Origin of the sequence: uncultured Porphyromonas sp. (assembly GCF_902489635.1) — a bacterium.
Lineage (GTDB): Bacteria > Bacteroidota > Bacteroidia > Bacteroidales > Porphyromonadaceae > Porphyromonas.
The window spans coordinates 1-56443 of record NZ_CABUAN010000011.1 but is presented as its reverse complement, the minus strand read 5'-3'; the positions used below and the strand labels follow the sequence as shown (position 1 = coordinate 56443).

Annotated in this window: 39 protein-coding genes and 1 tRNA gene; 15 read left to right on the top strand and 25 right to left on the bottom strand. The window is 53.1% G+C overall.

The genetic code is table 11. The features are described 5' to 3' along the window. Nucleotides 1-216: 216 nt before the first annotated feature. The 17 genes from crcB to RDM37_RS03660 all read right to left on the bottom strand — a co-directional run bounded on the left by crcB (nucleotide 217) and on the right by RDM37_RS03660 (nucleotide 20683). Nucleotides 217-588, bottom strand: coding sequence for a fluoride efflux transporter CrcB (gene crcB, locus RDM37_RS03740; protein ID WP_308555119.1), 372 nt, complete (start codon nucleotides 586-588; stop codon nucleotides 217-219). Nucleotides 589-758: 170 nt separating this feature from the next. Further along, nucleotides 759-1514 carry a succinate dehydrogenase/fumarate reductase iron-sulfur subunit gene (locus tag RDM37_RS03735; RefSeq protein WP_308555117.1) on the bottom strand — a complete coding sequence of 252 codons (756 nt, stop codon included), beginning with the start codon at nucleotides 1512-1514 and terminating at the stop codon, nucleotides 759-761. Nucleotides 1515-1538: 24 nt separating this feature from the next. Then, nucleotides 1539-3482, bottom strand: a complete 1944-nt coding sequence (locus RDM37_RS03730; RefSeq protein ID WP_308555115.1) for a fumarate reductase/succinate dehydrogenase flavoprotein subunit — start codon at nucleotides 3480-3482, stop codon at nucleotides 1539-1541. A 28-nt stretch (nucleotides 3483-3510) separates the two neighbouring features. Further along, on the bottom strand, nucleotides 3511-4254 hold the full coding sequence (locus RDM37_RS03725; protein ID WP_308555113.1) for a succinate dehydrogenase cytochrome b subunit: 744 nt from the start codon (nucleotides 4252-4254) through the stop codon (nucleotides 3511-3513). A gap of 351 nt (nucleotides 4255-4605) precedes the next feature. Further along, nucleotides 4606-6105 (bottom strand): histidine ammonia-lyase, encoded by a 1500-nt coding sequence (gene hutH, locus RDM37_RS03720; protein ID WP_299366847.1) that lies wholly within the window; start codon nucleotides 6103-6105, stop codon nucleotides 4606-4608. Nucleotides 6106-6111: 6 nt separating this feature from the next. Further along, nucleotides 6112-6747 carry a cyclodeaminase/cyclohydrolase family protein gene (locus RDM37_RS03715; protein ID WP_308555110.1) on the bottom strand — a complete coding sequence of 212 codons (636 nt, stop codon included), beginning with the start codon at nucleotides 6745-6747 and terminating at the stop codon, nucleotides 6112-6114. Between the two features lie 60 nt (nucleotides 6748-6807). Further along, on the bottom strand, nucleotides 6808-8082 hold the full coding sequence (gene hutI / locus RDM37_RS03710; RefSeq protein WP_299366842.1) for an imidazolonepropionase: 1275 nt from the start codon (nucleotides 8080-8082) through the stop codon (nucleotides 6808-6810). A 141-nt stretch (nucleotides 8083-8223) separates the two neighbouring features. Beyond that, nucleotides 8224-9129 (bottom strand): glutamate formimidoyltransferase, encoded by a 906-nt coding sequence (gene ftcD, locus RDM37_RS03705; protein ID WP_299366839.1) that lies wholly within the window; start codon nucleotides 9127-9129, stop codon nucleotides 8224-8226. 138 nt (nucleotides 9130-9267) lie between these two features. After that, a complete protein-coding gene (locus tag RDM37_RS03700) occupies nucleotides 9268-11775 on the bottom strand; it encodes a bifunctional UDP-N-acetylmuramoyl-tripeptide:D-alanyl-D-alanine ligase/alanine racemase (RefSeq protein WP_308555107.1) in 2508 nt (835 codons plus the stop codon). 19 nt (nucleotides 11776-11794) lie between these two features. Then, nucleotides 11795-12796, bottom strand: a complete 1002-nt coding sequence (locus tag RDM37_RS03695) for a GSCFA domain-containing protein (RefSeq protein WP_308555105.1) — start codon at nucleotides 12794-12796, stop codon at nucleotides 11795-11797. Nucleotides 12797-12918: 122 nt separating this feature from the next. Next, entirely contained in the window at nucleotides 12919-13821 is a 903-nt protein-coding gene (locus RDM37_RS03690; protein WP_308555103.1) for an outer membrane beta-barrel protein, read from the bottom strand. 13 nt (nucleotides 13822-13834) lie between these two features. After that, complete coding sequence (locus RDM37_RS03685; RefSeq protein ID WP_299366195.1) at nucleotides 13835-14746, bottom strand: hypothetical protein; 912 nt, start codon at nucleotides 14744-14746, stop codon at nucleotides 13835-13837. 396 nt (nucleotides 14747-15142) lie between these two features. Continuing rightward, nucleotides 15143-18592 carry a tetratricopeptide repeat protein gene (locus RDM37_RS03680; RefSeq protein ID WP_308555100.1) on the bottom strand — a complete coding sequence of 1150 codons (3450 nt, stop codon included), beginning with the start codon at nucleotides 18590-18592 and terminating at the stop codon, nucleotides 15143-15145. A gap of 96 nt (nucleotides 18593-18688) precedes the next feature. Next, nucleotides 18689-19177: a hypothetical protein gene (locus tag RDM37_RS03675; RefSeq protein ID WP_308555098.1), complete on the bottom strand. Its 489-nt coding sequence runs from the start codon at nucleotides 19175-19177 to the stop codon at nucleotides 18689-18691. 19 nt (nucleotides 19178-19196) lie between these two features. Then, nucleotides 19197-19634, bottom strand: a complete 438-nt coding sequence (gene rpiB / locus RDM37_RS03670; RefSeq protein WP_298887255.1) for a ribose 5-phosphate isomerase B — start codon at nucleotides 19632-19634, stop codon at nucleotides 19197-19199. A gap of 26 nt (nucleotides 19635-19660) precedes the next feature. Next, nucleotides 19661-20215, bottom strand: coding sequence for a pyruvoyl-dependent arginine decarboxylase (locus RDM37_RS03665; RefSeq protein WP_004331580.1), 555 nt, complete (start codon nucleotides 20213-20215; stop codon nucleotides 19661-19663). A 99-nt stretch (nucleotides 20216-20314) separates the two neighbouring features. Further along, the gene (locus RDM37_RS03660) at nucleotides 20315-20683 is read right to left on the bottom strand and encodes a DUF488 domain-containing protein (RefSeq protein WP_308555096.1); all 369 of its coding nucleotides are present in this window, start codon (nucleotides 20681-20683) and stop codon (nucleotides 20315-20317) included. 495 nt (nucleotides 20684-21178) lie between these two features. Between RDM37_RS03660 and RDM37_RS03655 the strand changes: the two genes are divergently transcribed. Then, nucleotides 21179-22417, top strand: a complete 1239-nt coding sequence (locus RDM37_RS03655; protein ID WP_308555094.1) for a DUF438 domain-containing protein — start codon at nucleotides 21179-21181, stop codon at nucleotides 22415-22417. Continuing rightward, nucleotides 22410-22667, top strand: coding sequence for a DUF1858 domain-containing protein (locus tag RDM37_RS03650; RefSeq protein WP_308555092.1), 258 nt, complete (start codon nucleotides 22410-22412; stop codon nucleotides 22665-22667). The genes RDM37_RS03655 and RDM37_RS03650 overlap by 8 nt, the downstream gene beginning before the upstream one ends. A gap of 120 nt (nucleotides 22668-22787) precedes the next feature. Here the strand turns inward: RDM37_RS03650 and RDM37_RS03645 are convergent, their stop codons facing one another. From RDM37_RS03645 to ruvB, 3 genes are read right to left on the bottom strand one after another with little or no spacing between them, the layout of a single operon-like run. Beyond that, nucleotides 22788-24269 carry a bifunctional UDP-sugar hydrolase/5'-nucleotidase gene (locus tag RDM37_RS03645; protein WP_308555090.1) on the bottom strand — a complete coding sequence of 494 codons (1482 nt, stop codon included), beginning with the start codon at nucleotides 24267-24269 and terminating at the stop codon, nucleotides 22788-22790. An 18-nt stretch (nucleotides 24270-24287) separates the two neighbouring features. Further along, nucleotides 24288-25787: an exodeoxyribonuclease VII large subunit gene (xseA, locus tag RDM37_RS03640; RefSeq protein ID WP_308555088.1), complete on the bottom strand. Its 1500-nt coding sequence runs from the start codon at nucleotides 25785-25787 to the stop codon at nucleotides 24288-24290. 24 nt (nucleotides 25788-25811) lie between these two features. Further along, on the bottom strand, nucleotides 25812-26858 hold the full coding sequence (gene ruvB, locus RDM37_RS03635) for a Holliday junction branch migration DNA helicase RuvB (protein WP_308555086.1): 1047 nt from the start codon (nucleotides 26856-26858) through the stop codon (nucleotides 25812-25814). Nucleotides 26859-27609: 751 nt separating this feature from the next. Between ruvB and RDM37_RS03630 the strand changes: the two genes are divergently transcribed. From RDM37_RS03630 to RDM37_RS03575, 12 genes are all read left to right on the top strand, one after another. Continuing rightward, nucleotides 27610-28962 (top strand): MATE family efflux transporter, encoded by a 1353-nt coding sequence (locus RDM37_RS03630; RefSeq protein ID WP_308555084.1) that lies wholly within the window; start codon nucleotides 27610-27612, stop codon nucleotides 28960-28962. Nucleotides 28963-28969: 7 nt separating this feature from the next. Further along, nucleotides 28970-29854, top strand: coding sequence for a 50S ribosomal protein L11 methyltransferase (prmA, locus tag RDM37_RS03625; RefSeq protein ID WP_308555082.1), 885 nt, complete (start codon nucleotides 28970-28972; stop codon nucleotides 29852-29854). A 212-nt stretch (nucleotides 29855-30066) separates the two neighbouring features. Beyond that, on the top strand, nucleotides 30067-32040 hold the full coding sequence (gene gyrB / locus RDM37_RS03620; protein ID WP_308555080.1) for a DNA topoisomerase (ATP-hydrolyzing) subunit B: 1974 nt from the start codon (nucleotides 30067-30069) through the stop codon (nucleotides 32038-32040). Nucleotides 32041-32049: 9 nt separating this feature from the next. Continuing rightward, nucleotides 32050-32895 (top strand): glycosyltransferase family 2 protein, encoded by an 846-nt coding sequence (locus RDM37_RS03615; protein WP_308555078.1) that lies wholly within the window; start codon nucleotides 32050-32052, stop codon nucleotides 32893-32895. Between the two features lie 22 nt (nucleotides 32896-32917). Continuing rightward, a complete protein-coding gene (locus RDM37_RS03610; RefSeq protein WP_308555076.1) occupies nucleotides 32918-33934 on the top strand; it encodes a glycosyltransferase in 1017 nt (338 codons plus the stop codon). 21 nt (nucleotides 33935-33955) lie between these two features. Continuing rightward, nucleotides 33956-35065, top strand: coding sequence for a glycosyltransferase (locus tag RDM37_RS03605; RefSeq protein ID WP_308555074.1), 1110 nt, complete (start codon nucleotides 33956-33958; stop codon nucleotides 35063-35065). A gap of 59 nt (nucleotides 35066-35124) precedes the next feature. Then, a complete protein-coding gene (locus tag RDM37_RS03600) occupies nucleotides 35125-37125 on the top strand; it encodes an LTA synthase family protein (RefSeq protein ID WP_308555072.1) in 2001 nt (666 codons plus the stop codon). Between the two features lie 1911 nt (nucleotides 37126-39036). Continuing rightward, the gene (gene gyrA / locus RDM37_RS03595; RefSeq protein ID WP_308555070.1) at nucleotides 39037-41619 is read left to right on the top strand and encodes a DNA gyrase subunit A; all 2583 of its coding nucleotides are present in this window, start codon (nucleotides 39037-39039) and stop codon (nucleotides 41617-41619) included. Nucleotides 41620-41680: 61 nt separating this feature from the next. Then, nucleotides 41681-42883, top strand: coding sequence for a tetratricopeptide repeat protein (locus RDM37_RS03590; RefSeq protein WP_308555068.1), 1203 nt, complete (start codon nucleotides 41681-41683; stop codon nucleotides 42881-42883). Nucleotides 42884-43256: 373 nt separating this feature from the next. Then, on the top strand, nucleotides 43257-44528 hold the full coding sequence (locus RDM37_RS03585; RefSeq protein ID WP_308555066.1) for a type IX secretion system plug protein domain-containing protein: 1272 nt from the start codon (nucleotides 43257-43259) through the stop codon (nucleotides 44526-44528). Between the two features lie 11 nt (nucleotides 44529-44539). Further along, complete coding sequence (locus RDM37_RS03580; protein ID WP_308555064.1) at nucleotides 44540-46051, top strand: GH3 auxin-responsive promoter family protein; 1512 nt, start codon at nucleotides 44540-44542, stop codon at nucleotides 46049-46051. Between the two features lie 528 nt (nucleotides 46052-46579). Beyond that, nucleotides 46580-48379: a T9SS type A sorting domain-containing protein gene (locus RDM37_RS03575; protein WP_308555062.1), complete on the top strand. Its 1800-nt coding sequence runs from the start codon at nucleotides 46580-46582 to the stop codon at nucleotides 48377-48379. Nucleotides 48380-48548: 169 nt separating this feature from the next. Here RDM37_RS03575 and RDM37_RS03570 read toward each other — a convergent pair whose 3' ends face one another. Genes RDM37_RS03570 through RDM37_RS03555 form a run of 4 tightly spaced genes read right to left on the bottom strand, consistent with a single transcriptional unit; the run spans nucleotide 48549 to nucleotide 54549 of the window. Beyond that, nucleotides 48549-48851, bottom strand: a complete 303-nt coding sequence (locus RDM37_RS03570) for a PG0541 family transporter-associated protein (RefSeq protein WP_004331008.1) — start codon at nucleotides 48849-48851, stop codon at nucleotides 48549-48551. A 3-nt stretch (nucleotides 48852-48854) separates the two neighbouring features. Then, the gene (locus tag RDM37_RS03565) at nucleotides 48855-51974 is read right to left on the bottom strand and encodes an efflux RND transporter permease subunit (protein WP_308555060.1); all 3120 of its coding nucleotides are present in this window, start codon (nucleotides 51972-51974) and stop codon (nucleotides 48855-48857) included. 34 nt (nucleotides 51975-52008) lie between these two features. Beyond that, on the bottom strand, nucleotides 52009-53061 hold the full coding sequence (locus RDM37_RS03560; protein ID WP_308555058.1) for an efflux RND transporter periplasmic adaptor subunit: 1053 nt from the start codon (nucleotides 53059-53061) through the stop codon (nucleotides 52009-52011). A 36-nt stretch (nucleotides 53062-53097) separates the two neighbouring features. Then, complete coding sequence (locus RDM37_RS03555; RefSeq protein ID WP_308555056.1) at nucleotides 53098-54549, bottom strand: TolC family protein; 1452 nt, start codon at nucleotides 54547-54549, stop codon at nucleotides 53098-53100. 259 nt (nucleotides 54550-54808) lie between these two features. Here RDM37_RS03555 and RDM37_RS03550 point away from each other — a divergent pair. Beyond that, a tRNA-Cys gene (locus tag RDM37_RS03550) sits at nucleotides 54809-54882 on the top strand. A 68-nt stretch (nucleotides 54883-54950) separates the two neighbouring features. Here the strand turns inward: RDM37_RS03550 and RDM37_RS03545 are convergent. Then, complete coding sequence (locus RDM37_RS03545; protein ID WP_308555054.1) at nucleotides 54951-56177, bottom strand: class I SAM-dependent methyltransferase; 1227 nt, start codon at nucleotides 56175-56177, stop codon at nucleotides 54951-54953. Nucleotides 56178-56443: the final 266 nt, after the last annotated feature.

Below are 56443 nucleotides of genomic sequence, written 5' to 3'. Positions count from 1 at the left end.
TGGATATTCGAGAAAGGAGGGAATCGGACGAATTTTCCCGTAAAGATATGTAAATGGAGATTAGAGGTTAGAAGTTAGATATTAGAGGTTAGAGACCGACAGCTATTTGTGGGTTCGCTCGGCTCTGGAGCAGATCGTCTGTGCGTCCGTCACTGTCAAAGCAAGACGTCGCCCCCCTTCGCCTCCTATGCTCCTTTGGCTTCAGACTGCAGACTATCAGGGAGCGATGGCGCGTGACAAGTATACGCCTACCCAGAGAGCGAGCAGGCCGATCAGCACGCTGCCCACAATATAGAGGATGGCTAGCCCATAAGTGCCCTCACGAAGCATGGCGTAGCTCTCTGCTGTAAAGGTCGAGAAGGTGGTGAACCCACCGCAAAAGCCTGTGATAAAGAGCAACCGAAGATGCGCTGTATCGCTACACAAGCCGATCAATAGACCTATGAGAAAGCAACCCAAGACGTTGACTACGAGTGTGGCCAAGGGTATAGAGCCCGTATAGTGACGGGCTAGCAAGATGGCTGTAAGGTAGCGCATAGCACTCCCGAGAGCACCACCTAGAGCTACAAGAAGAAGCTGTCTGAGCATAATCCAATCTGAGTTGCAGTCAGTAACCTTATCGGTTTATATAGACGAGCTTGTTGCCTTTTCGATAGTTACAAGCCCCTCTAGACTTCGATAATCAAAAAAATAGGTAGCACTCTCTCTGAACGGGAGAGTACTACCTATATATTTATAGGATGAGACATCCTGTCTCGCTAGTCGCTCAGCTTAGCACCGATGAACTGACGGTTGAGGCGTGCGATGTGGCTGATAGAGACACTCTTGGGGCACTCCAGCTCGCAGGCACGTGTATTCGTACAGTTACCGAAACCTAGCTCATCCATCTTAGCGATCATCGCCTTGGCACGCTTGTGCGCCTCAGCACGTCCCTGAGGTAGCAGGGCCAGCTGACTCACCTTAGCAGAGACGAAGAGCATAGCGGAGCCGTTTTTGCAGGCAGCAGCGCAAGCGCCACAGCCGATGCAAGAAGCTGCATCCATCGCTTCGTCAGCCTTGTGCTTGGGGATGGGGATCGAGTTAGCATCAGGTACACCACCTGTATTGACAGAGACGTAACCACCAGCCTGTATGATCTTGTCATAGGCAGAGCGGTCGACCATCAAGTCACGAATGATCGGGAAGCCGGCAGATCTCCAAGGCTCTACAGTGATGGTATCACCCTCCTTGAAGGTACGCATGTGTAGCTGACAAGTGGTGATAGCACTGACAGGACCGTGTGGATGCCCATTGATATACATAGAGCACATACCGCAGATACCCTCACGACAGTCGTGGTCGTAGATAACGGGTTCCTTATCCTCGGCAATGAGCTGCTCGTTGAGTATGTCGATCATCTCAAGAAAAGAAGCGCTCTGAGGCACATCCTTGAGTGCATAGGTCTCAAAGTGTCCCTTCTCGCGGGGACCTCTCTGACGCCATACCTTGACTTTGATATTTATATTGTGATCCATTGCTATGATTATCTACAGGGTTGCTTAGTTCTTATAGTTACGCTGGAGACGCTCGGTGAATTCGTATACCAGTGGCTCCTTGTGCATGACAGGGTCTTGCCCTTCGCCTTGATACTCCCAGCAGGAGACGTAAGCAAAGTTCTCATCGTCACGCTTTGCCTCACCCTCCTCGGTCTGATGCTCTATGCGGAAGTGTCCACCACAGCTCTCCTCACGGTCGAGGGCATCGTGTGCCATGAGCTCGCCGATCTCTAGGAAGTCTGCTAGACGCAGAGCCTTCTCTAGCTCGATGTTGAGATCATCTACCTTACCTGGTAGATGGAGGTCACTCCAGAAGACCTTGCGCAGTGCCTTGATCTTCTCAATACCTGTCTGCAGGCTCTCCTTAGAGCGTGCCATACCGACATACTCCCACATGATGTGTCCTAGCTCCTTGTGGATGCTATCGACCGAACGCTTACCATGCATCGAGGCGATGCGCTGGATGCGCTCCTTGAGTGCCTTCTCAGCCTCGTCAAACTCCTTGTGGTCGACGCTAAAGTGCGGTACCTGGATCTGATCTGAGAGGTAGTTCTGTATCGTATAGGGCAGGATAAAGTAACCATCGGCCAGACCCTGCATGAGGGCTGAAGCACCGAGACGGTTAGCACCGTGGTCGGAGAAGTTTGCCTCACCGATAGCGAAGAGCCCAGGGATAGTGGTCTGTAGCTCGTAGTCGACCCATAGACCACCCATCGTGTAGTGGATAGCTGGGTAAATCATCATCGGGGTCTCGTAAGGATTGTCGGCAGTGATCTGCTCGTACATCTGGAAGAGGTTGCCATACTTGTCCGCAACAACATCACGCCCCATACGCTCGATAGCATACTTAAAGTCTAGGAAGACAGCGAGACCCGTATTATTGACTCCAAAGCCAGCATCGCAACGCTCCTTGGCAGCGCGGCTAGCGACGTCACGAGGTACTAGGTTACCGAAGGCGGGATAGCGACGCTCGAGGTAGAAGTCACGATCCTCCTCGGGGATGTCGTTTGCCTTCTTGGTACCAGCTTGTAGTGCCTTAGCGTCCTCCAGCTTCTTGGGTACCCAGATACGTCCATCGTTACGGAGAGACTCAGACATAAGCGTTAGCTTGGACTGGAAGTCTCCGTGCTCGGGGATACAGGTCGGGTGGATCTGCGCCATACAGGGATTGCCAAAGTAAGCACCCTTCTTATAGCACTGCCAAGCAGCTGATCCATTGGAGGCAATAGCATTCGTCGTAAGGTAGAAAGCATTACCATAGCCACCCGTAGCGATCACAACGGCATGAGCAGCAAAGCGCTCGATAGCACCTGTGACTAGGTTGCGGGCGATGATACCTCTAGCGCGACCATCGATGATGACTAGGTCTAGCATCTCGTGGCGGGTGTAGAGCTTGACACTACCCTTGTGTACCTGACGGCTGAGTGCTGAGTAAGCACCGAGGAGTAGCTGCTGCCCCGTCTGACCACGAGCGTAGAATGTACGGGATACCTGCGCACCTCCGAAGGAACGGTTATCTAGTAGACCACCATACTCACGTGCGAAGGGGACGCCCTGAGCAACACACTGGTCGATGATTTCGTTAGATACCTCTGCGAGACGATAGACATTTGCCTCACGAGCGCGGTAGTCGCCACCCTTGATGGTATCGTAGTAGAGACGGTAGATGGAGTCACCGTCGTTCTGATAGTTCTTTGCAGCGTTGACACCACCCTGTGCAGCAATGGAGTGTGCACGTCGTGGTGAGTCCTGTATACAGAAGTTTAGCACGTTGAAGCCGAGCTCTCCTAGAGAAGCCGCTGCAGAGGCTCCTGCTAGACCTGTACCCACAACGATGACGTCGAGGAGACGCTTGTTAGCGGGGTTGACCAGCTTCTGATGATTCTTATAGTTAGTCCACTTCTCAGCTAAAGCACCTGCTGGGATTTTGGCATTTAGTTCGCTCATATCTCTGATAGTTAAGATAGTTCGTAGATTAGATGATAGGAAGAGAAGCTACAGTATCCTCAGCGTAGGGGATAGCCTCATTAAGACTCTCAGGACCTGAGTAGATGAAGCCGAAGTAAACGACTACAACGACAAAGATGAGTACCAGTAGTGTAGCGACGATGTAGCTGATGACATGGAGGCGGTTGAACCACTTCTTATTGTTCCATCCTAGTGTCTGGAAGGCACTCCAGAAGCCGTGTGTCAAGTGGAACCAGATAGCTACGAGCCATACGAGGTATAGGATTACCACCCAAATATTACTAAAAGTCTGCACGACGAGCTGATAGCCCTCGGCACTCTGACCGCCGGTCCACTCTTGTAGCTGCATCTTGCTCCAGAAGTGCGTCAGGTGGAAGACTAGTAGCCCCAAAACGATGATGCCTAGGACAAACATATTCTTGCTAGCCCAGTCTATCTTAGCACGAGTGAAGATAGCGTAGCGATCATTACCACGAGCCTTGCGATTGAGTAGCGTCAGCCAGGCCGCATAGATAATATGTACAATGAAGCCTAACGCGAGGACAGGTACCATAATCTGTACCAAGATATTGGTACCCATGACGTGGCAGGCCTGATTGTACAGATCCGTAGGGAACTCGCTATTCACGTTGATAGCATCGTAGACGGCCAGCAAGTTGATGCTGCCATGTAGCAATAGGAAGATAATCAAGAAGAGTCCTGAGAGACTCATGATGAACTTTCTTCCGATCGATGATTTAAAGATCCACATATTTGTTCGTTTGGTTACTTAAGTGATGTTGTTATCAATGACTATTGGTCTGTCTAGACATAGCAAAAAACTAAGTAGCACTGCTCATAAGAGCGGCCTACCTACCCTTTACGATAGCGAGACTTACCCTTCGCTCCACAAAGATACCAAAATACCTACAATTAACTACCATAACCTCATATTCTTTTATTGCTGTCCGAGAAAATAAAAGACTCTTCTTCCGCTGAAAGACTTTGACCGGACAGCAATAATAACAAACAAAGTGAGCGTGCTGACTGTGAAGGTCAACACGCTCACGACTGGGTATAGTATGAGGGGGCGATGCCCCTACTCTATCCTTATGACGAGTGCTTATTCAAAAGGGAAGGTCTTGATGAGCTCCTCAGCCTTGTTCATCTGTTCGTACATGACGACGTCATCCTCGACGCGAGGACAGACCTTGCGGAAGGTAGCGAGGAAGCCCTCGAGACGCTCCGAGGTCTTCATAGGACGACGGAACTCGATCGCCTGAGCGGCATTAAGTAGCTCGATGCCGAAGAGACGATAGAGGTTGGCAATGAGTGGCATAAGCTTCGTCGCTGCGTTAGCACCCATAGAGACGTGATCCTCCTGACCATTGCTGGAGACGATGCTGTCGCTAGCTGCTGAGTGGCAGTACATCTTGTTCTGGCTAACCATAGCGGCTGCGGCATACTGCGGGATCATGAAGCCACTGTTGAGTCCAGGGTTGGCAACGAGGAACTCAGGCAGGTCGCGTAGCCCAAGGATGAGCTGAGCGACACGACGCTCTGAGATATTGCCTAGCTCAGCAAGTGCTATAGCGAGGAAATCATAGACGATCGCTAGTGGCTGGCCATGGAAGTTACCACCGGATACGACCATATCGTCATCGGGGAAGACGGTGGGATTGTCTGTGACGGAGTTGATCTCAGTCTCGACGACACTGCGCACGTAAGCGATGGCGTCACGCGAAGCTCCGTGTACCTGGGGCACACAGCGGAAGCTGTATGGATCCTGTACCTGGGGCTTAGGCTTAGCAATCATCTCGCTACCCTTGAGTAGCTCACGCATGTGGGCTGCAACCTGTATCTGTCCCTGGTGTGGACGTATCTGGTGCAGACGATCATCGTAGGGTGCGTCTAGTCCGGCGAAGGCCTCTAGTGAGAGTGCTGCGCACCAGTCGGCGGCTAGCTTGAGGCGCTCTGCCTGTATGAGGGCGTAGACACCGTGTGAGCTCATGAACTGAGTGCCGTTGAGCAGGGCTAGACCCTCTTTGCTCTTGAGCTTGATAGGCTTCCAGCCAAACTTGCCGAGGACCTCGCAAGAGGGAAGCTTCTCGCCCTTGTAGCGTACCTCACCATAACCGATGAGCGGTAGGAAGAGGTTAGCTAGAGGAGCTAAGTCGCCTGAAGCACCTAGCGAACCGCGGTCATAGACGATGGGTAGGACATCCGCATTGAGCATGTCAACGATGCGCTGTACGGTCTCTACCTGTACACCACTATTGCCGATCTGCAGGGCATGAGCCTTCAGAAGGAGCATGAGGCGAATGATGGGCTCTGCGACCTCGTCACCACAGCTACAAGCGTGGCTCTTGACGATGTTTTCCTGAAGCTTGGTGAGCTGATCAGGCGAGATGGTGCGGTTGCAGAGTGAGCCGAAGCCCGTGGTGACACCATAGATGGGCTTGTCGACCTCCTCGACCTTGCGGTCTAGGTAGTTGCGACAGTGCTCGATACGCTTGATAGCCTCTGGTGAGAGGGTTAGCTCGAAGTGGTTCTCTAGATACTCTCGGCATAGCTCGATCGTGAGCTGCTCGCTACCGATGGCGAATGATTTGCGTGCTGACATGTTTCTCTATTTGCAAGCTTCCTTAGTATACTCTATGACCTTAGCCTCACGCTCGATCACCTCACGCTCGAGACGATCAGCCTCAGCGGTCATGTCTGCGACGTACTGCTCGTCCTTGATGGAGGTTAGGTTGATGCGTACGTTAAAGAGTGCCCCGATAATCGCATTACGTGCGGACATCATAGCGACACAGCCATCGGTGACGGCGTTTTGGTTACCATTGGAGACAACCTCCTCGATATCACTTAGCAGGCTGTAGACACGGCGAGCGACCTCCATGGGTACGTTGGCAGCAATCTTGGTAGCCTCTTGAATCTGAGCAGAGCGTGCAGCCTTCTCTTCGTCAGTCTCTTTAGGCATTTGGAAGGCAGCAAAGACGACATTGTAAGCCTCGCTATCACGATCTACATCGAGGATCAACTGCTGACGGATCTGCTGCACACGCTCGGCGAGCTGCTTCATCTGCTCCTCGACCTCGGCATACTTTTTCTTGCCAATGGTGAGTCCTGCGACCATCTCAGTGAGAGCGGCAGCAATGGAACCACAAAGTGCTGAGATGCTACCACCTCCAGGTACAGGATCCTTGCCTGCGGTGACGTCTAGGAAGCCCTTGACGGTCAAATCTGTTAGACTATTATTCATAGGATGATTGAGTTTGTTTATTAGTTAATTAGATGGGATGCGACTAACCTTATTAGAGTGCTAGACGCTGGGTGTGGGGGTCACGAGTTTGTTTTCGTAAACGGTACCCGCCTTGATGGTGGCTCGTACGAGGTTGACACCAAAGTGATAGGAAAGGAATTTATACGAGGGGAAGCGTAGCAACGCTAGGTCGCCCGCCTTGCCTACCTCGATGCTTCCTATCTGATCAGCACGACCGATGGCGGCAGCGCCATTGAGCGTGAGTGCGGTGACGGCCTCCTCGACAGTCATACCCATATAGATGGTTGCTAGAGCAAACATCAAGGGGATGGAGGAGCTGAAGCAACTTCCTGGATTGAGATCGGAAGCTACGGCTACGGCACAACCCGCATCGATCATACGACGTGCTGGCGCATACTTTTCGCCTAGACTGAAGGCGGTACAGGGCAGACAGGTAGCCACCGTATCGCTCTGAGCCAATGCTTGGATACCCTTGTCAGAGATCTGTAGTAGGTGGTCTGCAGAGAGACATCCTAGCTCGGCTGCTAGCTCAGCACCACCGAAGGAGACGATCTCGTCGGCATGCATCTTGACTTTGAGCCCTAGCTCCTTAGCGCGAGTCAAGAGGATGCGTGTCTGCTCATGGTCGAAGACGCCCTTCTCAGTAAATATGTCGCAGCACTCTGCCAAGCCTCGCTCTACGACTACCGGCATGACCGTGTCACAGAGGTAGTGGATGAAGTCTGTGGAGCGTCCCTTGTACTCGGGCGGGGTGTCGTGCGCTCCCATGAAGGTGGGGTAAAGGTCTATCGGGTGCTGCTTCTGTAGCGTCCGAATGACCTCTAGCTGCTTGATCTCCGTGTCGAGCTCCATACCATAGCCACTCTTAGCCTCGACGGTGGTTACACCCATTGATAGCATGGCGTCTAGATGTGCAGAGGCACGCTGGGTAAGCTCCTCAGCCGTTGCGCTGCGGGTCGCCTTCATCGTGTTGGCTATACCACCACCACGCTCCATGATGCTCATATAGCTATCACCAGCTAGTCGCCACTGGAACTCGTCCTCACGGTACCCGCCGAAGATGAGGTGGGTGTGACTATCGACAAAGCCTGGCAGGACGCACCCGCCCTGAGCGTCATAAGCGACGCAGTCGGTGTGGTCTACTTGCTCAGCTTCTTTCATGGTCCCGACGAAAGCTATCTTGCCTTGTCGTACGATGATAGCGGCTGGTCCTTCGATGACTCCGAGCTGGCGCATCGCCTCAGCGCCGTGCTGTGCGGTAGAGCCTGGACGGGTCACGATCTGACCAATGTTGTATAGATAGAGATTGGACATTAGATTTTAGAAGTTAGAGGTTAGAGAGTAGAGTTTCTAGGCTTTCTAGGTACACTAGTGTTCCTAGTGATACTAGTTATACTAGGGAGACTAGCTATCCTAGAGACTCTACTCTCTAGTTGGTAAAACGTTCTCTTTGAACTACTCCATCATGCGGAGCTCGAGGATCTGTGTCTCGCAGAAGTTCTCAATGCCGAGATAGTACTCAGCGCAGTCGATGAGAGCCTTCATAGGTACGAGGCCGATGACCTCAGCACCAACGATCTCGACACCGTAGCGACGAGCCTCCATACGTACCATCTCGTGAGCACGATAGACGGCTGTCTTGGTGTAGTCGGTGAGGTTCATAGAGACCTGTACGATGTGTCTATCGGTTAGCTCTACGCCCATAGCCTTGCAGAAGCGTAGACCGCCACCGATGTGACGTACCTTCTTAGCAATTGCATCAGCGATAGAGAGGTCAGAGGTGTTGAGGTTGACATTGTACGCAACAAGTGGCATACGAGCACCGACAGCTACGACACCTGCTGTGGGGTGAATATCAGCTGGGCCGAAGTCTGGGTGCCACTCATCCTCGTGGATCTTCTCAGCCATACCCTCGAACTGCCCCTTGCGGATCTTAGCAAGGTTCTCACGATGAGGAGCTGTAGCACTCTTCTCATAGAGGAAGACGGGTACACCGATGCGCTCGCCGATCTCCTTACCGACCTCCTTAGAGAGCTCGATAGCCTCCTCCATCTCCATATTGCGAATGGGGATAAAGGGGATAACGTCGACAGCGCCCATACGTGGGTGCTGACCCTCGTGCTTGGTCATGTCGATCACCTTGACAGCGACCTCGACAGCAGCGATGACAGACTTGCGGACAGCCTCAGGCTCGCCCATGACGGTCACCACGCAGCGGTTGTGATCCTCGTCATTGCTGTAGTCTAGGAGCTTGACGCCCTTGGTCTCTCTAAAGGGTTGTACGATCTGCTCAATCTTTGCTTTGTCACGTCCCTCGCTAAAGTTGGGGACACACTCTACGATCTTTGTCTGGATAGCCATTGTATTATCTATTTATAGTGTTGTGTATTGATATCTTGGTAAGCCTTTTCGATAGGTCTCCTCAAACATTCCGCTAAGTTACTGATTATTTGAAGTACTGTCAAGCTTTTCAAGAGAGAAATAGTACTAAAGTGTTCGCTAACTCTTGTAGTAAGTTCGCTTGATACGTGGTGAGAGCTTGGAAATGACTTCGTATGGTATGGTGCCGATGCGCTCTGCGAGGTCACTCACCTGTAAGCCTGGCACACCAAAGATGATCACCTCGTCACCCTCTGCGACCTTGCCTTGGAGTGCCGTGAGGTCGACCATGCAGGTGTCCATACAGACGTTGCCCACGATCGGACAGAGCGTGTCGTGGATCATAACGCTCCCCACGCCACAGCTAAAGCGTCTGTCATAGCCATCAGCATAGCCAATCGGTATGATACCGATCTGCCCGCCAGGAGCGACCTGTCCACGTCGTCCGTAGCCGATAGTCTCCCCGTCTGGGATCGTCTTGATCTGTAGGAGCGTAGTGCGCAGCTTAGCGACAGGCTCGAGGGTGAGACTACCCGTAGCACTAATACCATATAGTCCTACTCCTAGACGCGCCATGTCGTAGTGATGGTGGTTGTATCGCTCGATGCCCGCAGTGTTTTGGACGTGACGCAGAGGACGATAAGAGAGCTGACTCGTCAGGTAGTCAGCGCCCTCATCATAGAGGGCAAACTGTCGCTCCGTAAAGTCGCTCATCGTCGGCTCATCGGCAGCGGCTAAGTGCGTAAAGATGCTCTGCACCCGTATCAGTGGCTCCACCTCGTGTAGCGTCTGAGCCAGATGCTCTAGGGTCGCTCTATCTGGCGTAAAGCCTGTACGGTGCATACCCGTGTCTAGTTCTATATGAACAGGATAGTGGCTCAACCCCTGACGCTCCACATGACGGGCAAACTCACGAAGTATGCGTTCGTTGTAGATCTCAGGCTCTAGGCGACTCTGCGTCATCACCTCAAAGGCCTCGACCTCAGGGTTCATCACGATAATCGGAAGAAGGATTCCTTTGCTGCGTAGCTCCTTGCCCTCGTCAGCTAGTGCCACCGCCAGCGCTGCGAGATCTTGTTGCTCCAGAGCCTTGGCCAGCTCGTAAGCTCCGATACCATAGCCCTGCGCCTTGGCCATAACGATGATACGTGTCTCAGGTGAGAGGAGTGCCTTGTAACTCTTCAGATTGCTCACCAAAGCCTCTAGATCTATCTCTAGTGTGGTCTCGTGCACCTGCTTGGCTAGGTGCTGTACGATACGCTCGAACTGGAACTGTCTGGCCCCTTTGACCAGGATCTCCGCATGACTGATGGTGCCGAGCAGGTCATCGGCAAGGAGTTGGTCGGTCGTCTCGTAGAAGGCGGTCTTCCCTTCCCCACTCCCCTGGAAGTAGTCCTGATAGTTGCACAGCTCCCGTCCCACACCGATGAAGAGTGTGTGCGGATACTGTGCGATCATCTCCCCCACCTGCTTGTAAAGGTCTCGTGGTAGCTGAGCACTCTGTAGGATATCGGAGAGGATGATAACCGCCTGCTGATGCGAAGTGGCGGTGCGCTGCTTCTGAAAGTCTAGCGCAATGCGTAGCGAGTTGATGTCGTTATTATACGCATCGTTGATCAGTCTATTGCCTGCCTGCCCCTCCTTGACCTCTAGTCTCATCTCGATTGCCTCCAGAGTTGCAAAGCGCGCTAGCACCGCCTGACGCTGAGCCGTGGTGAGTGGCAGGAGACCAATGAGACAGAGACAGTGCGTAGCGTTTTGTATGGAGGCTTGATCTGCAAAGGGAATGGTCACCGTGCTGCTCTCATCCGCATGCTGAGCTGTGATGGTTGTAGTGCCGTCCCCTGAATTGCTGTAGGAGACGTGGTAGTAAGCTTTGCCTGGGGTAAGGCTCCAGCCGATAGCTTTGTCCGATAGTCCTAGGTTGTCAATGCCTCGCTGTATCTCATCGCTATCGGCATCGTATACAAAGTGGTCAGCATCGACAAAGAGCTGGAGCTTCTCCTCGATCTTCTGATTGAGCGAGACGAAGTTCTCTTGATGCGCTGCCCCAATGTTGGTCAAGATACCGAGCGTCGGCCGTATGATGCGCTGGAGGCGTAGCATCTCCATCGGCATCGAGATCCCCGCCTCAAAGATAGCGAGCGTATGCTCCTCCTCCATATTAAGTATCGAGAGCGGCACGCCGAGCTGCGAGTTGTAGCTCTTTGGCGATCGTACGATGCGATAGCAACCTGAGAGAAGGTGGTAGAGAAACTCCTTGACGACCGTCTTACCATTGCTCCCCGTGATACCGATGACTGGATAGTCGTAGCGCATACGCCAGTGGCTAGCGATCTGCTGCAGTGCACGGAGCGTCTCCTGTACCTGCACGATATTGGCATCAGGATAGCGCTCCACGTAAGGCTCAATCGGCTCACAGATGAAGAAAGCTCGCACCCCATGCTCATAGAGCTGGGGAATATATTTATGTCCGTCGCCCGAGGCGGTACGCATAGCGAAAAAGAGGCTGTCACTCGGTGAGGTGAGCTTACGACTATCGGTCAGGATATGCCGTATCGGACGCTCATCGACGAGATGCGTCTGGATAGGACGAAGGTACTCAAGGATGTTTTGCAGTGTAGACATTATAGTTGTGTAATAGGGGTCATAATGATTCGATGATGGAGGGTATGCAGAGCTTCTCACCATATTGCTCCTGGTAATGTGCTATGCGCTCAGCTATCTGTGCCTCTAGTCGCTCGGCTCCATGCGGAGTCTTAGGGCGATGCTGTGAGAGCTTACGCAGACGCTGAGCCGCCTGACGCATCTCCCCCTCACGCGCCTCTTGGCTTACCCAGTATGCGACGAAGTGATCTGCGATGTAGTCGACCGCTTCTTCAGAGGGATGGGTCAAGTCACTAGCATAAAAGCGGTAGTCCCGTAGTTCGTCATGCAGGATCTCATAAGCTGGGAAGTAGTGACAGGCGGGTAGCTCACGACAGAGCGTGTCGCAGAGGATACGAAGCTTGCTCTTTGACAAGTTGCTCTCCGCCAAGCCATCCTGCAAGTAGCGCACGGGACTAACCGTCAGAACCACCTGCAGCGGATACTTTGCGAGAAGCTGAGAGAGCGTCGCAAGCATACGCTCCTGAAGTAGTTCTAGTGAAAGGTCCCGTCTGTCGAAAAGACGAGCGGGCAGTTGCTGGCAATTTGCCACGGCACGACCATCCTCTGCCAAGTAGTAGACCTGTGTAGTGCCTAAGGTGATCCAGAGCCAGTCCGCCTCTGCGAGTCGGCTATGAGCTGTATGCCATAGCTGGGCAGTCGCCTCTTGCGCCTCCTCGAGACTCTCGCCATAGATCGCACTATGGTGGCGCAGACTGTAGTAGAGTCCGTCGCGCTCTATAATATAAGGAATGTAGTCGGGTCGGTGCTGCTCATCGCGGAGCAAATCCTCTAGCGTATCGCAGATGCTGATCGGATTGTAGAGCGTACCATAAGGATTGACCAGTACGTCATACCCAAGATGTCTCATCCGCTCGCCTATATGCTCACTAAAGCAGGAGCCAAGTGTCAAGATACGATCCCCATATCGCCCCGCTATAGCTGTCGGTAGAGGGGCTATCTCGATCGGTGTGAACCACTGTATGGATGGTGAGGTGAGCATCTAGTGAAGTGTCAAGGCGCAGAGCCACCACAAAGGTACAAAAAAGCGGGTAGCACTCGGCTGAGTACTACCCGCAATTCAGAGGAAACAGCGTATCTGATAGTGTATTAGTGAGTCGTCCTCTAGAAGCGGGCCACGATTCCTATCGAGTAGTCTCGCGTGCTCACCTCAGCCTGTGCTGATGGCATGGTACTGAGCAGGCTAATCTGTCCGAAGAGTCCGAAGAAGCCGTACCCTATCTCGCCACGCAGATCGACTCCGAAGGGACGTACGTTGAGATCATTATCCACGAGCGTATTGACACGCTCATCGAGCGAGCGGGTGGTAGACTTTTGCAAGCAGACGAACTTCGGGACGACCGCTAGCGAGCTCCACGCATTCGTCTCACCCCACGAGAGCGACAGACCTACGGGCATCTCAATGGAGAAGATATCCAGTTGCGTCCGTGCATAGCCCACACCCGTAGGCTCCGGCTTGAAGATAGTCAGTCCCTCATCGTCACGCTGTAGCGCATACTTCTTGTCAAAGGCGAAGATACTCCTCACGAACGATGTGCCTACGTTGAAAGCCCACGGACTACGACCCAGCTGAAGAATGCCGTAAACTCCAAATTCGTAGCGCGCAGAGCTCCAGAAGCGCTGCTTGCCAACCCACTCAGGAGCGGTGAAAAGGTTCCAGCCAAAGGAACCGACAAAGTGATAAGAGACATCTCCCATGAGTGTCTTGTAGATGACGGGCCGTCCGTCTTGCTTATGGACTGCACTGACTCGGGAGCGATTCCAAGCAGTCTGGCGACCGCCTCTCGTCCATACCTGATCTATATAGAGAGGTACCTGCTCCTGACCTTCAGGGTGTCGGCTTGCCACCTCTATCTGAGTATCTTTCTCACCTCGCATCACATAGACCGTACGGTCAGCTAGCTGGATCGTATCACACGATGTCCCTGTCTGCCCTGCAGCTCCTAGCGTAGAGAGCAGTAGGGTGACCAGTGCAAATAAGGGTAATGTATAAACTCTTGAGTACATAGTTACGATACGATTAAAAGGTGATACTTAGTCCAGCTGTGAGGAGGCCCTTGTTATTGTACCCGCTCATAGCGTCTTTGACGAGGAGTAGCGACTGAGGTGTATAGTGCACGTATAGTCCGATAGGCCTAAAGTCGATAAAAGCACCATAAGTCATCGACAAGGGTGGCGTAGCCTCGGTCATCGTGCGCTCCTTGTGGCGATTGCCATACTGCTTGTGCATTACATACTCCTTGTACTTGATCTGCGGGATCACCTCGATGCCGATGCGCATACGACTACTCATCATCGGGCGCATCCCCAGTGTGATCGGCAGCGATATGTATCGTGTCACCAGCTTGCTCTGACGTAGCCCTATCTCCTCATCGTAGTGGTCTTGGTTCAGTGCGTTGAGTTCCCTATTTGATGTGAAGTAGTAACCATCACGTAGGCTGTAGGAACGTCCCTCTAGTGCAAAGTCAAAGCCAACGAAGTAGCGCCCCTTGATATAGTACCTATACCCTATCGGAGCCACCATATAGTGGTTGAAGCAGGGAGTAGCAGCATGCGCGAAGGCATCTCCCAGCATCATCGTCGAGCCGAAGTATAGCTTCGGGAAGAGACGTATCGTACCCCAGCGAAAGCTGTTGTCATCATAGAGCCCAAATACACCACCCATGCCCGAAAGCACCTGACGTAGCTCACGATCTACCGAGAAAGCGTTCGTCTCCATACGGCGCACACGATGCCGCTCGTTGTAGTCGACGAGTGTCACATCGGTCTGATCTTTACTAGACTCTATAATGACTTTGTAGTCATCTCGCTCGATGATTGTGTCTGGAGCGAGGGTCGCCAAGGGGGTTGCCTCTAGCCAGTTCGTGGCACAGAGAAAGAGCAAACCTGCCAGCAAACCTCCTCGTAGCGAAGCACGTAAGTAATACTGCATAGGTAGTTGTGATATGAGTTGGTTAAAACGATGTTTGTTACTCCGACAAAGTTAGAAAAATATTGCTATCCGATGAACAGTTCCTCCCTTGGAAACTTTCTTTTCCACCGTTGGAAACTTTCTGTTCCTACCTTGGAAATTTTATTTTCCACCGTTGGAAACTTTTTGTTCCTACCTTGGAACTAAAAAGTTCCTACCTTGGAACTGAAAAGTTCCTCCGCTGGAACTAAAAAGTTCCTCCGTTGGAACTAAAAAGTTCCAAGAGGGGAACTATTTTTGGAACTCGTATGTATAACGAGTTCAGCACGATACAAAAAGAGCTGTACCTCGTTGACGAAGTACAGCTCTAGTCTATTGTGTAGGTGTGACCTTAGTGCAGAGGCACAGCAGGGGCGGTTAGCGGCGCTGCTTCTGCTGCGCTTTCTGCTGCGCCTCTCGCTCTTTGAGCTTGCGACGGCGCTCCTCCTCGAGTGCCTTGAGACGCTTCTGACGCTCTTTCTCCTGCTGGCGTAGCTGCTCCTTGCGTGCTTTCTCCTGAGCACGACGCTCTGCCTCCACACGCTTGATCTGCTCCTGACGCAGTTGCTCCTGGCGGCGCTGCTCTTCACGGCGAGCCTTGAGCTCTGCATCGCGCTGGCGCTGACGCTCCTTGAGTTGCTCCTCACGCTCACGCTTCGCCTGACGCTCTTGTGCTTTGCGCTCGCGCTCCATCTGCTTTAAGTCTTCAGGAGTCACTTGTCGTGCCTTTTGGATCGTGGTGCGCTGATCCTCTACGGGCATCGTCTCCTTAGGCTTTTGCAGTAAACTGTCCAGCTGCAGCTCCACCGCTGGTAGAGCGATCTGCGAGCGATCTATCTCGAAGGTGATCGGCTTATCGATGGCAGGCAGTGCGGGCGAAGCAACCGTATCACTCTTCACGGGCTTCTCTTCTTGCAATCCTGTGAGGAGGAGCCAGCGATCTATGAGATAGTGCGCTGCGGGGTAAAGCTCGACCAAGCTGTCAGCTACGAAGGTCATATAGTCGCCGATGCTCTTGGCACCCGTAGCGACCTGACGGTAGTTGTCATCGGTCATGACGAGGAGCAGTGCCGAACTGTCCAAAGCGGAGAGATAGCCCTCAGGACTATAAGCCCGAGTCACGTACTGCCATGCGACAGTAGCCGAGGGGAGGTCGCTGATGGTCAGGAGGGTCTCATGCTCCGAGGGGGCGAAAGCTACGGGAAGAATGTAGTCGGTGAACTGAGCGTAGTTGAAGCTCTCGACGGCGAAGCGCAGAGAGCGCTCCAAAGCGTCACCTCGCTGTGGCACGATGAGCAGAGCTTGGTACTTGTCGCTACGCTTACCAACGGTAAAAGGCTTCTCCGCCAATGTCCCCGCGACACTATCCTGCGAAGCAATGCGCAGATCCCAAGCGATGCCTTGGTAGCCACCCTGAGCGATGTGCGCTCCACGCAACAGACGCTGGAGCATCTCCTGAGCGAGGACGGCGACCTCCTCTTTAGGATAAGATGTGGTGAGCGACTCAAGCCCCTTTCTAAAGGCGGCTTCGTCACCCTGCAAGACATAGCTGAGCGCATTGACAAAGGCAAACTGCGGCAAGGTCTCGGAGAGCGGATAGGACTCCGCCGTCTCACGATACAGTCGCTGCACCTCTCGTGACCTGCCCGCTAAGTAAGCATTAAAGGCTTGGTCGTAAAGTCGCTCATCAGCACCGATGTTGGCGCGTAGCTTGGCTATGTAGTTGGGATCTTGTAGTGTGACAGCAAGCGGGTCTTCGGGCAGCTCGGCGAGCAACTTGCGTCGCCACGGCTCGGCTAGATCTGCCCGCTCTAGTCGCTGATAGAGCATGTAGAGCGTGTAGTATATGGAGGCTCTGTCGGCGTACTCGGGGTAGCGTCTGAGCAGGTCTTCGTAGCTCTTGACCGCCTCTTCGAAGCGCTCCATCTGCTCGTTGAACGCTTTGCCCATACCGACCAGCGCCGTCTGGATAATCTCATCCGAAGCGGCAATCTGCTCGGGCGTGGTGGGGAGCTTGGAGAGGTAATACTCCCTCTGGAGGGGATCTTGGTCTGTGGGCAAGCTATCAGTATCCGAGGTGAGACTATCCGTAGGAGATGCTACCGAAGACAATGAGTCTGCGGGCACTTCTCCAGTCTCACCCATCTGAGCTGTGGGGTCGCTCGCATCAAAGGAGATCTGCTTATTACGTCTTCGCCAGTCGTCCGCCAGTGGACGCTTGCCCCACTTGCGCTCGAAGAGGTCCTTACCCTGTGCCACCAGCGTAGGATTGTAGAAGTAGCTCTTGCCATTGCCACCACCCGCCATCGGGGGAGGCGTGCCGAGACCGCCAGGACGACCGCCGCCAGGCATATTGATGTCGGCCTGCTGGTTGAGTGCTTCGTTTTGCCCCTGCTGCTCAGCGAGTAGCTCCTGCTTACGAGCCTCATCCTGCGCCTTCTTGTAGGCGGTGATGAGACTATCCGCATAGGCCAGCCGCTCCGCCTCTGGGAGTGTAGCAATGCGTCGCAGGCTGTCCTGCTCGTAGACCTGCTGCGCAAAGGAGACTAGCTGGTCTAGATCTGCCGAGAGCTTGGTCACCGCCTCGTAGCGTGGATGGCTTTTCTCGATCACACCCGCTGCGCCTGCGTACGCTTCCTGTGCCTTGAGGTAGTTGTTTTGCGCTAAGTAAATATCGCCTAAGTGAAGCTGACAAAGCATATAGTCGAAGCTGCGCTGCGTACTCTGCTCCACCCCATGCGTAAAGGCGGTGACGGCATGCGTCGTGTCGGGGATCGCTAGGTAAAGGCGTCCCTGCGTGAGGTATATTTGGTCGACGAGCTCTTTGTTCTTATCTCTATGTGCCAAGCGCTCTAGACGGCGGATGACTCGCTGCGGATTGCCCTGCGCCTCGATCTCTAGGCGACGCATCGTGGCGGCAAACTCCAGCGGATAAGGTGGTGCCAGACGTATCACACGCCCGAAAGCTTGTGAGGCGTTGCTCCACCGCCCTTCATTGCTGTAGAGCTGCCCTAAGAGGTAGTAGAGCCTAGCTCGCTGAGCTTTGATCGGTTTGCGATCGATCGTCTGCTGCAGGTAAGAGATGGCTGAGAGCGTGTCGCCCTGCTTGAGAGCTAGCTCTGTCTCCGCTAGCGGATAGATCTTACTGCGACTCTTGTAGACGCCCTCTTCTGGTAGATTGTTTAGGATCTCGTCTGCTTCGCCTACCCAGCCCAGAGCAAGGTAGCAGCGAGCCTGCCAGATGCGCGCTTCGTCCCGCACCCTATCCTCCGTGCTGTAGAGCCTCGTCATATAGGAGAAGGTCGCCAGCGCCTCCATGAAGTGACCGCCGTAAAACTGCGCCTCCCCGACCATCATCCAGGCATTGTGCAGGAAGGGGTTGTACTCCATCTTGTTGTAGAAAGCCTTCTTCTTCGGATTGCGCAGGAGGTCTTCTCGCGAAATCTTCGGCTTCGTGCGGATTGAGTGCTCACGGATCGCCTTTTGTCCCTTTTCGATCGCTTTGCCTAGCGAACCGCCCACTTCTGTCTCCTCTGACGACTCCGCCCCGGCTGTGCGTGTGATAGGATCGGGTACCAGTAGCTCGGTGTAGCTCTCTGACAGGTCTTGGTAGAGAGACTTGTACCCCTCGTTAAAGGCGAGCTGACCATTGTGATAGACGTTGTAGCGTGTGGTCAGATTGTGGTAAAAGCGCGAAGCACTATCGTTGCGCTTGGTGCTACAGCCCACAGCACTGCCCAAGACGCACAGCAAAGCTACCACTACGCCTAGACAATGCTTAGTACGCAGTGGTAGCTTACCACGATAAGATCTGTCTCTGTCTGCCACGCTTACAATTAAGTCTTAATCCTTGGGGAGCGTATCTATGCGACAATCCCCTACTCTCACAAACGTACCAGACCTTATATATATTGTACTATGCGCCTACCGTGTGACCAACTGCAAGATCTCAGGCGGGAGCAAGATGCCACGCATCGAGAGACTCTTGAGCCACCCCTCATAGTCGGTCTCGAGGAGCGTCTCGGCCACCTCGCGGAGCATCGCTAGCTCCGCATCGGTGTAGCTCTCTATAGGACGGTGCGCCAAGACGTCCAGCTCCTCATCGTCGTAGTAGACGATCCGAGGGGCGCGTCTTATCGCTCTCTCAGCCTCGGAGCAAGAGTCCGTACAGCTAGCACAAGCGGTCGCATCATCAGCGCAGCGACTCGTGTCGGACTCGTCAGAGAGAGACTTTCTCAGTTCGCGCTCCACCTCACCAAGGGCAGAGCCTAGAGCAGTCTCCCCAGTCGTCTGCGAGCTTTGCTGTGAAGCGTTGTCGGCGCCACGAGCCTTCTGTCGCTCCGACCAGCGAACGAGCAGATGCACGATCAGTCCTATCGCTATGGATAGAAAAAAGATCTCTAGAGCCTCCATAGCTCAGCGTCAGAAGCCACTAGCAGGTGGGGAGCACCATCTTGTCGATACGCTCCTTGTGACGACCGCCCTCAAAGGGGGTGTCGAGGAACGCATGCAGACAGCGCTCAGCCTCCGCAGTCTCTATGAAGCGTGCCGGCATGACCAGCACATTAGCGTCATTGTGCGCCCGGATGAGCTTAGCAATATCCTCGTTCCAAGCGAGACCAGCACGGATGACGTTGTACTTATTGAGCGTCATAGCCATGCCGTTGCCCGTACCGCAGATAGCGATACCACGATCTACCGTACCCATCTGTACCGCAAAGGCAAGCTGGTGCGCATAGTCTGGATAGTCACAGCGCTCCTCCGAATGAGTACCGTAGTCGACACACTCGATCTGCATGGCGGCGAGCCACTCTTTGACCTGCTCTTTGAGCTGATAGCCGGCGTGGTCTGAGCAAATACCTAGTTTCATAAGACTATTTCTCTATATCGTTGCGATTAATCCTCATCCTTCATAGGAGACTCAGGAAGCACGAAGTCCACGAAGCAAAGCCCTGCCAGTGCCGTACCGTAGCGCTTGGTCACCGTGATACCCTCCGTAATGAAGTTGAGCTCACCGAGATAGTACTGGCTGTATGTGTTCTGATGCAGATCGTTGATGACACGTATCAGACGAGACTCTAGCTCCTCGATACGGTAGCGACCGCTCACCTCGCAGACGAGGCCTCCAGCCTTCTCGTCGAAGTTCTCATCCTTGTACATCCAGGCATAGACAACACCGGCGCTGACGAACTCATCTTGGATACCGTGCGAGACAGACATGATCGTCTTGAGCTCTGAGCCAAAAGGAGGCATATCCACCTCATCGGGCGAAACGAGCCGAGCCGTAGCGGGTAGAACGGAGGAGTAAACCATTATATTATAGTCAGCGATGCCCGCATCGTAGAGTGCCATGTGGTAAGAGCCAGCATGCTTCTCGAGGTCGGACTCACCGCTACCTTTTGTCGTAAAGAATGTATTGGGGATCAAGTTCCCGTAGTACTTGTTGCTCATCGTGATAGTTATTTATGAGTTAGGGAATATCTAATTTGCGTGGGCAAATATACGAAAGTAAGAGGACATAGCCAGGATTGGCGCATTACGTAGATTCAACTAAGGATGCATCTGTTCTGCCAACCATTCTTTCAAGACAACAGCATGATTGTATTTCTCGTCTTTTGCGCCATACAGCAGGGTTACGTTATGATCTTGCAGCTTCTGCACACACAAATCTTTAAACTCCTGTGACGCTGTGTTCTCGGACAATTCCTGTCTGTATCTCTGTTTGAACTCATCATACCTTTCAGGAGTATGGGAGAACCATCTTCGAAGTTCATCTGATGGTGCGATCTCCTTAGCCCATAAATCAATTTTAGCATTTTCCTTTTTCATTCCTCGTGGCCATAGTTTGTCCACAAGAACACGAAAACCATCTGCTTCAACTGGAGTTTCATAGATTCGCTTGTATTTCAATTCATTCATTATGTATTGCCTCCTTTAAGGTGAATTCATTCGTGGTTAGAGACAAATGTACGAATAAATCATCACAATACGGCGCTATAACCGCACTCCGTAGCGACTCTTACATCTCCGCTGACTCCAATCTCTCCTGAGGAAATCGGAAAGCTCCACGGAGCAAACGATAATTCTCCACGTAGAGCCGAAATAAAAGTTCGGAAGAATGAAATGAAACTTCGGAAGAAAGAAATCAAAGTTCCGAAGAATTTGTTCGTTCCTCACTGGATAATCTCCAATCTCTACCGAGGAATCGTTCGATTTCCTTGACAGCAGCATTGGCGAACTCATTCTGTATCATGCGCCACCCCTGCATTTGCTGATTGAATCTACGCTACGGGATAGTATGTCTTATAATCTGACAAAAATATGTACATTTGCTGGCGACTGGTTAGCCCTAAGGGGGTGGCCAGTCAGTCTTGATTAGACTGATATAAATTCACTTTAAACAATCAGTGAAATATGAGCGAATTCATACATAACACACCCGATGAGCGCAAGGAGATGCTCAAGGAGATACTCCTGCGCTTACATCAAGGAGAGCAGCCCGAAGCTCTCAAGCGACAGCTCTCCACACTCCTCCACGCTATCCCCTACCAAGAGGTCGTCGCTGTCGAGGAGGAGCTGATAGCTCAGGGGCTACTATCGACAGATGAGATACAGCTCTTTTGCGACCACCACTCAGAGATCCTAGAGGGAGCTATAGATGTGAGTGGAGCTAAAGAGGTGCCGGCGGGGCATCCCATGGACACCTTTAGAGCAGAGAATGTAGCCCTAGGAGAAGTAGTCTCCGAGTACTATGCTTTGGCAAAGGAGGTCAAAGAGGAGCACTGCGAGCGTCCTCTCTCGGAGCTCTTGCTAAGTCTGAGATCTATCTTCAACCGACTGATGGATGTAGACAAGCACTATCTGCGCAAGGAGTACCTCCTCTTCCCGTACTTAGAGCAGCATGGAGTGACTGGACCTCCTGTAGTCATGTGGGGCAAGCACGATGAGATTAGGAAGCTACTCAAGAGTGCCATAGCAGTACTCTCTGGGGAGACTTCAGATATGGCATCTCTGAGGGCTCACATCGTGGAGACCTTTGACCCTGCAGTGGAGATGCTGGACAGTATGATCACCAAAGAGGAGATGATCCTCTTCCCCATGACACTGGACCTACTGTCGGAGGCTGAGTGGTATCACATCTATCAGGAGACCCCTGAGTTTGGATACTGCCTGTATGACCCACAGACTGTATGGAAACCAGACGTGGAGGCGGACAACCTGCACTTTCAGTACGAGAGCCATGATGCTATACGGCTGTCCACGGGTGCCTTTAGTGTAGCGGAGCTGGAGGCTCTACTCATCCACCTCCCGATAGACATCACCTTTGTGGACAAGGACGATAAGGTGCGCTTTTACTCTCACAGTCCCAAGCGAGTCTTCGCTCGCAATAGATCCATCATCGGTAGAGATGTGCGTATGTGTCATCCGCCCGAAAGTGTCCATGTCGTAGAGACTATCCTTGCGGACTTCAAGAGTGGTCGCCAGAACTGTGCTAAGTTTTGGATTGGCAACTTCCGTGGGCGATTTATCTATATAGAGTACACAGCTGTACGTGATCCAGAGGGTAACTATCTAGGGGTCGTCGAGTGCTCTCAGGATATTACTGAACTACGGCAACTGGAAGGCTCTAGGACTCTTCTGAATTATGACTGATACGACACCTCTACTCATCACCCCTGAGACCAAAGTCGGGGCGATGCTGGATCGCTACCCAGAGCTCATCGATACGCTTGTATCGCTCTCGGATCGGTATAGAAATCTGACTAATCCGATACTGCGCAAGACTGTAGCACCTCGTACTCCGCTCAAGCTCGCAGCTCAGATGGGCGGTGTGGACTTAGCACTACTGGTTAACACGCTACGCCAAGCCGTCGGACAGCCCCCGCTTGACTTGCCACAGTAGAGCTTATACGTTCGTCTACTTGGGACGAGATTTAGAAAAAGGAGACTCAATCGCAGCTCGAAGCGGTTGAGTCTCCTCTTGTTTTGCCAGTAGAGGCGTGGGGGGATGATGAGTATTCTTTTAGCGGGTCACACGGATGTTGTAGCGACTCTTGTAGTCCACCTGGGGCATCTCAGGAAGTGACTTGAGATACTGGACGATCACCTCGGCAGTCGTGATGCCTTGGTTCTTGTCAGGAGCCGAAGTTTGGTAGGTGTAGGCCGCCTGCACGTAAGAGCTCGTGGCTAGCGTGTAGAGTTTGTCTGGATCGACCGGTGTGTCGCTACCAGCGGGATAGACGGTGCAGTCGAGCAGTACGCCCGTGTCGTCAAGCTGGTAGTCCACCCGTAGCCCCGATGTGTGCGCTGGCGTATTGTGGTCGGTCGTCCAGGCGCGGAGGAAGAAATCCTTGAGCTGTCGCCCTGTCATCGTGAGCACGGTCAGCTCATTGCCAAAGGGATCTAGACGAAGGATGTCTTTGAGCGTAATATTGCCCTGGGGCAATTCACCGATGCGTACGCCGCCTGGGTTTTGCATCGCAAAGTCCGCATGGCTATACCAGCGCTGCGCATCGGCAAAGATAGCCCCCAGCGTGTATTTGTCTTGGATAGGCTTCGGATTGGTCGTCACCACTTGCGCAAAAAGCGGATTAGCATTGTAGCCCTCTACCATGCGCTGCATCTTCTCATTGACGCCACCAGCGTGCGGGTCGGCTGGGAGGAGCATCTCTTGGTGCGAGAGCACCTGCCCACCTCTATGTCGTATCAATGCGAGGGAGATGTAGTGCGCCTTGTAGCCAGACTGCACGATGGGAACGGACGAGTGCAGGTCGTTCGGGTGATCAATGAGCGTGTGCGAGTGTCCGCCCACGATAAGATCGAGGTAGGGAGCCACCCGCGCCAGTATCGTATCCTCCTGCACGCCAATGTGCGTCACAGCTATCTGCAGATCCGAGCAACCCGCCAAGTAGCGGTAGTTCTTAACCTCTTCGAGTGGCTGGGTAAAAGCTACGCCCTGTACATTCTTCGGGTGCGAATCGGGAATGCCCAACTCGCCCAGCTGAAGTAGCCCCACGACAGAGACCCGCGTACCGTCAGGCATCGTGAAGATCTTGTAAGGTTTCAGCGCAATACCATAGGAGGGCGAGGGAAAGACGTTGGCCGAGAGGAATGGAAACTTCGCCCGATGCGAAATGTCTCCCAGCCCGTGCTGCCCGAGGTCAAACTCATGATTGCCCAGAGCCGAAGCGTCAAAGCGCATCTCATTCATCAGCTCGATGATCGGTAGCCCCTTCGGCTGGAAGTTGTCATTGATCGGGTTGCCCGTCTGTAAGTCTCCCGCAGCTAGCAGGAGCAGATTGGGATAGATCGCCCGCATACTATCGACCATAAAGGCGATGCGGGGCAACTGGTCAATGTTGGCATGGATGTCATTGAGTCCTACGACAGCAAGCGTCGACACGCCACTCGGCTGCGCCTGCTGCTTGACACGGCAAGCCGACAGGCTCCCCACGAGGAGCAGGAGTAGCGCACCGTAAAGTGTATGGTTAAAGGTCTTTCTCATGATCTATGAATGCTTTTCTTATGGTTCTTTCAATTGGCTCAGCGTAGCCGAGAGCGTACCCTCAGCTAGGCGAAGCTCTATGTCGTCGCCCTCACGAAGCTGCGAGGGCTTCTTGACCAGCTCACCCTTGTGGTGCACGATAGCGTAGCCACGCTGCAGGACCGTCTGCGGGTCCATCGCTCGGATGATCTGCGCCAGGTGCTCTATCTGCGTGCGCTGCGTGGTCGTAATCTTGCGCTGCTCCTGCAGGCTCTGCTGTCTAGCTTGCCACTCGTTGAGCTGAGCCGTCAGGTAACTCGCATAGCGATGCTTGAACTGCGTCAAGAGCGTCTCCCACTGGAGCTGATAGCGCATCGGCAGATAACGCGCAGCACCTGCCAAGCGCTCCCGTTGTGACTCCAGTAGCGTGTGCTGATTGTGCAGTAGCGTACGAGGAGAGACGGAGAGCTGCTCGCGTAGTAAGACCATCTGTCGCTCCTCACGATGTAGCTGCTCTAGCGTCGTCTGCCGGAGTAGTTGCGCCAAGCGCTCTAGCCCCGTCTGTGCTATCTGTCTCGCCTCTAGCCAAGCGCGCTCCAGTCGCTGATGCGCTTCCTCGAGGAGCGTGTACTCTGCGCACCAAGCATCGATCACAGCGGTAGCCACTGCCGTAGGGGTTTTGAAGGCTCTGTGCGAAACTAAGTCCACGACACTCTCGTCCCGATCGTGCCCAATGCCGCTCCACACAGGGAGCGAAAACTCCGCCACAGCACGCGCCACGGCAAAGTCATCGAAGGTGCCCAAATCAGCCGTAGCACCCCCACCTCGTATGATGACCACAAGGTCAAAGAGCGTCTCGTGCTGGCGCACCCTTTCGAGTGCTGCGACGATAGACTGCGGAGCACTATTGCCCTGCATCGTGGCTCGAAAGAGCGCTTTCTCTATAAAAGGAGCCACCGCACTCTCCTCCAGATGTCTCGTGAAGTCTTGGTAGCCAGCAGCCGTCGGGGAGGAGATGATAGCGATGCGTCGCAAAGGTCTCGGCATCGGGTGCTGCTTGTTGCGCTCCATCAGCCCCATACGCTCTAGGAGCTGGAGCGTCTCACGTCGCTGTCGTGCCACCTCGCCCAGTGTGTAGCTCGGATCGATGTCCTGTATGTCTAGTTGTAGCCCGTAGCGTGGATCGTACTTAAGCTCCACGAGCGCCAATATCTTGATCCCGTCTGTGAGCGGCTGCCCCGTCACCTGCTGGAAGTGCTGAGCGATCTGATTGTAGCGACTAGACCAGATCACAGCCGAGATCTGAGCCGATAGCTCTCCCCCACCCAACTCTGGGTGCAGCGGGTCCGACGTCTTATCTATTAGGTTAAAGTAGCAATGCCCTCGCTGGCTGCGTCCTCGGTAGCCACTCACCTCGCCCGTCACGTAGTAGAGCCGATTGTAATAGCGATCAATGCAGCGCTGCAACGAGCTCAGTAGCTCGGTCAGCGTGTACCGCTTGGCTACGAAGTTTGAGGCTGGCATCTCTAGTGAGGACATGGCACAGGGGGAAACGGCTTTTAGTTAGTCAAAAAGGGACGTCTCTGGAGGCAAATCCTGTCGATAGGTACGCCCCAAGTGAGCATACGCCAAGCGTGTCGCCTGCCGTCCCGTACGGGTGCGCTGTATGAAGCCCTCCTGAATGAGAAACGGCTCATACACCTCCTCGATCGTGCCTGGGTCCTCGCCCATCGCCGTAGCTATGGTGGTCAGCCCGACGGGTCCCCCGTCAAACTTGTCGATGATGGTCTTCAGCAGCTTGTGATCCGTATGATCCAGTCCATGCTTATCTATGTGCAGTGCTTCGAGCGCCACCGTCGTAATATCGCTATCGATCACCCCGTTGCCCTTGACCTGCGCAAAGTCTCGCACCCGCTTCAGGAGGGCATTGGCGATACGAGGCGTGCCACGACTACGCAGAGCGATGCCCCGAGCGGCCTCCTCCTCGCACGGCACCTCTAGGATGCGTGCCGAGCGCAGCACGATGTCCGTAAGCGTATCCACGTCGTAGTACTCTAGATGTAGGTTGATGCCAAAGCGGTCCCGCAGCGGAGCCGTCAGCAGACCGCTGCGCGTGGTCGCCCCCACTAGTGTAAAGGGGTTGAGGTCAATCTGTATGGATCGAGCCCCTGGCCCTTTGTCAATCATCAGATCGATCCGAAAGTCCTCCATGGCCGAGTAGAGATACTCCTCCACGGTATGGCTCAGGCGATGAATCTCATCGATAAAAAGCACGTCACGAGGCTCTAGCGAAGTGAGCAATCCCGCTAAGTCTCCTGCCTTCTCCAAGACAGGCCCCGAAGTAATCTTCATGCCGACTCCTAGCTCGTGCGAGATGATGTGCGATAGAGTCGTCTTGCCCAGTCCAGGAGGACCATAGAGGAGGACGTGGTCGAGTGCTTCGTCACGGCGACGAGCCGCCTCGACGAAGACCTTCAGATTGTCCACAACATGTCCCTGACCTCGGAAGCTGTCGAAGTAGGAGGGGCGCAACTGCTCCTCCTGCTGCAGGTCAGACAAACTCTGCGGGGGCGTACGCTCCTCGCGTATATCAAATGGATCTCCGTTCATACGTCAGCAAAGTTAGCGAAAAAGCTCATAGCCCCACCCCCTCCGCCCTGCCGTAAGAAGAAAAGTCTAAAAAAGAAGCAGCTCTTTCCAGAGCTACTCCCAAGTAGCCACGTGGAGGACACTTTTTATGAGCAGGGCTGACGCATTATATTATAATGAACTCATCTATTCCTCGCTGGTCGCTATGTGTAGCTCCTGACAGAGCGATTATGATGCGTCATCCCTAGCTGGGCAAATTCACCGCCGGCTTGTTACAATAATTTAGACCCGACTACATATCGACACAACGCTATTTCGGGAAAAACGGATTTCCACGTGGATATTTTGAAATATCCAGGTGGAGAATTTTTATTTTCCACGTGGGGAAGAAAAAATTCTTCGGAGGAATCAAATGAAACTTCGGAGGAAATGAATGACGCCCACGTGGAAAATAAAAAATATCCACGTGGAGATTTCAGATTTTCCACGTGGATATTCGAGAAAGGAGGGTATCGGACGAATTTTCCCGTAAAGATATGTAAATAGAGAGTAGAGGTTAGAGATTAGAAGGCGGGGCGGACACATTATAGTATAATGACCTCATTGATGCCTCACTCGTCCTTATGTGTAGCTCCTGACAGAGCGATCATAATGCGTCAGCCCTGCTTTTATGAGGGAGAGGGGCTCGTGCTGCCCCCTTTTTTGATACCTTTGCAGCGAGTTTGTAAACGGGGCTGTCGCTCTAGACGACACCCCTCACAAGAAGGCAGACGTGACCAAAACAGATACTATCAACTTCACTCAAGGACCGATCCGTAAGCAGTTGCTGCGACTGGCGGCTCCGATCGTTGCCACCTCGTTTGTCCAGATGGCGTACAACTTCACCGACATGGCGTGGCTCGGACGTCTCGGCAGTCGTGAGGTGGCCGCCGTCGGCGTCATCGGGGTGCTCCTATGGATCGCCACCTCGATCGCTCAGCTCACCAAGATCAGTGCCGAGGTGTGCGTCTCACAGAGCCTCGGAGCGCGCGATAAACCACTGGCGATCAAGTACGCTCGCCACTGTACCACCTGGGCACTCATCGTCGGGACTCTCCTGGCACTCGTCTACCTGTTCTTTGGCTCTCCCATCGTGGGCGTCTACAATCTAGAGGCTGATGTGCACCAGATGGCGCTGAACTACCTGCGCATCGTGTTGATTGGCTTGCCAGGCTACTTTCTGACGCTCGCCATGAGTGGCATTTACAATGCGCATGGACGGAGCATGACCCCATTCAAGATCAATTCGCTGGGGCTACTCTTCAACATGATCCTCGACCCGCTGCTCATCTTCGTCTGCCATCTAGGAGTCGTCGGAGCAGCCCTCGCCACACTCCTCTCTCAGCTGGCCGTCTGCACGATCCTCTACTACCGTATGCAGCACCGCGACAAGATACTTGACGGGAGCTCTATCGTGACCAAGCTTGCAGGAGAGCAGAGCCGACGCATCTTCGCTATCGGTGTACCGGTGGTGCTGCTCAACTCTCTCTTTGCGCTGATCAGCATATTTATGGGTCGCTTAGCCTCTGAGCAGGGTGGCGCTATCGGCGTGGCGGTCATGACGACGGGCGGACAGCTAGAGGGCGTGACGTGGAATGCGTGCCAAGGCTTTTGCACTGCCCTAGCGACCTTCGTGGGGCACAACTATGCGGCACGTCAGTTTGACCGGGTGTGGCGTGGCTACAAGACAACGATCCTTATGACGCTATCGATAGGTCTCTTCGGGACGCTACTCTTCCTCTTCCTGGGCGAAGCCTTTTTTGCGCTGATTGTGCCAGATCCTGAGACCTATATTGAGGGCGGACGATACCTTTACATCGCTAGCTTCTCCCAGCTCTTTATCATGGCGGAGATTACGACGCAGGGGCTATTCTATGGTGTAGGACGAAGCAAAACACCAGCCATAATCAGCATCGTGGGCAATCTGCTACGCATACCGCTAGCACTCCTACTGATCTACTTAGGATGGGGACTACCTGCCGTCTGGTGGGCTATCTCCCTCTCATCGATCGGCAAGGGTATCACCGCCATCATCGTACTACTCATCAAGAGAGACAAACTAACCCCAACGAGCTTAGCCGCTTAACAACGCTATGTACCACCACTACACCTTTATCACGGAGCAACTCAGCGAGGCGGAATGGGCGATGCCTCTGCTCGCTCAGACGCTAGCCGACTGGGGCTTCGAAAGCTTTCAAGAGGAGCCTGACAAGGGGCTACTTAATGCCTACATATCCGATGACGCTTGGCAGGAGAGCGAAGAGGTCGCCACACAACTTGCCACAGATGCCGGCGCCTTGACACTATATAATATAGAGTGGCACTACGGCCAGTCAGTAGCCTCCTCAGGTGACTGGCTAGCAGCGTGGCGCAGCACGACCTTTGAGCCAATATCTCTACGGGGGCGCATGCTGGTCACCACGCCTGAGCTGGCACCAAGTTCACCGACGCATGAGCTACAGCTACTCATCGAGGCGTACAATTCGTTTGGCTCGGGCGAGCACCACACGACTCGCATGATCCTAGAGCATCTACTCGATTACGATGTGACAGGCGCTCAGGTGATCGACATGGGGTGCGGTACGGGCATCCTCGGCATAGCGGCTCTGCAACTCGGTGCTGACTCGCTCGTAGCGATAGACGTATCGTCTGAGTGCGTGACCAATACGCTACACAACCTCCAGCTCAACGGCTTCGCCCTCTCGGAGCGCATCAGGGTGCAGCATGGTGACGCTGCGCAACTCTCCGCCTACCCCAGCAAGGCGGATCTGCTCTTTGCCAACATACACCGCAACATCATCCTAGAGGACCTGCCCCGCTACGTAGCGGCAGTACGATCAGGCGGCGAGGTGTGGCTCAGTGGCTTCCTCCTCTCCGACCGCACGGCTATCTATCAAGCCTTAGAGGCTGTGAAACTAGAGGTCGTTGATGAGGCTACCTCCGAGGAGTGGCTCTTCGTGCGTAGCCGCAAAGGGTGAAGAGGTGTTCTCCTTGAACTTTCCTCTTTGAGAGTGCCTTACAGAGGCTGTAAAGTGAGACAAAAACAGTAGCCGTGAAAAGTTTTAGCGCAAAGAATGAGAGTTTATACTCGCATTTTCTGTATCTTTGTGCTATTCAAGACATATAGTGGAATGAGAAGCCGGCTCATCAGATAGCCCTTCTCACTACCACTGACGATAAGCCTATTACAATGAGCGAACAAGAGAAAGACATAAAGACTGCACCACAGGAAAAAGGTGCTTACTCAGCCAGTAGCATACAGGTCCTCGAGGGACTAGAGGCGGTGCGCAAGCGCCCCGCCATGTATATCGGAGACATCAGCGAGAAGGGACTACACCACCTTGTCTACGAGGTGGTAGACAACTCCATCGATGAGGCTCTAGCAGGCTACTGTACCGAGGTACTAGTTGAGATACTACCAGACAACTCTATCCAAGTGACCGACAACGGCCGTGGTATCCCTGTCGATATGCACGCCAAGGAGGGCAAGAGTGCCCTCGAGGTGGTCATGACGGTACTGCACGCTGGTGGTAAGTTTGACAAGGGTTCTTACAAGGTATCAGGAGGTCTCCACGGTGTGGGTGTCTCCTGCGTCAATGCGCTCTCCGAGTCACTTATTGCCGAGGTACATCGTGACGGTAAGGTCTATCGTCAGGAGTACAGCCGTGGTAAACCTCTGACAGGCGTTGAGGTGGTCGGTAAAGCCGATGACACAGGTACCCGCATCACCTTCAAGCCTGACGACACGATCTTTCGTGAGACAATATATAGTAGTGAGACGCTCTCACACCGTTTGCGTGAGCTATCCTATCTAAATGCGGGTCTGCACCTTAAGCTCATTGACCACAGAGTGCACGATGAGGAGGGACAGCCTAAGTCTTGGGTCTTCTACTCGGAGAATGGACTGAGTGAGTTCGTTCGCTACGTGGATGGTGCTAAGGAGTCGCTCATCCACGACGTCATCCATCATACGACAGAGAAGCAGGGCGTCCCCGTCGAGGTGGCACTGACCTACAACACCTCTTATCAAGAGAACGTCTACACCTACGTCAATGACATTCACACCATCGAGGGCGGTACGCACTTAACCGGCTTCCGCCGTGGACTGACCCGCACGCTCAAGAAGTATGCGACCGACTCGCACCTCCTCGATAAGATCAAGGAGGAAATATCGGGCGATGACTTCCGTGAGGGTTTGACCGCTATCGTTAGTGTCAAGGTCGCTGAGCCACAGTTTGAGGGACAGACGAAGACCAAGCTCGGAAACAGCGAGATCGTTGGTATCGTCGATGCAGCCGTTAGTGAGGCTCTAGAGATCTACCTCGAGGAGCACCCCACAGAGGCTAAGCTCATTGTAGACAAGGTCATCCTAGCAGCCCAAGCACGTCACGCTGCACGCCGAGCTCGTGAGCTGGTACAGCGTAAGTCGCCCCTCACAGGCGGTGGACTACCAGGCAAGCTAGCAGACTGCTCGAGTAAAGATCCTAGCGAATGCGAGCTATTCATCGTGGAGGGAGACTCCGCAGGTGGTACCGCCAAGCAGGGACGAGACAGCAAGTACCAGGCGATCCTCCCCTTGCGTGGTAAGATCCTCAACGTGGAGAAGGCTATGCAGCACCGCATCCTAGACAATGCGGAGATCAAGAATATCTACACAGCCCTTGGCGTGACGGTCGGCACAGAGGAAGACTCCAAAGCACTCAACCTCTCCAGGCTTCGCTACCACAAGATCATCATCATGACCGATGCCGATGTCGATGGTGCGCACATTGCGACGCTGATCCTCACCTTCTTCTTCCGCAATATGCGTCCGCTCATTGAGAACGGCTACGTCTACATTGCCAATCCACCCCTCTACCTCTGCAAGAAAGACCGCATCGAGGAGTACTGCTGGACAGACGAGCAGAAGGCTGACTTCGTCACTAAATATGGTCAAGGACAGGAGAACCGCATCAAGATACAGCGATACAAAGGTCTCGGTGAGATGAACGATGTACAGCTCTGGGACACGACGATGAATCCGCAGACGCGTACCCTACGCCAGGTGACCATAGACAACCTCGCGAGTGCCGACTCGGTCTTCTCCATGCTCATGAGCGAAGATGTCGAGCCACGACGCGAGTTCATCGAGGAGAACGCTACCTACGCCAACATTGACGCCTAGCACCCAGCTATGAAGACCAAGCGTGTCGCAGCCCTGACCATGGTGCGCAATGATGACTTCTACCTGCGCAAGTGGACAGCCTACTACGGCCGAGAGCTCGGCGAGGAGCATCTATACATCTATCTAGATGGCAAGGATCAGCCCCTACCCGACTGGTGTCCTCAAGCTACGGTCGTAGCGGTAGATAAGATCCAGGGGCAGGTGGTCTCTGCCGAGAAAGAGCGACTTGCTTTCCTCTCTGAGCGCGCTAAGGAGCTACTCACCACAGGAGGCTACGATCTCGTCATCGGAGTCGATGCCGACGAGATACTCGTCGTCGACCCGCTCGTTGGACTGGGACTCAAGGAGTACCTAAGCCAGCGTCATATAGGTGTCAGCGTCTCAGGACTGGGCGTCGATGTAGGACAGCATCTTGAGCAGGAGGGAGACATTCGAGAGGATCTGCCTTTCCTCCAGCAGCGTCACTATGCGCGACTATCGACACGCTACACCAAGCCATGCGTCATCGCACAGCCAGTCGTCTGGGGATCGGGCTTTCATCGCATCAAGGGACACAACTTCACCATTGACCCGCAGCTTTACCTATTTCATTTTGGCTACTTCGATATGAAGCGTATCGAAGCACGCTTTGCCGATCCAGATCGACGAGAGGCTGGCTGGACAAAGCATATCGCCAAGCGATCCAAGACCATCCAGCAGGTGACCAACCATAAGGCTCGTCCGTGGGACTCTACAGCACGCCTAGCACGCACACTCCAGACCTATATACGTCCTCCCTATGCGTGGAATAAGCCCGCTATGCTGGGGCTCTGTTTCATCGTCGAGATCCCTGAGCGCTTTCGCAACATCGTCTGACTCCCATACCTAGCCATCTCTTATGCCTAAGATCTCCGTCATCATCCCTATATATAATGTAGAGAAGTATCTACGACGCTGTCTAGACAGTGTCTTGGCTCAGACCTTCACCGACTGGGAGGCTGTCTGCGTCAATGATGGGAGCCCTGACAATAGTGCGCAGATCTTAGCCGAGTACGCTGAGAGAGACTCGCGCTTTAAGATTGTAAATAAAGAGAATGGCGGACTCTCAGACGCTCGCAATGCGGGCATGGCCGTTGCTAAGGGCACTTACGTCAACTTCTTAGATTCAGACGATCTGATCCATCCACAGACCTTTGAGATCGCCTACGCTTTGATCCAGCAAGAGGATGCCGATATCGTCTCTTGGTACAAAGATCCGCTCTTTCGTCCTCGGCTCCTCGTGCGTCATGCGCTAGGCTTTGACATTGATAAGACGATGCCTCGTGGTCTCAAGCGACGCTTCACGCTAGACAAGGTGAAGTATCACACGACCGATGATGTCTTCGCTCACGTCACGGAGTACAGCCATACGAAGATCGAGAATCCGATCAAGCACTTCTACGTGTGGCGTCACTTGCTTCGCAGGAGCCTCGTGGAGGATGTCCCCTTTCTCAAAGGAGTAATCTTCGAAGACTTCCCCTGGTGGAGTGAGGTGATCCTCAAGAATCCCCGGACGGTCATCACGGATCTGCCTTTTTACTACTACTTCCCCAACATCGGATCGATAGACCGCTCCTCTAGTCGGACTAAGAAGGTCAAGAACTGGATCAAAGGCTTGGAGCACACCTATCAGCTCTATGAGGAGCGAGCTACGCCCTACCAGAAGGAGCATTGGCAGCGGGAGTGTATGTGGGCTATGATCAATAATCGTATCGCCTACAAGCTAGAGCAACGCATCACCGACCCTACAGATCGACAGGAGCTGGCGCAAGATCTGGATAAGCTGAATAAGCTGGGGGTCTTTGACCATCCCTTTACGATCGATGGAGTCAAAGCCCGTCAGCGCATCCTGCGCTTTATCGATCAATATCAGTAGCCCCCTAGTCGCACCAAAGAGATGAACATAGCTTTCTTCAATTGGTATGCGATCGATCTGCTCTTTAGTGGCATCGAGAAGGTCTCTCATCGTGTAGCCACAGCTCTGGAGCAGCGAGGACATCATATCTGCTACGTATGTGTGGATAGCTGGGGTAAGACTGCTCTCAAGCAAAACACCCTCATACTCCCCAACCCCTCTAAGATTAATTCGGAGGAAAACCGCATCGCCCTCTGCGACTTCCTATGCGCTCACGAAGTCTCCATCTTAGTCTCACACTCTGCTTATAGTCGTAGACTAGCAGTTATGCTCCGCGAGGCGACCGATGAGGCAGGAGCCAAGCTCGTACAGGTACTACACACCACTCCCGACTCGTATCACTATCGATACTGGAGGCTCAAAGTGGTCAATCGGGTCGTCAGAGCCTTTATGAATCGTAAATGGGGCAACTCGTGGCGAAAGATCTACGATCTCTCCGATGCTTTTGTTGTGCTGTGCCAGCCTAGTGCTGACTTCATCGCACAGATTGCTCACATCAAGGACACCTCGAAGTTTGCCGTCATACACAATGCCAATACGTATCTCCCTACAGAGCTAGCCCCCGCCTATGACAAGGAACCTATCGTACTCTACGTGGGTCGTCTCGTCAAGGGCAAAGGTATCGAGCACATCCCCGCCATCTGGCGACAAGTCTCAGCAGCGCATCCCGACTGGCGACTGGTCGTACTCGGCGATGGTCCCTATCGTGCTACGCTAGAGCAGGCACAGTTAGAGCGCTGTGACATCTTAGGCACGCAAGAGCCTAAGCCATACTACGAGCGAGCTGCTATCTCCATCTTAACCAGTGACGCTGAGGGATGGTCGATGGTTCTCACCGAGGCTATGCAGCACGGGGTCGTACCCGTCGCTTTTGACTCCTTTCTAGCCACGGGGGTAGTCCTAGACGAGGGGCGTGCTGGCGTGCTGGTGCCTCCATTTGACCTTAACCTCTTTGCTCAGGAGGTCTCCTCGCTGATAGCTGATAGCGATAGACGCCGAGCTATGGCAGCACACGCCAGAGAGTATGTGCAGACCTTTGATATAGACCATATTATTACAGACTGGGAGAGACTCTTTGAGAGATTGTCATAATCCGTAAAGCTGGGAACACTCTACTGGTAAATCCGAACTTAAAGCTTCTATCATATCGAATGATTACAACCAAATCACGTTGGGTAGCGATCGCCTGTCACACGCTCTGGGCCATTGTACTGATGCAGCTGTGCCGACTGCTCTACTACTTCTACAATCAATCTTTCTTCCCTTCGGTCGATGGCTGGCAGTTGCTCCACCTCATGCGGGGAGGCTACATACTAGACATGGTCGCCATCGCATACGGACTGCTACTCTACTACCTGATGATGATCGTAGGCGCTTACCTACCTAGACGGATCGAGATGAGTAGCTGGTATCGCTGGATACGCCATATAGCATACATCTTGCCACTAGGCTTCTTCATCTTCCTCAATGTCTCAGACACCGGCTACTATCCCTTCGTACTGAGGCGAGCAAATAGTGACATCTTTCGAGAGTTTCAGGGGAAGAGCATGTTTAGCTTCTACAAAGACTTCGTTGTAGAGTTTTGGCCACTCACCATAGCGTTCTTCGTCTTGCTCGCTCTAGCCATAGCGGGCTACTGGCTGGTGCAGTACCAGCGTGAGACGCGCACCTCTCGTCGCTCTTACTGGGTAGACGGTACCTGCACACTGGGCATGGTCATCTTCCTCTTCTTCAGTATGCGTGGTACTTGGGACTTTTCGAGCAAACCCGTACCGACGATGCACTTCTTCTCCTACACGACAGATCCTGAGCAGTTTCCCTTGCTGCAAAACACCCCCGTCGCCCTGACAAAAGACGCCGCCTCACGACAGCTCTTCACCTTCTATACAAACGAAGAGCTACCTACCATCTTCACACCTTACTATCAGGCAGCTCCACTCTCAGAGAGCGATACGCTCTTTGGCTCTATGCAGGGGCGCAACGTCGTCGTGATCATCCTAGAGAGTATGGCGCGAGAGTACACGGGCTACCTCAATAGATATATCGACGGGTACCCGAGCTACACCCCTTACCTCGATAGCTTGATGCCACACACGCTCTATGCGCAGTACGGCTTTGCCTCTGGCAAGCGATCCGTCGAGTCCTTTCCCTCGATCTTCGTCTCGCTACCTTCGTTTGGTGGCACCTTCGACGATGAGGCGTGGACTATGGACAACTACCAGCACTTCGACTCCTACGACACGGGCTTGCCCCTATCATTAGGCGATTACGGCTACCACCTCAAGTTTTACCATGGTGATGAGCCAGGGGCTATGGGCTTCTACTCCTTCCTCAATCGTCTAGGTGTACAGGATCAATACACCGCTCAGGACTATCTAGCTAAGCATCCTAATGAGTCTAACGCTAAGGTCGGTACGTGGGGTATCCACGACCTACCCTTCGAGCAGGCCATGGCCGAAGATATGAAGTCGCTCCGGGAGCCCTTCGGAGCCTTCTTCTTCTCACTCTCTAATCATAGTCCTTTTAGCATGCCCAAGGGGTATAAAGGCAAACTAAAGCGAGGTACACTCCCGATCCATCAGACAGCTCAATATGCCGACGAGGCTCTCCGAGAGTTTTTCGAGCGGGTCAAAGAGGAGCCCTGGTATCGCAATACGCTCTTCGTCATCACGGCCGATCACACAAGCCTCAGCGACCAACCTCTGTATGCCAACTTAGCGGGACACGCTGCGGCGCCTATCTTATTTTTCGACCCGCAGGGCAAGCTACATGGAGAGATCAGCGACTATGTCGTGCAGCACATAGATATCCTCCCCACGCTCCTCTACCTGCTCGGTATCACGGAGCCTGTACTGAGCTACGGAAGTAACATCTTCGACCAGCAAGCAGAGCATTATGCGCTCAACTTCTACCACAACCAGTACCTCTTCTTCACGAAGGCGCTCACGCTCACGATGACCACCGATGGTCAGGTCAGCGTCCAGAAGCCAGCAGCCTACCTGCAGACGGAGCCCGATCGCGCCACCGCCCCTACCTCGTCAGAGGTGTCGCACTACACAGCACTCTTTAAGGCGATCGTACAGGACTACAACAACCGTGTCCTCAAGAGCTCCTTCTCACTCAGAGATGTGACTCCCAAGTCGTCAGACTAGCCCAGCGACCTTCCGCCATCCTGCTCACTCCTTCGCTCTCTATCTGAATTAGCCCTTGTGGCAATCATTGTCAGCGTGGAAGGAGCTGTCCTTAGTCTATCATGTTTTACCTTTTGCACTGCTAGTAAGTTGGTCGTTTGATCAATTGATATTTAGTTGCTACCTTTGCAATGGAGTAGAGCCGAAAAAAGCGCGATAACTTCAAGCTGTGCCTCTCCGATAAGGCGTTGAACTTCTATCCCTCCCGAGTACGAAATCGGAAGTTATTAGTTCTTCGCCTTGTCTTCTTTATATGAGATGTGATATGAGACTTGTCGCATCTTGTGGCTAGGCGTGTTTTACCATTTGAAATATAGTTACTACCTTTGCGGTAAGAACGGTGAGATTGCTCGAAAGAGTAATCGCGCCATGCTTCCGCCTGAAAGTCTCTTGCTGGCGGTCGTATTTTAAAGAGACTTGCGGAGTCTAGTTACTCTACTCTAGTTGTTATTTTATCAGTTGAAGTATAGTTACTATCTTCGCGCCAAGAAGGAGAAGTTTCTGAAGTAAGTCTTACTCATAGTCGTAGAACCAGGGCGGAGCGTTCAGATACTTCTCCTTTACTTTTTATCAGGTCGTCGCATCTTGTGACTAGGCTAGTTTACCATTTGAAATATAGTTGCTACCTTTGTAGCGGATTCGAAAGAGTCTAGGAGGATTACCCGGGTAATGCCGCTATTCCTCGCCCGCAGGGGCTAGCACTTCTTGTAAGTGTTAGCCTTCTGTCTTTTTATAGACGAGGGTTAATTCGAGGTTGTCTTCCATCCCCGCCCCTAGGGCTTCATCTACCTCGTACTGCCCAGCAGAGAGCTACGCGCTGTCACCGGGGCGCTCCTCGACGTGACACAAGACGCCATCTCCACAGGAGAGTACGACCGGAGAGCTCATTTTCAACCTCTTCCAGCTCCTGCGCGCGCTGACCGACCAGATACTGAGAGGATAGCACTGAGACGACCATTTGCGTGACCTCACGCAGATGGTATCGCATCGCTCTCCTCTAGGTTAGAGCCTATACCGACAGAGAGCCACGAGGACAATCGCTCCCCGTGGCTCTCTACATATTTGCTTGTCTCAGATATAGTTGCTACCTTTGTGGTCAGAATAGTGTTTGCCAAGAGTAAGTCCCGCATTGATATTCCGATGTCTACGGTTTTTTGGCAAGCACTATTCTTCTTTTGGAGGGGCTGAAGTCTCTACTTTTTCGGGCTTATCAAATAGAATACAGTATGGTACCTCTTCTTTGTATCTGTTGTGCATCTTAGCATACAAGTATCTCATCTCTCCTCCGATAGTCATTTTATATTTTATTCTCCACGTGGACGCCAATCATTTCCTCCGAAGTTTCATTTCGTCCCCACGTGGGGATCGTTTCGTCCCTCCTTTGGGATCTTTTCGTCCCTCCGTGGGGATTTCTAAATCCCTCCCTTGGGATTTTTTCGTCCCAACGCGGGTGGGAGATTTTCGTCCCATCAGTATGGGACGACCTTTCGGGACTATTTGTCATATTATAGACCCCAATGTGTAACCCGCTGTAGGTACGCACGGATAGTGTTTAGTGGGAGGGCATCCGTCCCCAAATCAGCGAAACGATGCTGTAACCTTTGACGACAACGGACACACCGATGCTCTGCGTCCGGGCCGGGGCCCCCAACCAAGGGCTGCACGTGAGATTTGCGGAGTTGAGACCAGGCGGATCTTCATCGGATAGAGATATTTTTCGTAACTTAGCCATCTGAAAGTAGAGGTCTCTCTCGGCTTTTAGCTCGATGAGTGACACCTGCTGGGTGAGGGTGGACAACTCGGAGAGGGCACTTCTCTCGGAGTCTCGTCTGCCAGCCTCTACGACCAAGCGAATAAAACACAATTGACTCTATGGAAGATAGTATAGATAGGATTATCCCGGTGGATATTGAGGACGAAATGAAGACCTCTTACATTGACTACTCAATGTCTGTCATCGTATCTCGTGCACTACCCGATGTGCGTGATGGTCTCAAGCCTGTGCATCGTCGTGTACTCTACTCGATGAATGAGAGTGGCAATACCTACAATAATCCTACCCGTAAGTGTGCACGCGCCGTCGGTGATATATTAGGTAAGTATCACCCCCATGGCGACAGCTCCGTATATAACACATTGGTACGTCTCGCACAGGGCTGGAACATGCGTTACCCGCTCGTACAGGGTCAGGGTAACTTCGGCTCTATCGACGGAGACTCACCCGCTGCGATGCGTTACACGGAGTCGAGGCTCAACCAGTTTGCACAGGAGATGCTCCGTGACATTGACATGGAGACGGTAGACTTTCAGGACAACTTCGACGGAGACTTCCAGGAGCCTACGGTACTACCCTGTCGCATCCCGAACCTTCTAATCAATGGTGCTGCTGGTATCGCCGTCGGTATGGCGACCAATATGGCTCCGCACAACCTTACTGAGACGCTGAACGCTTGTATCGCTTACATCGATGCGCGTGGCGAGATCACGGTCGATGAACTGATGCAGTATGTCAAGGCGCCTGACTTTCCCACGGGCGGTGTCATCTACGGATACGAGGGGGTCAAAGAGGCCTTCCACACAGGCCGCGGACGTATCGTGATACGTGGCAAGGCTGACATAGAGGAGCACCACGGCCATGAGCAGATCATCATCCGTGAGATACCTTATCAGGTGCGCAAGAGCGATATGGTCGCTAAGATCGCCCAGCTGGTCAACGAGAAGAAGATCGACGGCATCAGCGACATCTCTGATGAGTCGAGCAATAAGGGTATCCGCATTGTCATCGATATAAAGAAGGATGCCAACGCTGGCGTCGTACTCAACTACCTATATAAGTACTCCGACCTGGAGAGCTACTTTAGTATCAATAACATTGCGCTAGTCCATGGTCGTCCTCGTCTGCTCAACCTTAAGGATCTCATCGGCCACTTCGTCGATCACCGCCACGAGGTGGTGACACGTCGTGCGCAGTATGAGCTTCGCAAGGCGCAGGAGCGTATCCACATCTTGGAGGGCTTGATCATTGCCGTAGACAACATTGACGAGGTCATACGCATCATCCGCTCTAGTGAGGAGACTCGCGATGCGATGAATCGACTGATGGAGGCATTCAACCTCTCGGAGCTACAGGCCCGTGCTATCGTTGATATGCGTCTGCGACAGCTCACGAAGCTCGATATTGACAAGTTGGAGCATGAGTACAATGAGCTCAAGGAGCGTATCGACTACCTAAACCTCTTCCTCAGCGACATCAATATGCGTATGGAGAAGATCCAGGAGGAGTGCCGTGAGATCATCGACAAGTATGGCGATGAGCGTCGCTCGGAGATCGTATATGCTTCGGAAGACTTGAATCCTGAGGACTTCTACGCTGACGAGGATATGGTGATCACCATCTCTCACCTAGGATATATCAAGCGTACACCCCTCTCGGAGTTCCGTACGCAGACACGTGGCGGTGTCGGCGTCAAGGGTGCCGATAGTCGTGACGAAGACTTTGTCGAGTACATCTACTCGGCGACGATGCACGCCACAATGATGCTCTTTACCGCTACGGGACGTATCTACTGGCTCAGAGTCTTTGAGATACCCGAGGGCTCCAAGAGCTCTAAGGGCAGACATATCCAGAACCTCCTAGACCTAGACGAGGAGAATCGCATCACGGCTTTCCTACGTATTAAGAACTTGACGACCGATGTGGAATTTGTCAATACACACTACCTTGTCTTCGCTACTGAGCAGGGCTTGATCAAGAAGACGCTCCTAGCGCACTACGCTAACCCACGCAAGACGGGTGTCCGCGCGATCAACCTACGTGACGATGATCAGGTCGTCTCGGTGGCTCTCTCGAATGGTAACTGCGAGATCTTCCTTGCCAACCGCAATGGGCGCTGCGTCCGCTTTAACGAGCAAGATGTACGTCCTATGGGACGCACAGCGACAGGCGTTCGTGGCATCCGTCTCGATGACGATCCCAACGACAAGGTCATCGGTATGGTCGTACATCGCCTGAAGAATAGCGACGAGACGATCCTCGTCATCAGCGAGAAGGGCTATGGCAAGCGTTCGCTCATCGATGACTACCGCATCACGAAGCGTGGCGCCAAGGGTGTCAAGACGATCAACGTGACCGACAAGACTGGTCAGCTCATCGATATCCGTGCCGTAGAGGATGACGACAACATTATGATCATCAATAAGAGTGGCGTCGCTATACGCCTCTCTATGGAGCAGGTACGTGTCATGGGACGCGCTACTCAAGGGGTCAAGATGATAGACCTGAATAAACGTTCGGACGAAATAGCATCTATATGTAATGTAGTGGCTGAGGAAGAGGAGCCAGAGCTCATCGACGAGGCTGACCTAGACGACCCCTCAGAGTTTGTCCCTCAGGAGGAGGATCTGCAAGGATCAGACTCAGACGAGGAGCTAGAGGTCAACGATGATCAAGAGTAGGCTTCTTCAGTTAGACACTACAAGAGAACTAGAATACAAACCAGTAACATCTACTTGAAATATGAAAACAACACGCAAGGTAACCCTAGTGCTACTCGTGCTGATGAGTGCACTAACATTCGGATGCGCACAGACCTCAAACGTCAGAGGCGCTGATCGTCTGTCTGATGCGAGCAAGCCTGACTATCCTGGGGCTCGTAACCTAATCCAGCAGGCACTTGAAAACCCTGAGACCAAGGACGACGCCAAGACATGGTACACCGCAGGACTGATCGAGGAGCGTGCTTTCACAGGCGAAAATCAGAAGAGCCTCAAGAATGAGCCACAAGATCTCGCTAGCATGTACAAGGCTCTACTCGCTATGCACGAGTACTACACAAAGACCTACGAGATCGATCACCAGCCCAACGACAAGGGCAAGGTGCGCCCTAAGTTTGAGAAGAAGATCTCTAAGGCATACAAGGACAACCTCCTCTACTACATCAATGCCGGAGGATACTACATGGAGCAGAAGGACTTCAAGAGTGCACTCAAGGCATTCCAGTCATTCAGAGAGATCAAGCATTCACCACTCTTCGAGGGTGATAAGATCGCTCAGACAGACTCCAACTCGCTCATGGTTGACTTCTTTGCTATCATCACAGCTTATCAGGCTGGCGACAAGCAGCTAGCTATCAAGTATGGTGAGGAGCTTAAGAACTCTGGTTATCGTCAGAACGAGGTCTACCAGATCCTCGCTCAGACCTACATCGAGGAGGGCGACACGACCAACTACATCACGACGATGCGCGAGGGTCTCAAGCTCTTCCCCAAGGAGCCATACTACTCTGTCAACCTGATCAATACTTACATCGTACAGAACAAGTATGACGAGGCGCGTGCCTTCCTCACTCAGGCTATCGAGCTCAATCCCGAGAACCCCCAGCTCTACGACGTGATGGGTAAGCTCTACGAGGAGAGCAATGAGGAGGAAGCTATCAAGTGGTTTAGCAAAGCACTAGAGGTAGATCCTAACTATGTCGAGTCGCTCTGTAACATAGGACGTATCTACTACAACGAGGCGGTAGAGGTCTCTGACAAGGAGGATGGCGGTAGAGCTGCGGCTCAAGAGAAGCGCACAGCACTGCTCAACAAGGCTCTCCCCTACCTCGAGAAGGCTTACAGCATCAACCCAGACGCGTCTTACTACCTACTCGGTAATATCTACTACGCACTGGGCAACAATGCTAAGTACGAGGAGATCCAAGCGGCTCACGGCAACTAATCGCAAAGCGATGCGCTAGCCTCGAGCTAGCCAGAAGACAAAATAGGAGACAGACACCCACGGCGGGCGTCTGTCTCCTTTTTGTTTGTGCGCTCACAAGTCAATTACGCAAATACTACGAATAACGATTTGCTTGCATTTGAACTTAGAAAGCGAACACTAGAGTTACAGCATCTAATGGCTGAACTTGTCATGTTGATGTGGTCCCGTGTAGGGGCGGACCTGCGTGTCCGCCCACAAGGCATACTGCGCTCCGATGAGGACGGGCGGACACATCGGTCCGCCCCTACAGCGGGTTACTCGTAAGGGTTGCGGAGTCTAGTGCAGTGGTGGACTCTTTGTCATTCCATCAAAGATCTGTAACTTTGGGACGATGAACAAGCTATGGACGCTTTGCTGGCTCCTCCTAGGCCTCGCTGGCTCACTCTCGGGAGGAGAGATATTCCCACATCACATCTATACGACAGAGGTACAGACTCTACAGTGTCAGGTGTGGCGTGACGGGGAGCCGGTTGCTATACCCTACCCGATCGCTCGCTTGGCTAGTAGCGATGAGGAAGTTGTGGTGAGCTTTGACCTCGCAGACCCTGTCCCGCACCGCATCCACTACCAGCTGGAGCTGTGCGATGCTGACTGGCAGGTCAATGACCGTATGGCGCTCAGCGAATACATCGACGGATGGGTCGGAGCGCGCTGGCAGACGGACGAGAGCACCCCTTCGGAAGCCACGAGCGTCGCCTACCGTCACTACGAGCTGCGCCTCGGAGGTGCCTCCGTACTGCAACCGCTTCTCTCGGGCAATTACCGCCTCACCGCTTGGTGCGAAGAGCTGCAAGAGGAGCCTATCTTCGTCACCAGCTTTGCCCTCTATGAGCCTCTCGCCGAGGTCGCTCAGCAGGTGGTACCGACGACGCCTCAGGGCAACTACTCCCGCTTTCAGCAAGTGGAACTAGAGCTGACCTTTTCCCCCACACTAACCACCGATCCGCTCACGGAGCTACTCGTCACTGTCGGCCAGAACGGTTCCTCCACCCGCTACCAGCGACTCACCCGCCCCACCTCCCTCGCTCCTGGGCGGCTCACCTTCAGAGGCCATGACGGAGCCACCTTTGCAGCGGGCAATGAGTGGCGCGCTTACGAGATACTGTCGCCCTACGAGGCAAATATGGGTGTGGAGCACCTGAATAGTCAGGAGGCGCCCACTAAGGCTGACCTTTATCTAGACCGCCCGACGAGCGGTAGCTACATTACGCTCTCCGATGCCAATGGCTATCGCAAGGTGCGCCAGACAGACTACGACCCGTACTACGACGAGACCATGACAGACTACTACCTCGTCACCTGGCGACTGGCTCTGGATGACCCGCTCAGGTATGGCACCCCATTCATCGAGGGAGTCGCCTTTGACGCACTGCCTAAGGAGCAACGCACGCTACGCTACAACCGCGAGACGGGCTACTTCGAGCTATCGCTCCTCGTCAAGGGGGGCTACGTCAGCTACCGATACAGTACCTCGCCATCGCCCGCTCCCCTAGCCAGCAACGCTATCGAGGGCGACTACTATCAGACAGAAAACCAATACACGACCCTCGTCTACCTTACCTCCCCCATGCTACGCTATCAGAGACTGGTAGCCGTAAAGTAATCCCCAATACTATGGACAGAAAGACCGCAACCATCTATCGCCTCATGTACCTCCGGCTCAAGAGCATCGAGCAGTACGCTAAGCAGAGCGAAGCTATCCAAACGCGTCAGTTCAAGCGCGTCATGCGTGTACTACGTGGCACCGCCTACGAGCAGTCCCTCACGAGCGAGCCTATCCGCACCTACAGCGACTACCAGCGCATCGTCCCGATCGTTGAGTACGAGGAGCTGCGCCCCTGGGTAGAGCGTATGCTACAGGGAGAGCGCAATCAGCTCATCAAGGGTAGCTGTCGCTGGTTCGCCACCTCCAGTGGCACCTCGGGAGGTCGCAGCAAATACCTTCCCGTGCCTGGGTTGCATCTGCAGAGTTGCCACTATCAGGGAGCCAAAGATGCGCTCTGGCTTTATCTAGACACACGACCCGACAGCGAGTTTTTTGCGCACAAAAGCTTAGTCATCGGAGGAAGCCACAAACCGACTGAGTTTGCCGCAGGCACCCATACGGGCGACCTCTCCGCCATCTTGGTGGAAAACATGCCAGCCCTAGGACAGATGTACCGCGTTCCCTCGAAGCAGACCCTCCTCATGAGCGAATGGACCGCCAAAATGCGACAGATCGTCCGGGAGGTGGCAACAGCAGATGTGGGCAGTCTCTCAGGCGTGCCGAGCTGGATGCTCGAGACCATCATGGCGATCCTAGAGTATACAGAACGGGAGAACCTCTCGGAGGTATGGCCTCACCTCGAGGTATTCTTTCACGGGGGGATCAGCTTCGATCCGTATCGTGAGCGCTACCGCCAAGTCATCCCGTCCGAGCGGATGCAGTATCGTGAGACCTACAATGCGAGCGAGGGCTTCTTTGGCGTTCAGGACGACCCCACCTCTAGCTCTATGCTCCTGATGCAGGACTACGGCATCTTCTACGAGTTCATCCCAATGTCTCAGTTTGACGCCCCTGACCGTCAAGCTATACCGCTAGCCGACGTACAGAAAGGGGTCAACTATGCACTCGTCATCTCCACCCTCGGAGGGCTCTACCGCTACATCATCGGCGACACGGTTATGTTCACCGAGCTGCACCCCTACAAGTTCATCATCACAGGACGTACGCAGAGCTTTATCAACGCCTTCGGCGAGGAGCTGATGGTCCACAACACGACCACAGCCATCTCGCGCGTCGCCCAGGAGATGGGCGTCACGGTGCGCGACTATACGGTGGCACCGCGCTTCTGCCTTGAGACGGCCAATGGCTATCACGAGTGGATCGTAGAGTTTGACACACCGCCAGCCGATCCAGAGCACTTCATCGAGCGCATCGATCAAGAGCTCCGTACGCTCAATAGTGACTACGAGGCCAAGCGCTATGCCGATATGGCACTCCTGATGCCCCATCTGGTGGTTGCTCGGCGAGGGCTCTTCAACGACTGGCTCGAGGAGCAAGGCAAACTCGGCGGGCAGCACAAGATACCCCGCCTGCGGAGCAATGCCGATCTCAACGATCGCCTCATCGAGCTCAACAAATAGCTGTGTAACGATATGTAAGGACACCCAGTCGGATGCAAGCCGTCGGTGCGTCCGTCCCCAAGTCAGCCGTGACGGGTAGCCCTTTGTAGGGACGCACGGTCGTGCGTCCGTTGTCGAACGATCTTGACGCTGTAACCTTTGACACAACGGACGCACGACCGTGCGTCCCTACATGTCGTTATTCGTAAGATTTGCGGGAGCAAATCGTTCCTAGGGAGGGGTTTGAACTTTCCAACAGAGGAAAGGAACCTTTCCAGCGTTGGAAACTTTCTTTTCCAGCGTTGGAAAACTTATTTTCCACCCTTGGAAATTTTCTTTTCCTCCCTTGGAAAAATAAATTTCCAAGCTTGGAATGGTTTTGGAAAGTTAACATTTCAGCTGGAAGCTACCGCCCGCTCCCCCACAAAGACGAAGAAAGCGTCAGCCTCGCTGATAAAAGCTCTAGCTAATCTAACCTAGCCAGAGCTTTATCGTAAAAGAGAAAAACCGTACCTTTGCAGATCCACTAAACATCAAATACATCTTGATATGAGAAAACTTACTCGATTTATGTTTCTCTTTCTTCTGTCCTCTGTGACAGGGGTTGCCCTTTGGGCACAAAACGGAGAGAGTCCCGTCATCAAACTTAAGTCTGATGGCAATGTGCCATTTGGGGGTTATATGCTCAGCATAGATGCCCCTGAAGCCGATCGGTCTAGCGTATGGATCGATTGGAACAATAATGGAGTCAAAGACACTAATGAGGAGGTAACGAATTGGGAGTCTGGTGACAATGTCACTTCAATTACTCATGAGGTAGAGTCTAAAGCCTTCTCAATTTACGGACCCATCAACACCTTGGTGTGCGCCAATAACGGGTTGTATGAACTTGAGATCTCTGGGAACTCTCATCTCGAGTCTCTTATCTGTGACAACAACAATCTATCCTCTCTAGATTGTAGTAAAAACACAGAGCTGAACAACCTATCAATACGAGAAAATCCTCTATACAGCATTGATGTATCAATGCTTACCAAGCTAACCCGTCTTGGAGTTGCTGGTACGAATATTACAAGCCTTGACTTGTCAAAGAATACGCTCCTAGAGCATATGGATATCTCAGATCTTAAGCTAGAGTCTTTTGACCTGACAGCTCTGCCCAACTTGATTAGTCTAGGCTGCAGTGGATGCAAACTTCAAACACTGGACTTGACGAAGTGTCCTAAAATGGAGATACTATTTGCTCCCTATAATAACTTTAAGTCTATTGACCTCTCCGCTAGTAAGTCTATGAAGCACCTCAAGCTCGACCATAACATCTTGGAGGGCATAGACCTCTCTGCTTGTACGGAGCTTATTTCGCTAGATGTCAACAACAATTATCTTGAGACGATAGACTTAAGTCATACAAAAAAGTTGTCGCGACTGATCTGTTATGCCAATCTGCTAGATAAGATAGATCTCACCCACACGCCTGAGCTTACGGTACTAGAGTGCTCACAAAATGAGATCTCACAACTTGATTTCTCTTCAGTACCTAACTTGTCCGTCCTACATGCTTCAATGAATCCACTTAAAGAGATAGACTTATCCGTAGTTCCCCAGCTTAAGAGTCTTACAATCTCTAAGTGTGGCTTGAAGACATTAGACGTAAAGGCTTTGACCAATCTAGACTTGTTAGAGGCTAAGGGAAACGAATTGACTGCAATCGATCTCTCTGCAAATCATAAGCTGAGTCGTGTTAGTCTGGAGGGTAACCTTCTGACAGAGCTAAATGTTTCAAATATACCTACGCTTACCTATCTCAACGTAGCAGTAAACAAGCTGACACAGCTTAAGGCAGAGAACTGTCCTAAACTGTTTGATATCTTGTGCTACACCAATCAGTTGGATAAGAACGCATTCAAGCTTCTCTCAGAGTCTCTCTCTACAGCTACTGAAAAACAGATGGGAGAGATTTATGTGATAGACTCTAAAGATGAAAACGATAAGAATGTCTGTCCTGTTAAAGTCGTTGAAGATCTAAAGCAGAAGAAATGGAACGTATATGACTGGAAGGGGTACGAGAATCAAGGCCAAAACAAATTCCCAGGACATGATGTAAGTGCTACGCAGAGATTGTCATCTCATCAGGGGATTCAAGTTACACCCAACCCCGTCATAGACTATTTACATATCACTTCAGAAGCTCCTGACGCTACAGCCATCGTGATGGATCTCGCTGGCAACCAAATTGAGACATTCACAACGAATGCAACTGGAGAGGGCGTCGTCAATCTATCACACCTTCCTCAAGGCGTATATTTGCTCACTTTGTCTGGCGAAACAGTTCAAATCATAAAGAAGTAGAGACGTAAGTGTCAAAGCAAAGAGAGCGTTTGCAGACTAAATCTGCAAGCAGCTTTGGTCGGGAATAGAGTGATCAGAAGTTAGCTGATCACCCTCCCCTCACAATGAAGAAAGCGTCAGCCTCGCTCGTGCGAGACTGACGCTTTCTGTTGTGCTAGTGCTGTATTCGTTAGATCATGTCGGTGACCTCCCAGGCGAAGGCTCTCAGCCCTTGCTTCGGATTGTCTTGGTCGATCTGATGCAGTGCCGCGAGGAGTCGCTCGGCTCGCTCAGCGTCCGTGATAACCATCATAGCACCATTGGTCGTCGGCCAGGCGTGGCTACCGAGATGCGGTTCGCCCGTTGCGGAGCCACGTCCGTAGACTTCGCTCCACTCGGTATAGCCCTTGGCATTGTGCTGCTCGAGGGTGCGCAGTACGAGCCCATGCAGGGCACTGTTGTAGACGATGAAGATTGCCTTTTGTCTATTCATAGCTTAGTGGTGGTTTTTGAGACTTTTCTTACGCCGACGCCTTATCTGACGGCGAGAGACCAGCGCATAGATACAGGGGATCAGGAGGAGCGTGACCAGCGTTGAGATGGTCAGTCCGAAGGCTACCGTGACACCCATCGGCTGCCACATCTCGCTACCCTGCCCGATGCCGATAGCCATCGGGACCATACCGAAGACGGTCGTGAGCGTCGTCATCAGCACAGGACGCAGACGCGACGCTCCCGCATGGAGCAGCGCAGTGCGTACGGACATGCCACGCTCACGATTGAGTATGGTGTAGTCGATCAGGACGATACCATTCTTCACCACGATACCGACGAGCATGATCGCTCCAATGAAGGCAATGATACTCAGGGGGACACCCGTCACGAGCAAACCGATGATGACGCCCGTAAAGGCAAAGGGCACGGAAAACATAATGACAAACGGGGAGGCCAAACTCTCAAACTCCGCAGCCATAACGATGAAGACTAGGAAGACAATGAGCAGCAGGAGCGTCCCTAAGTCTGCAAAAGCCTCTTGCTGCTGCTCGAAAGCTCCTGTGATCTCGTAGCTCACGCCCTCGGGCATATCCATCCCGTCGAGGGTCTTCTGAGCGGTGCGGACGAGGTCTGAGAGCGCAGCCTTAGGTGCTGGCGTGAGGGCAATGGTGACGACACGAGAGCGGTCTTTCTGGTAAATGGCGGGAGGCGCAAAGTGCTCCACGACTTTGCCCAGTTCGCCTAGTCGTACACTCGTTCCCTGCGGGGTGCGTACGAGTGTCTGCGCCACATCGTCTAGCGAGCGTCTGAACTCGGGAGCTAGTCGCACACGGATCTCATACTCCTGCCCATCCTCACGATAGAAGGAGGCGGTGGCTCCATAAATGCTGTTGCGCAGATAGCTCGCTACCATACTATTGGTCAAGCCATGCTCAGCGAGACGCTGCGGGTCGAAGATGACCTGGTACTCAGGCATAAACTCGTCGCGATTGCTCAGTGCCTGAGCACAAGCTGGCGACTTCCTAATCTCCGCCATAAACGCTTTGGAGATCTGATCGGTGACGGCAAAATCGTGTCCATAGATATCAACATTGACAGTGCTTTGCTGTCCCCCGCCACCTGTCTGAATGGAGACGTTGTACTGCTTGATACCAGGCGTGGCACTCAGATCACGACGCATCTCGGCAGCAACCTCCTTAGAGGAACGCTTTCGCTCGGAGGCATCGACCAGCTTGATATTGAAGGAGAGAAGATTATCCGCATTGTCCTGAGCTAGCGTCGAAGCGCCAGACTGGAACGCATCAGCTTGACCCGTGGAGAACTGGAGCATCTCTATCTCGGGGTACTTCTTGTGCCACTCCTCGGTGAGGCGATGGCCCTCAGCGAGCGGGCGGTCTATGGTAGTGCCTACAGGGTAGTACGCTTTGACAAATATATAGCCACCGTCTCCCTGCGGCATGAACTCGGTCTTAACCAGCGAGCCCAGCGTGAGCGATAGTGCGAAGATGCCTACGGACAAGCCTACCGTGAGCCACTTGTGTCGTAGCACCCAGGCGAGCGTGCGCTGGTAGAGTACCGTCAGTCGCTGGATGAAGTCGTTGAAGGGGCGTAGAATCTTTTGGGATACTTTTCCCTCCTGGCGCTGACGATTAGCTCGGAGCATGTGGGCACAGAGCGTAGGTGTCAGGGCGAGTGCACAGATGGTTGAGACGATCATCACGATACTGACGATCCAGCCGAGCTGACGGAAGAGTAGTCCCGCCATGCCCTGCATCATCACCATCGGGAGGAAGACCGCCAGCATCGTTAGCGTAGAGGCGATGACTGAGAGTGCCACCTCGTTGGTCGCATGGACGGCAGCTTGCTTCGGATAGCTTCCCCGCTCGATGTGGTTGGTAATGTTTTCTAGTACCACGATCGCATCGTCCACCACCATACCGATGGCTATGGAGAGCGAACTGAGCGAGATGATGTTGAGCGAATTACCCGTCAGCAGTAGGTATATGAAGGCCGAGAGCAGCGATATCGGGATCGTCAGAACGATGATAAAGGTGGCGCGCCATCGGCCCAGGAAGAGTAGCACGATGAGCATCACGACGCAGAAGGTGATGCCGATCGTCGAGCTCAGACTATTGATCGAGCGCACGATGAAGTCGCTCTGATCCATAATCACCTCTATCTTAATGTCCGTGGGGAGGTTCTTAACAATCTGCGGGAGCGCCTTGAGGACACGCTTATTCACCTGAACCGTGTTGGCACCCGATTGCTTCATCAACATGAGCATCGCGCCCCTCTGGTTGTCCACATAGGCGAGCGTTTGCTGCTCAGGATCGCCATCTACGATGCTCGCCACGTCTCGCAGATAGATGGTCCGGCCAGCGAAGCTCGTTATGGGGAGCTCCTCTAACTGCTTCGGATCAACGATCTCACCGATAGCTCGGAGGGAGATTTTACTCGTTTCTAGGTTCATCGACCCAGCCGAGATGTTGCGGTTTGCGACCGCAATGAGGTTGCTCACATCACTGACCGTGATGCCGTAGCTCTCGAGCTTGTGCGGGTCGCAGTAGACGTTGATCTGTCGTTGTCTAGCACCTAGTAGGTTGACACCCCCCACCCCGTCAATGCGTCCTAGAGGGGTTATCAACTGATCATTTAGGATTTTGTAGAGCGACTTGGAGCTAGCGTCCGACTTGATCGAGAGCATGAGGATAGGGATGTCATCCATGCCAAACTTGATAATGTTTGGCGTGCCAGCCCCGTCGGGGAGTGCCTCCGCGATAGCACTGATCTTGTCGCGGGTATCGTTGATCGCATTCTCTATGTCCAGTCCCTCTCTGAGCTCCAGCGTGACGACAGAGACATTTTCCTTGCTTTGCGATGTAATGTGCTTGACTCCGTTGATACCGTTGAGGACGTTTTGGATGGGCTTGGTAATGTTGTTCTCCACCTCTTCAGGAGCGGCTCCCGAGTAAGAAGTGACGACCATGACCCGATTGATCTGCATATCGGGCAGGAGATCTATCGGCAGGCGTGTCAAGGCAAAAAGACCCAAGACGACCACCCCGACGAAGATCATGATCGTGGTGACAGGACGACGTACGGCTGATTGATAAAGACTCATAAGCTAAAGGCGAGGATCTGTGTGTTGGGAGAGATTACTTCTGAGCCTGCGAAATCTGTACAGGCATCTGATCGGATAGGATGCTGGCTCCAGTCGTGACTACGACATCGCCTGAGGAGACGCCCTCACGGATCGCTGTGTACTTGCCGATGGTACGCTCTACGACAACTACCTGCCGATGGGCGATGCCGTCTCGTACGATATAGACGCACTGCTCAGCGCTGCCTATCTGCTTGACGATGCTCTCTGTGGGGACGACCGTATACTCCTTGTCGCCTAGATTGATCGAGATGCGAGCGTACTGTCCAGGCACCAGCTTGCGCTCAGGATTGGTCGCCTCGACTTCCATCGTAAAGGTGTGAGTCTGTGGATTGATCGTCGGATACTTCAGCGAAATCTTACCGGCAAAAGTCTCGTCAGGCAGGGACTCCGAAGTAATCGTCACCGGCATCCCTTTGGTCATTTGCCCGTAGTAACGCTCCGAGGGATTGATCCGTAGCACCACTGGGTTGATCTGCTCCACAACGAGCAGAGGCATCTGCGGCGACATCATATCGCCCGCATCGTAGTTGCGCGCTGTGACCACCCCTGAGATAGGGCTACGAAGCTGTGTATTCTCCCTTATATTATTGTAGCTCGTCTGAGCCAGTGTGAGGGCTCGCTGCGTTGCCTCCCAGTCCGACTGCGAGATACCGCCTATCTTGTATAGTTCGTCTATACGAGCCAGTGCGCTCTTGCGCTCCTCGAGCTGCAGACGCGCCTGCTCCAGCTGGCTGTGGTCCATCTCAGCGAGGAGTTGCCCACGAGAGACCTGCTGCCCCACCTCTACATAGATGCGCTTGATGCGGGAGGCCATCTGCGGAGCTATCTGATTAGTCACCTTAGCCTCGACCGTGCTGGTGTACTCTTGTAGGTCTGGGAGTGTCTGCACTGAGACGGTCGCCACCTCCACATGCTTGATGTCTGTCGAGTCGATCGTGTGCGAAAAGGTCGTCTTGCCCTCCTTGCTCGCCGACTGACAACTGGTGAGAGAGACGAGTGCTAGGCTCAGTGCTATCGGAGCAAGTGTACGTATAGAGAGAAACATAGGATATTGTTTTTGGCTTAATTAGGATATATGGCGTTAGAAGTATCGTGTCATTCGTTTGATCGAGTTGAGACGCTCCTCGTAATCATTGCTTGGATCGGAGGAGAGCGGTGTCTCGGGGGCAATGAGTTGCTCTATCTCTACACCCGCTATGAGGTAGTCGTAGAGTGCTTGTGTCTGGTTGAGACGAGCTTGTAGTAGTGCCAGCTCGGCATCGTTCACCTCTAGGAGCGTACCCATGCCCTTGTCGTACATACGCTGTGCGATGGTGTAGCCCCGCTCGGCTGTCGCCTGTATCTGTGTCGCTGTGCTGTACTGCTCCTGCGCCTTACGTGCTTTGTCTCGCTGGCTCTGCATACCGAGCGTGAGTGACCGCTCAGCATCTTGTCGCTGTAGCTTCAGGAGCAAAGCCCGCCCCTTAGCTTGTCGCGTCGTGTAGTAGTTTTTCAGCCCTGTGAAGAGTGGAAATTGAAACTGTAGGCTCACGACTGAAAAGGGAACCCAGAGACGACTCTTCGAGAGGTCAAAGTCGTTTGACGAGAAGTTGTAATTGTAGTTTGCACCCAACGAAATCGAAGGCACCCAGCTCAGCTTGGAGAGCTTGATACTCTCGTCCGCTATCTGCTGCTGTAGCTCTAGTGCTCGCATAGTCGGATTGGTCGTAAGCCATAGCGAGTCGGTCGTTGGCACCTGCGCTATGAGTCTCTGGCTCTCGGCTTGGTAGTCCTCGAGGTGCCCCACCAGTCGCAGACCTGTGTGAGGGTCTAGTCCTAGGAGTACCGCCAACTGCATATAGGCTAGGTCAACGCCCTGCTCTGCTTGCAGTACTGAGGGCTTGATATTGGCGTACTGTACCTCAGCACGCATCTTGTCGTACTCCGCCACGAGCCCAGCTTCGTACCGCTGCGTGACGCGCTCGAGGTTCAGCTCCGCATTGCGCATGCTTTGCTGCAATGTCTCACAAGACTCCTGTGCGAGGAGCACCGTGTAGAAGGCTTTCTTGATCTGCCCGACCAACTCCTGACGAGACTGCGTAGCCTGCTGTAGTGCCAGGTCAACTTGTGTGCGATTGATCTGCAACGCCTTCCAGAGCGTCGCATTGACGAGTGGCATACCAGCTTGTAGCCCCAGCTGTATATTGTGTGTACGTCCCACCTCGATACCGTTTTCCATACCTGGCATAGCGCCCATACCGGGCATCCCGTCGAAGTAGATGCGCTGCTTCTTGAGCGTGTAGCCGTAGTTGCCCGAGAGCGACAGCTGCGGGTAGAGAGCACTCTGCGCCTCCCGCTCGGCATACATTTGGTTGACCAGAGCCACGTCCTTGCCCAGCACCATGGGGCTCCGCTCCAGCCCGAGAGCGATGCTCTCGTCTAGTGTCAGCACGAGCGTATCAGGTTGCTGCGCCGAGAGCGTCAGCGTAAGCAAGAATAAGTATGGTAGCATCACATAGCGCCACCCAGAGATGAGATGTGTCTGTTGTCTCATATATAATAAGGTGTATAGCGACCCCCCTTTCAGAGCTAGAACGCCCGAGTCGGGTCCTTCAAGAATACCAACTTAGAGACGAATAGGACTTTTTCGTTTAATCTAAGGACAACCTCTCGATGCTTCCGTATGAAACGCCAACCGCCACGTGACGTGGAGATTTCAGTCTGCTTCCGACCAATAAACATACTTAAGACGAGGAAGTATTTGGTTTGTCAAAAAATTGTCGTACCTTTGTAGTCGCAATCAGCCAAGCAATGGTTCGTTGGCCGAGTGGTTAGGCAACGGTCTGCAAAACCGTGTACGGCGGTTCAAATCCGCCACGAACCTCCATCAATGAAGATGATTTCATTTCTTTGTAAAAATCCCTCTGCAAGTGATTTGTGGAGGGATTTCTTTTTTCATGAGGTTAGGATCAGAAGCTTACGTGCACGCTCTCCCATAGTCGTAGCGAGCAGATAGTAGGCATCGCTCTCATTGGTCTTAAGCGTCTGCTTGAGCTGCTGAGCAGTCAGAGGAAAGTGCCGAGACATGATGGTCAGTGCTGGATAGCGCTGGCGGAGAGCCTGTAGTTCCTTACCTCTAAGGGTCGACTTGCTGTAGTCGATCTCCTCTATGAGCTTATAACTCTTGTAGAGCGGACTAGGAGAGGCCTTTGCTGAGGTGTAGATGTGACTATTGGGACCGAGTAAGGTGAGCGACTGCTCCTCAGCGATGAGGTGAAAGGCACCGCTCTTCATCAGGAGTGGCTGTGGAATGTGTATATACTCCTCGACCTTAGTCGCATAAGCTGTACGCACTGACGACAACCTGTGGTACGGGAAGCTCCAACGGCTCACCTGCCCCAGGCGATCCACGACAGCTAGATAAATCTCTGGATCAGTCTCTTGTCGCTGCATAGAGATAGCGACCAGTAGCTCCTTGACCTCATCCTGCACCTGTACTATATGTACGGCACAGACCTGCGGGAGCTGCTCTAATATCCACTGTATATCTAGCATCGGCGACAACTTGAGGAGCAGTCGTCCCTGATAGCCCAGCTCCTGTAGCCGACTCATAATCTGTAGCGGTGATGGACTATACTCATCCATACTAATGAGACGGCGATTAGGGTCCTCCATATCTCGGCGAGCCGGATCTGCATAGACGAGTGTGATCCCCTCAAGTGTAGCACACTCCATCGCTACCAGTGCGTCCCCGCAGTGTACCATGACAGGACCCTGTGGCAAAATCTTGTGCAGATTATAGGTCAAGGCATCTGCCATCGTCTGGTCTATCTCGTAGATGACGCTCAGCTCTGACACAGAGGCCATCGCTAGTGCGTCGATGCCTAGGCCACCAGTCATGTCTAGAATATGCTCTTGAGGTGCTATCAATTGCTGCTTGTAGCGGGCTGTCAGTTCGCTACTGCTCTGCTCGAAGTTGACTCGATGTGGTATATACCCACCGCTCTCGGCAAAGCGTGGCATCTTACGCTGCATCTTAGGCAGCAGAGCGACCTGTAGGGCGATCTGTCGCTTGAGCTCAGGCTCCAGCTCACTCCGCTCGAAGAGTATCCTATCAGGCGATCTGTCGGCCCACTGCCTACTCAGAGCCACTACTTGCTCCATCTGTTCTTGTGATAGCATATTGACTTGATGGTCTTATGGCGCAAAGTTAAGACAACGCCCCCTTACGAGCAAAATGCCTCCGCCCTGACTGGGGAAATTCAACGCCGGCCAGCTACAATAATTTACATCCAACTGCATATCGAAACGAAGCCATGTAGGGGAAAACTGATTTCCACGTGGATATTTCGAAATATCCAGGTGGAGAATTTTTATTTTCCACGTGGGGAATAAAAAATTCTTCGGAGGAATCAAATGAAACTTCGGAGGAATTGTTTGACGCCCAC

What these genes read in the sequence shown, in the direction of transcription:
- prmA (WP_308555082.1), top strand. Translation starts at nt 28,970, where the DNA reads ATGTACCACCACTACACCTTTATCACGGAGCAACTCAGCGAGGCGGAA.
- gyrB (WP_308555080.1), top strand. Translation starts at nt 30,067, where the DNA reads ATGAGCGAACAAGAGAAAGACATAAAGACTGCACCACAGGAAAAAGGT.
- RDM37_RS03615 (WP_308555078.1), top strand. Translation starts at nt 32,050, where the DNA reads ATGAAGACCAAGCGTGTCGCAGCCCTGACCATGGTGCGCAATGATGAC.
- RDM37_RS03665 (WP_004331580.1), bottom strand. Translation starts at nt 20,215, where the DNA reads ATGAGCAACAAGTACTACGGGAACTTGATCCCCAATACATTCTTTACG.
- hutI (WP_299366842.1), bottom strand. Translation starts at nt 8,082, where the DNA reads ATGTCCAATCTCTATCTATACAACATTGGTCAGATCGTGACCCGTCCA.
- RDM37_RS03660 (WP_308555096.1), bottom strand. Translation starts at nt 20,683, where the DNA reads ATGAATGAATTGAAATACAAGCGAATCTATGAAACTCCAGTTGAAGCA.
- RDM37_RS03685 (WP_299366195.1), bottom strand. Translation starts at nt 14,746, where the DNA reads ATGCAGTATTACTTACGTGCTTCGCTACGAGGAGGTTTGCTGGCAGGT.
- crcB (WP_308555119.1), bottom strand. Translation starts at nt 588, where the DNA reads ATGCTCAGACAGCTTCTTCTTGTAGCTCTAGGTGGTGCTCTCGGGAGT.
- RDM37_RS03715 (WP_308555110.1), bottom strand. Translation starts at nt 6,747, where the DNA reads ATGAATAATAGTCTAACAGATTTGACCGTCAAGGGCTTCCTAGACGTC.
- hutH (WP_299366847.1), bottom strand. Translation starts at nt 6,105, where the DNA reads ATGTCAGCACGCAAATCATTCGCCATCGGTAGCGAGCAGCTCACGATC.
- RDM37_RS03570 (WP_004331008.1), bottom strand. Translation starts at nt 48,851, where the DNA reads ATGAATAGACAAAAGGCAATCTTCATCGTCTACAACAGTGCCCTGCAT.
- RDM37_RS03690 (WP_308555103.1), bottom strand. Translation starts at nt 13,821, where the DNA reads ATGTACTCAAGAGTTTATACATTACCCTTATTTGCACTGGTCACCCTA.
- RDM37_RS03545 (WP_308555054.1), bottom strand. Translation starts at nt 56,177, where the DNA reads ATGCTATCACAAGAACAGATGGAGCAAGTAGTGGCTCTGAGTAGGCAG.
- RDM37_RS03605 (WP_308555074.1), top strand. Translation starts at nt 33,956, where the DNA reads ATGAACATAGCTTTCTTCAATTGGTATGCGATCGATCTGCTCTTTAGT.
- RDM37_RS03725 (WP_308555113.1), bottom strand. Translation starts at nt 4,254, where the DNA reads ATGTGGATCTTTAAATCATCGATCGGAAGAAAGTTCATCATGAGTCTC.
- ftcD (WP_299366839.1), bottom strand. Translation starts at nt 9,129, where the DNA reads ATGGCTATCCAGACAAAGATCGTAGAGTGTGTCCCCAACTTTAGCGAG.
- RDM37_RS03590 (WP_308555068.1), top strand. Translation starts at nt 41,681, where the DNA reads ATGAAAACAACACGCAAGGTAACCCTAGTGCTACTCGTGCTGATGAGT.
- RDM37_RS03580 (WP_308555064.1), top strand. Translation starts at nt 44,540, where the DNA reads ATGGACAGAAAGACCGCAACCATCTATCGCCTCATGTACCTCCGGCTC.
- xseA (WP_308555088.1), bottom strand. Translation starts at nt 25,787, where the DNA reads ATGTCCTCACTAGAGATGCCAGCCTCAAACTTCGTAGCCAAGCGGTAC.
- RDM37_RS03735 (WP_308555117.1), bottom strand. Translation starts at nt 1,514, where the DNA reads ATGGATCACAATATAAATATCAAAGTCAAGGTATGGCGTCAGAGAGGT.
- RDM37_RS03565 (WP_308555060.1), bottom strand. Translation starts at nt 51,974, where the DNA reads ATGAGTCTTTATCAATCAGCCGTACGTCGTCCTGTCACCACGATCATG.
- gyrA (WP_308555070.1), top strand. Translation starts at nt 39,037, where the DNA reads ATGGAAGATAGTATAGATAGGATTATCCCGGTGGATATTGAGGACGAA.
- RDM37_RS03730 (WP_308555115.1), bottom strand. Translation starts at nt 3,482, where the DNA reads ATGAGCGAACTAAATGCCAAAATCCCAGCAGGTGCTTTAGCTGAGAAG.
- rpiB (WP_298887255.1), bottom strand. Translation starts at nt 19,634, where the DNA reads ATGAAACTAGGTATTTGCTCAGACCACGCCGGCTATCAGCTCAAAGAG.
- RDM37_RS03560 (WP_308555058.1), bottom strand. Translation starts at nt 53,061, where the DNA reads ATGTTTCTCTCTATACGTACACTTGCTCCGATAGCACTGAGCCTAGCA.
- RDM37_RS03610 (WP_308555076.1), top strand. Translation starts at nt 32,918, where the DNA reads ATGCCTAAGATCTCCGTCATCATCCCTATATATAATGTAGAGAAGTAT.
- RDM37_RS03575 (WP_308555062.1), top strand. Translation starts at nt 46,580, where the DNA reads ATGAGAAAACTTACTCGATTTATGTTTCTCTTTCTTCTGTCCTCTGTG.
- RDM37_RS03650 (WP_308555092.1), top strand. Translation starts at nt 22,410, where the DNA reads ATGACTGATACGACACCTCTACTCATCACCCCTGAGACCAAAGTCGGG.
- RDM37_RS03675 (WP_308555098.1), bottom strand. Translation starts at nt 19,177, where the DNA reads ATGGAGGCTCTAGAGATCTTTTTTCTATCCATAGCGATAGGACTGATC.
- RDM37_RS03600 (WP_308555072.1), top strand. Translation starts at nt 35,125, where the DNA reads ATGATTACAACCAAATCACGTTGGGTAGCGATCGCCTGTCACACGCTC.
- RDM37_RS03655 (WP_308555094.1), top strand. Translation starts at nt 21,179, where the DNA reads ATGAGCGAATTCATACATAACACACCCGATGAGCGCAAGGAGATGCTC.
- ruvB (WP_308555086.1), bottom strand. Translation starts at nt 26,858, where the DNA reads ATGAACGGAGATCCATTTGATATACGCGAGGAGCGTACGCCCCCGCAG.
- RDM37_RS03695 (WP_308555105.1), bottom strand. Translation starts at nt 12,796, where the DNA reads ATGCTCACCTCACCATCCATACAGTGGTTCACACCGATCGAGATAGCC.
- RDM37_RS03700 (WP_308555107.1), bottom strand. Translation starts at nt 11,775, where the DNA reads ATGTCTACACTGCAAAACATCCTTGAGTACCTTCGTCCTATCCAGACG.
- RDM37_RS03585 (WP_308555066.1), top strand. Translation starts at nt 43,257, where the DNA reads ATGAACAAGCTATGGACGCTTTGCTGGCTCCTCCTAGGCCTCGCTGGC.
- RDM37_RS03555 (WP_308555056.1), bottom strand. Translation starts at nt 54,549, where the DNA reads ATGAGACAACAGACACATCTCATCTCTGGGTGGCGCTATGTGATGCTA.
- RDM37_RS03645 (WP_308555090.1), bottom strand. Translation starts at nt 24,269, where the DNA reads ATGAGAAAGACCTTTAACCATACACTTTACGGTGCGCTACTCCTGCTC.